The 57,671-nt window shown below is 47.3% G+C and carries 45 protein-coding genes and 3 pseudogenes (1 of these 48 running past the window's edge); 24 read left to right on the plus strand and 24 right to left on the minus strand.

The genetic code is table 11. From position 1 onward, the window contains the following. From C233_RS22755 to C233_RS0114725, 9 genes are all read right to left on the minus strand, one after another. Positions 1-1,076, minus strand: a 1,076-nt coding sequence (locus C233_RS22755; protein ID WP_241217653.1) for a DNA primase family protein, incomplete at its 3' end; no start/stop codon positions are given. A gap of 4 nt (positions 1,077-1,080) precedes the next feature. Beyond that, positions 1,081-2,028: a BT4734/BF3469 family protein gene (locus tag C233_RS0114695; protein WP_018665969.1), complete on the minus strand. Its 948-nt coding sequence runs from the start codon at positions 2,026-2,028 to the stop codon at positions 1,081-1,083. 224 nt (positions 2,029-2,252) lie between these two features. Further along, positions 2,253-3,725 carry a DNA primase family protein gene (locus C233_RS0114700; RefSeq protein WP_018665968.1) on the minus strand — a complete coding sequence of 491 codons (1,473 nt, stop codon included), beginning with the start codon at positions 3,723-3,725 and terminating at the stop codon, positions 2,253-2,255. A 65-nt stretch (positions 3,726-3,790) separates the two neighbouring features. Then, complete coding sequence (locus C233_RS0114705) at positions 3,791-4,540, minus strand: phage Gp37/Gp68 family protein (RefSeq protein ID WP_026314705.1); 750 nt, start codon at positions 4,538-4,540, stop codon at positions 3,791-3,793. Beyond that, the gene (locus tag C233_RS24175; protein ID WP_154656048.1) at positions 4,533-4,679 is read right to left on the minus strand and encodes a hypothetical protein; all 147 of its coding nucleotides are present in this window, start codon (positions 4,677-4,679) and stop codon (positions 4,533-4,535) included. Before C233_RS24175 ends, C233_RS0114705 begins: the two co-directional genes overlap by 8 nt. A gap of 59 nt (positions 4,680-4,738) precedes the next feature. Beyond that, on the minus strand, positions 4,739-5,449 hold the full coding sequence (locus C233_RS0114710) for a hypothetical protein (RefSeq protein WP_018665966.1): 711 nt from the start codon (positions 5,447-5,449) through the stop codon (positions 4,739-4,741). A gap of 111 nt (positions 5,450-5,560) precedes the next feature. Continuing rightward, positions 5,561-6,649: a ParB N-terminal domain-containing protein gene (locus C233_RS0114715; protein ID WP_018668335.1), complete on the minus strand. Its 1,089-nt coding sequence runs from the start codon at positions 6,647-6,649 to the stop codon at positions 5,561-5,563. Between the two features lie 309 nt (positions 6,650-6,958). Further along, positions 6,959-7,519 (minus strand): hypothetical protein, encoded by a 561-nt coding sequence (locus C233_RS0114720; protein WP_018668336.1) that lies wholly within the window; start codon positions 7,517-7,519, stop codon positions 6,959-6,961. A gap of 317 nt (positions 7,520-7,836) precedes the next feature. Then, positions 7,837-8,601: a hypothetical protein gene (locus C233_RS0114725; RefSeq protein ID WP_018668337.1), complete on the minus strand. Its 765-nt coding sequence runs from the start codon at positions 8,599-8,601 to the stop codon at positions 7,837-7,839. Positions 8,602-8,718: 117 nt separating this feature from the next. Here C233_RS0114725 and C233_RS25170 point away from each other — a divergent pair. After that, positions 8,719-8,870, plus strand: a pseudogene (locus tag C233_RS25170) (IS982 family transposase); the annotation flags it as partial. 30 nt (positions 8,871-8,900) lie between these two features. On the opposite strand, the pseudogene C233_RS23710 reads toward C233_RS25170, so the two are convergent. From C233_RS23710 to C233_RS0114750, 7 genes and pseudogenes are all read right to left on the minus strand, one after another. Further along, positions 8,901-8,969, minus strand: a pseudogene (locus C233_RS23710) (transcriptional regulator); the annotation flags it as partial. Positions 8,970-9,208: 239 nt separating this feature from the next. After that, entirely contained in the window at positions 9,209-10,459 is a 1,251-nt protein-coding gene (locus C233_RS0114730; protein ID WP_018668338.1) for an ATP-binding protein, read from the minus strand. 722 nt (positions 10,460-11,181) lie between these two features. Further along, positions 11,182-11,820 (minus strand): outer membrane beta-barrel protein, encoded by a 639-nt coding sequence (locus tag C233_RS0114735; protein WP_051089651.1) that lies wholly within the window; start codon positions 11,818-11,820, stop codon positions 11,182-11,184. Positions 11,821-11,831: 11 nt separating this feature from the next. Next, positions 11,832-12,002 carry a hypothetical protein gene (locus C233_RS24880; protein ID WP_241217562.1) on the minus strand — a complete coding sequence of 57 codons (171 nt, stop codon included), beginning with the start codon at positions 12,000-12,002 and terminating at the stop codon, positions 11,832-11,834. A 72-nt stretch (positions 12,003-12,074) separates the two neighbouring features. Further along, positions 12,075-12,482, minus strand: coding sequence for a DUF4136 domain-containing protein (locus C233_RS24885; RefSeq protein WP_025068931.1), 408 nt, complete (start codon positions 12,480-12,482; stop codon positions 12,075-12,077). Between the two features lie 26 nt (positions 12,483-12,508). Then, complete coding sequence (locus C233_RS0114745; protein WP_018668341.1) at positions 12,509-13,102, minus strand: DUF4251 domain-containing protein; 594 nt, start codon at positions 13,100-13,102, stop codon at positions 12,509-12,511. Positions 13,103-13,223: 121 nt separating this feature from the next. Next, the gene (locus tag C233_RS0114750) at positions 13,224-14,075 is read right to left on the minus strand and encodes a helix-turn-helix transcriptional regulator (protein WP_018668342.1); all 852 of its coding nucleotides are present in this window, start codon (positions 14,073-14,075) and stop codon (positions 13,224-13,226) included. Between the two features lie 315 nt (positions 14,076-14,390). Here C233_RS0114750 and C233_RS0114755 point away from each other — a divergent pair, with 315 nt between their 5' ends. The 7 genes from C233_RS0114755 (at position 14,391) to C233_RS0114790 (ending at position 27,448) form a co-directional block, all read left to right on the plus strand. Beyond that, positions 14,391-15,218, plus strand: a complete 828-nt coding sequence (locus C233_RS0114755; RefSeq protein ID WP_018668343.1) for a helix-turn-helix domain-containing protein — start codon at positions 14,391-14,393, stop codon at positions 15,216-15,218. A 626-nt stretch (positions 15,219-15,844) separates the two neighbouring features. Then, complete coding sequence (locus C233_RS0114765) at positions 15,845-18,628, plus strand: AraC family transcriptional regulator (RefSeq protein WP_018668344.1); 2,784 nt, start codon at positions 15,845-15,847, stop codon at positions 18,626-18,628. A 139-nt stretch (positions 18,629-18,767) separates the two neighbouring features. Next, a complete protein-coding gene (locus tag C233_RS0114770; RefSeq protein ID WP_018668345.1) occupies positions 18,768-20,771 on the plus strand; it encodes a 3-keto-alpha-glucoside-1,2-lyase-like domain-containing protein in 2,004 nt (667 codons plus the stop codon). A 3-nt stretch (positions 20,772-20,774) separates the two neighbouring features. Next, positions 20,775-22,499 carry a family 43 glycosylhydrolase gene (locus tag C233_RS0114775; RefSeq protein WP_018668346.1) on the plus strand — a complete coding sequence of 575 codons (1,725 nt, stop codon included), beginning with the start codon at positions 20,775-20,777 and terminating at the stop codon, positions 22,497-22,499. Positions 22,500-22,511: 12 nt separating this feature from the next. Next, positions 22,512-23,924 carry a glycoside hydrolase family 43 protein gene (locus tag C233_RS0114780; protein ID WP_018668347.1) on the plus strand — a complete coding sequence of 471 codons (1,413 nt, stop codon included), beginning with the start codon at positions 22,512-22,514 and terminating at the stop codon, positions 23,922-23,924. Between the two features lie 55 nt (positions 23,925-23,979). After that, entirely contained in the window at positions 23,980-25,350 is a 1,371-nt protein-coding gene (locus C233_RS0114785; protein WP_025068930.1) for a glycoside hydrolase family 43 protein, read from the plus strand. Positions 25,351-25,366: 16 nt separating this feature from the next. After that, positions 25,367-27,448, plus strand: coding sequence for a glycoside hydrolase family 43 protein (locus C233_RS0114790; protein ID WP_018668349.1), 2,082 nt, complete (start codon positions 25,367-25,369; stop codon positions 27,446-27,448). 184 nt (positions 27,449-27,632) lie between these two features. Here the strand turns inward: C233_RS0114790 and C233_RS0114795 are convergent, their stop codons facing one another. Beyond that, positions 27,633-28,835 (minus strand): MFS transporter, encoded by a 1,203-nt coding sequence (locus tag C233_RS0114795; protein WP_025068929.1) that lies wholly within the window; start codon positions 28,833-28,835, stop codon positions 27,633-27,635. A 159-nt stretch (positions 28,836-28,994) separates the two neighbouring features. On the opposite strand from C233_RS0114795, the gene pheS reads away from it, so the two are divergent. From pheS to C233_RS0114825, 6 genes and pseudogenes are all read left to right on the plus strand, one after another. Beyond that, complete coding sequence (pheS, locus tag C233_RS0114800) at positions 28,995-30,029, plus strand: phenylalanine--tRNA ligase subunit alpha (protein ID WP_018668351.1); 1,035 nt, start codon at positions 28,995-28,997, stop codon at positions 30,027-30,029. A gap of 222 nt (positions 30,030-30,251) precedes the next feature. Continuing rightward, complete coding sequence (locus C233_RS0114805; RefSeq protein ID WP_018668352.1) at positions 30,252-31,448, plus strand: MFS transporter; 1,197 nt, start codon at positions 30,252-30,254, stop codon at positions 31,446-31,448. Further along, positions 31,445-32,120 (plus strand): annotated as a pseudogene (nth, locus tag C233_RS22765) (endonuclease III). The gene C233_RS0114805 and the pseudogene nth overlap by 4 nt, the downstream one beginning before the upstream one ends. A gap of 88 nt (positions 32,121-32,208) precedes the next feature. Next, positions 32,209-33,468, plus strand: a complete 1,260-nt coding sequence (locus tag C233_RS0114815) for a phosphoglycerate kinase (RefSeq protein ID WP_026314876.1) — start codon at positions 32,209-32,211, stop codon at positions 33,466-33,468. Positions 33,469-33,541: 73 nt separating this feature from the next. Beyond that, positions 33,542-34,567, plus strand: a complete 1,026-nt coding sequence (locus C233_RS0114820) for a porin (protein WP_025068928.1) — start codon at positions 33,542-33,544, stop codon at positions 34,565-34,567. Between the two features lie 139 nt (positions 34,568-34,706). Next, a complete protein-coding gene (locus tag C233_RS0114825) occupies positions 34,707-36,902 on the plus strand; it encodes a tetratricopeptide repeat protein (protein ID WP_018668356.1) in 2,196 nt (731 codons plus the stop codon). Between the two features lie 90 nt (positions 36,903-36,992). On the opposite strand, the gene C233_RS0114830 is transcribed toward C233_RS0114825, so the two are convergent. From C233_RS0114830 to C233_RS0114850, 5 genes are all read right to left on the minus strand, one after another. Next, the gene (locus tag C233_RS0114830) at positions 36,993-37,577 is read right to left on the minus strand and encodes a Maf-like protein (protein ID WP_025068927.1); all 585 of its coding nucleotides are present in this window, start codon (positions 37,575-37,577) and stop codon (positions 36,993-36,995) included. 99 nt (positions 37,578-37,676) lie between these two features. Then, a complete protein-coding gene (locus C233_RS0114835) occupies positions 37,677-38,207 on the minus strand; it encodes a KdsC family phosphatase (RefSeq protein WP_018668358.1) in 531 nt (176 codons plus the stop codon). A gap of 21 nt (positions 38,208-38,228) precedes the next feature. After that, positions 38,229-39,017, minus strand: coding sequence for a Rossmann-like and DUF2520 domain-containing protein (locus C233_RS0114840; protein ID WP_018668359.1), 789 nt, complete (start codon positions 39,015-39,017; stop codon positions 38,229-38,231). Position 39,018: 1 nt separating this feature from the next. Next, entirely contained in the window at positions 39,019-39,354 is a 336-nt protein-coding gene (locus tag C233_RS0114845) for a hypothetical protein (RefSeq protein WP_018668360.1), read from the minus strand. Between the two features lie 2 nt (positions 39,355-39,356). Then, positions 39,357-39,893 carry a nitroreductase family protein gene (locus C233_RS0114850; protein WP_018668361.1) on the minus strand — a complete coding sequence of 179 codons (537 nt, stop codon included), beginning with the start codon at positions 39,891-39,893 and terminating at the stop codon, positions 39,357-39,359. Between the two features lie 372 nt (positions 39,894-40,265). Here C233_RS0114850 and C233_RS0114855 point away from each other — a divergent pair, with 372 nt between their 5' ends. Then, positions 40,266-41,501 (plus strand): site-specific integrase, encoded by a 1,236-nt coding sequence (locus tag C233_RS0114855; RefSeq protein ID WP_004291422.1) that lies wholly within the window; start codon positions 40,266-40,268, stop codon positions 41,499-41,501. A gap of 11 nt (positions 41,502-41,512) precedes the next feature. Further along, positions 41,513-41,875, plus strand: coding sequence for a hypothetical protein (locus C233_RS0114860; RefSeq protein WP_004291423.1), 363 nt, complete (start codon positions 41,513-41,515; stop codon positions 41,873-41,875). Between the two features lie 77 nt (positions 41,876-41,952). On the opposite strand, the gene C233_RS0114865 is transcribed toward C233_RS0114860, so the two are convergent. After that, entirely contained in the window at positions 41,953-42,258 is a 306-nt protein-coding gene (locus tag C233_RS0114865; RefSeq protein WP_004291424.1) for a helix-turn-helix domain-containing protein, read from the minus strand. A 31-nt stretch (positions 42,259-42,289) separates the two neighbouring features. Continuing rightward, a complete protein-coding gene (locus tag C233_RS0114870; protein WP_004291426.1) occupies positions 42,290-42,589 on the minus strand; it encodes a helix-turn-helix domain-containing protein in 300 nt (99 codons plus the stop codon). Between the two features lie 138 nt (positions 42,590-42,727). On the opposite strand from C233_RS0114870, the gene C233_RS0114875 reads away from it, so the two are divergent. The 8 genes from C233_RS0114875 to C233_RS0114910 all read left to right on the plus strand — a co-directional run. Further along, positions 42,728-43,153, plus strand: a complete 426-nt coding sequence (locus tag C233_RS0114875) for a helix-turn-helix domain-containing protein (protein ID WP_004291432.1) — start codon at positions 42,728-42,730, stop codon at positions 43,151-43,153. Positions 43,154-43,156: 3 nt separating this feature from the next. After that, a complete protein-coding gene (locus tag C233_RS0114880; protein WP_004291454.1) occupies positions 43,157-43,507 on the plus strand; it encodes a helix-turn-helix domain-containing protein in 351 nt (116 codons plus the stop codon). Between the two features lie 20 nt (positions 43,508-43,527). After that, positions 43,528-45,099, plus strand: coding sequence for a DUF3945 domain-containing protein (locus C233_RS0114885; RefSeq protein WP_004291455.1), 1,572 nt, complete (start codon positions 43,528-43,530; stop codon positions 45,097-45,099). A 60-nt stretch (positions 45,100-45,159) separates the two neighbouring features. Continuing rightward, positions 45,160-47,247, plus strand: a complete 2,088-nt coding sequence (locus C233_RS0114890; RefSeq protein ID WP_004291456.1) for a type IA DNA topoisomerase — start codon at positions 45,160-45,162, stop codon at positions 47,245-47,247. 162 nt (positions 47,248-47,409) lie between these two features. Then, entirely contained in the window at positions 47,410-47,862 is a 453-nt protein-coding gene (locus C233_RS0114895; RefSeq protein ID WP_004304266.1) for a DUF1896 domain-containing protein, read from the plus strand. Next, on the plus strand, positions 47,852-53,668 hold the full coding sequence (locus C233_RS0114900; RefSeq protein WP_004291462.1) for an N-6 DNA methylase: 5,817 nt from the start codon (positions 47,852-47,854) through the stop codon (positions 53,666-53,668). Before C233_RS0114895 ends, C233_RS0114900 begins: the two co-directional genes overlap by 11 nt. Before the next feature lie 657 nt (positions 53,669-54,325). After that, complete coding sequence (gene tet(Q), locus C233_RS0114905) at positions 54,326-56,251, plus strand: tetracycline resistance ribosomal protection protein Tet(Q) (protein WP_004291466.1); 1,926 nt, start codon at positions 54,326-54,328, stop codon at positions 56,249-56,251. Beyond that, positions 56,251-57,671, plus strand: partial view of a hybrid sensor histidine kinase/response regulator gene (locus C233_RS0114910; protein ID WP_004291467.1) — the 5' portion only. Its footprint extends 898 nt past the window's final position; the window shows 1,421 of its 2,319 coding nt (coding positions 1-1,421); its start codon is at positions 56,251-56,253; its stop codon lies beyond the right edge, outside the window. The genes tet(Q) and C233_RS0114910 overlap by 1 nt, the downstream gene beginning before the upstream one ends.

Raw genomic sequence — 57,671 nt, forward strand, 5'->3', positions numbered from 1 at the left:
TTCTGACATAAGGAAGATTCTGTAAAACCGGATTGAGCTATTAACCGTCTCCTTCCTTCAAGTACCCAGTTCATGATGCCGGGCAGTTCAGTGGAGGCTATTTTTTCTGCCAGTTTCGGGTCGACTTCCGACTTGGGAATCTGGATATTGAAAGGTATAATAAGAAACCTCCTGAAATATCCGTTCGATTTGTCATTGGTCTTTGGAAGCTCATTCAGGCAGAAAATCATCTTGGCATAGTCTGTCAGTGTCGCCACATCCTTATATAACAACCTGGTACTGATCGGTTCTCCACTTGCGATACGTTTGAATATATCTCCTGAAAAAGCGTTGGGGGCAACATCAGAACAGGTATTCAACAGTTTCCCTGACAGGTTAGCCCTGCTTCTGTCTCCATTCCCGCCACACATATCCGATAAGGATTCATGGGAAATATTCTCTTTACCCAGGAGAGACTCGACAATATCAACGAACACGGACTTGCCATTCCGTCCTGAACCATAGAGAAAAAGACACTTCTCCAGTTTCAGGGAGGTAAAAATCCAACCTGTATATTCAGCCAGCACCTTCTGAGTATCCTTGTCCGGCAACACTCTGTCCAGGTACTTCATAAACAGCTGACACGTGGCGTCAGGATCATAATTATAAGGAAGAACATACCTGAAATAGTCCTGATATGAATGCCGCATCAGATTCCCGGTTTTAAGCTCAAGCGTACCGTTGAGGAAATTTATCTTCTCCTTGTCCTGTCCCGTTGTCAGGCCCATGACCGTATATGGAAACTGCTTGAACAATCCTTCTACGGTTTCCCTTTGCGAAGCTTTGATTTTATTTCCGGACATCTTTTCATAGGCATATTTAAGAAAGACTTTCAGGTCAAAATCCTCAATCCTTACCCAATATGTTCCGGTGTAACAATAGACACACTGGTCCTCAAAAGTCTGGAACGGATGATTGATACCTATTGCTGTCTGTTGTATATCGTTACAAACCTTAACAATACCGTCCTTTGTATCCGGAATACTTTCTAGGGAAATAGAATTAATTACATTCCGTAATAAACGTCTGTAGTTCATGATTTTAAAGTTTTCTATATTTACTGCCGATTTTACCTTTCCCGTCCACCCACTCATAAGCCTTCCTGACTTCACGTCCCAGTTCTGCTTCAGGAAAATCAGGAGCTATATATTCTTTCAAATTCGCATAAGCAATGCTCTCTGATAATCCCCACTCAGCAAGTTCCCTGGCTCTTTTGAAGGTCGAGTCATGTCTTCTTCCAGGAGTCATTGGGTATCTATAGAATCCACCTTCCAGAAAATTTATGATCCTATCAATCTCACCGGGGGAACCGCTTTTGAATTCCAACGGTTCTATTGGGTTAGCCGAAGAAGGAGGAGGAAGAGACAGGGAACCGGGGTTTCTGACCGTCCATACTTTGCTGTTCCGATTCAGATAAAGGTCGGGATCACTGCTGAGAAAACACGCCCTTGATATCCCTTTGCAATTCTCATCCCAGAACGGAGAGTTATAATAATCCCTCAAAGCATCAAGATATTCATTATGACTTGTATTATCAATATTATCGGCAACACGGACAAGAACCTTATATCCCCTGCCGGAAGGAGAAAGGAATGCGGCATAGGTATATGGATCTTTTATCAGCATATTCCGGACATCAGACAGCTCTTGAACCGGTATCCTGTCGAAATCAATGACGACAAGACCGGAAGGAGTGATAAGGGCATCATTACAGAATCTTCCGAATGTTCCGGCAAAAAGACAGATTGGCAGTTTCTCTTTAAGTTCAGAATACTTTGGATGATCACTGGCATGGAAAGCTCTCATCGTATCAATCCCGGCTTTCAACTTTTCCTGCCTGATAATATCCAATACCAGATCAATATCAACATGGTTCGGAGGATATTCCATGACTCTAAATCTTTTCATACCGGTCAGAGGGGTAATATATTCCTCACTGTAAGGCTTTTGTTTAAATACTGTTACTTCAGTTTTTTTATCTGCTTCCATACTTTAAATATTAATTGGTAAGTATTTTATCTTTCCTCTTCCCTCCCTCAAGAGCGGAAAAGGAGCGGAAGCGGGGCGGGGAAACTATAAAACCTGTTTTTTGATTAATTTTTGAACAGATAAAATTGAAAAAGTTATAAAAAAACATCATTTCCGACCTGTTTCCCCGCTTTTCCCCGACATTACCGCTCTCTCCTTCTTGAGGTGGGAAAGAAAAGAAGGTTTTAAGAATCAAAAGGAGTGGATGGAGGGACAACAGAAGGAACGGACTTCGTTATACCGACCTTTGCAGCCTTTTTATCCTTCTCCTCGATTGTATATCCTTCATCTTTCAGCTTACTCTTCATATTTACCTTTGACTCGGAACGAAGACTGTTAGCCTTGCAGTAATCCTTGTATTCATTATAGAGGTCTCCCAGTTTCACGAATTTATCAGTGCAAGGGATATAATTCTTGTTAGTCAGGAACATGGCAACGCTGTCTGTATCTTCCTTATATTCCTGATCCATAGCTTCGATAGTGGGAGAATGACTGAGTTTCTTTCCATTTCTGATAAACTGTTGCAGACCTTCAATAGCCCATAACAGGATACCGGGGAGTTCAGACCGAAGTTTCTTGGCAAGCTCCGGGTCAGCCTTGTCCCTGCTTATCTTTACATTAAAAGGAATCATCAGCAGTCTCCTTCGGAAACCATAGGAGCTGTCTGAGCTTGTCGGAATGGAGTTGCAGTTGAAGGCCAGCCTTGCATATCCTTTCACCATTTCCGGTTCCTGATACAGTCTTCTGGCTTCAACAGGTTCCCCGCTGGCCAGTTGTTTGAAGATACCGTTACCCCATATCTTACCGTTGAAATCACTGCTGTAGTTCAGAAGCTTGTTCTTAATCATGATCCGGGAGTAACCTTTATCGTCACATAGGGAATTAATGTTATACGAACTGACATTCTCTTCTCCCAATACAGCCATTATCGTTTCGAAGAATACACTTTTTCCGTTTGCTCCGGTTCCGATACAGCATAAGACCTTTTCCAGTTTTATATCAGAATTAAGACAACAGCCGACAAACTCCTTCAATACTTGTCTGACATCCGGTTGGGGCAATACTTCCTCCAGGAACTTATGGAACATGGGACAAGTTGCTTTGGGATCATACTCATAAGGAAGGACATAGAAGAAATAATCATCAGCCGAATGCTCCTGCTCCTTCACACTTCCATCATCACTGAGAATAAGGCTCTTGTTGCCCAGATTGATCTTTATCACACCCTGTTCCCGTTCGACCGGGTTATAGAGAGAGTAGCAGGCCTGTTCATAGAGCTTATTCGCTATCCTGACATTCATGGCGGTGTATTTGTCCACTCCCATTTTCTTCAGGGCCTCACCAAAGAAGTGTTTCAATTCAAGTTCGGGTATAACCTCCCAATACACCTTATTATATATGTATGCGGTTCTGTCCTGATTGATCGCCAGACCATAACCTGTCTTTTTAGCAGTCTCCTTCACCTTTTCGGAAATAAGGACAGACCTGATCTCATCGGTAATCTGAATGGAATAAATCTTATCCTGCAACAGCTTTTTCACATCCGGATCGCTCTCTTTCTCACATCTGTCATACAAGTCCGAGGCATAAGCTTTCTTGAAGTCCGTTTTGTACAGTACGGAAAGGATCTCTTCCAGTATTTCTTTCTGTCTCTTCATTATATTTTTTTATAAATGAAGCTGAACCCATGAAAAGGCCCCAGCTTCATTGGTTAATTACTCACTTATGGATTTATCTTTCTTGGGATAGGATAAGCATGATATTCTTTGCCGTCCAGCAGGCATCCGTTCTCTTTGGCACTGCGTTTTACACCATCAGCCCCCCAAGTACCCCATTGCTTGAAAAAGAAGGCTACACCCGGAGTTGCATCACATTGGGATTTGATGTTCAGAATCCAGTCCTTTTCCACTTTTCTTGCCCTGTTTCCCGATTCACCACCAACGATAACCCAGTCTATTCCTGAGAAATCCAGTGTACCCAAATCTTCCAGCAGAGGTTCACAGCTTAGGAACCGTACCGGAGCATCCAGTTTTTTCAGGTAATCAATACGGCTTTTCACCGTCCTGTTCTCCACTGTCACACCGAGCCAGACATTTTCAGGAATGGTGCGGATTGAAAAATACCCGTACATCCTGTCAGCCCGTTTAGTCAGGATTTGGAATGTATGCCGGGGACACTGACCGACGACTTCCATAACTTTGTCTATAAAGTCAAAAGGGATGTCTTTATGGAAGAGGTCGCCCATGCTTGCCACGAACACAAGTTTTTTACCTTTCCATCCGAATGGCTCGTTCAAGCATTCAGGATGTATGGCCGGAGTAAAGCCGTTCTGATATTTGGTCTGCCCCATCGCTTTCAGACGTCCGGCCATTACTCTTGCATAGCAATTCCTGCATCCTTCACTGATTGGGCTACAACCACTTACAGGATTCCAGGTGGTTTCAGTCCAGGAGATTTTACTGTTACTACTCATTATTTCTTGTCTTTTTTAAATTTATTATTGATATCCTCCTGTTTTTAAGTCCCTTACATCTTATGCCCGGGATATTTTCAGGCATAAGAAGGACTATGGCAGAAAACACTGAGTTTCCTGTCAGGACAAGTCTTTCCATAAATCATTGATTATTTTAAAAGTAAGCAGGCGCCTATACTTACTTTATTCAAGGTCTGGCTAAAATCCACAGCGTTGATATATTCCCTCTTCCGTGATAGGCTCGTGAAGATAAGGATGGGATTCTAAATATTCTGTTGGATAGTATGTTTCTATTCCATACTCATCTCTCTCCTTACAATTTCCCTCTGCAATCAGCTCATAAGTGGCATCAACCCCGTGAAACAATGCCCGTATTTCTGATTTCTTCACTTTCGTTGATATGACGATATAATCATCTTTCAGGGAATGGGCAATAAACGCTGCTTTCCTCAAATCCAAAGACCACTTCCAATCAAAGCCGGGATCCCATTCTTCATTGTCAGACACTTCCATGTCTCTAAGGGGAACTGCTTTGTAAATAGTGACTTCTGATGGCAGATTACCCAGTTCCTTCTGCTCCAGTTCAGTCATCAGCAATCTGTTGTCTATATAGCAATTCAACAACTCTGTAGCTCTCACATCAGGAGCACTGAACAACCATGAGAACTTGAACAGGGAACGTACCTCCTCATCATGGAAAGGATAGTTCTGGATAAGCCAACAGAAAACATCCCAGCGGTAATAGTTGTACATTCCTTTTAGCTGTTCAATCACAAAAGAACAGGTCAGGTTCTTTGGATCTTTCAGTTTTTCTTCCATTTCCGAACGATATTCCAAGTAAACACTATTGTCTGTCGGTTCAAATGGATCAGTAGTCAAGAATCTGGTTACTTTTTTCTTTGATTTCATTGTTTTACTGTTTTAAATTTTATTTTTTTCTCACCGGATCAATAATATAGTCTGTCTCACCACAGGTTATCTTTTACTTCCCACCACCTCTCACATGATGAGCAGCTTTCTTTACATTTGAGATTGAAAGTCAGCAAAGAGTTCGTTCAACTTGGCAATGATCATATTGTCTTTACTCTGATTTGAACTCTTCTTCATCTGGCTTATTTCCTGTGCATTACTAGTGCCTAAGCCTTCCAGAAATGTAATCAGTAAACTCATAGCCTCACTTCGTTTCATATCCTTTTTTATCAGGGAGTCCAATTGCCTATAGACCCATTCAGGTAGCACTTTCCAACCGAGTACTTTGGCTGAATTCCCTTCAAAAGACTTGGCTGCGGCTTCATAGAGTCTCTTGTCCTCCTCGAAAGAAGTAACGTCTGCCAGTTCTTCCAGCTTTTGAGTATTGGTTGAAGCTTTGATACAGGTCGTTTTTGAATTGGTTTTTCCTCCATTCACCCAAGACCATGCAGCGGAATCGGACCCACTTTTGGCTTTCTCCTTGACCCACTCCAATTTTTTAGTGGATATTCCTTTTTCTTGAGCTGTAGCAAGAAGCTGTGTCAACCAATCCATTCCATCCCAGGGAGTTGTTGCAGAATTGGCTTCTCTCAACAGCGTAGGAACATCATAATCGTTTATAAGAGGGAGATAAACATAACCCTCATATTCTGCTTTACCTTCTTTTCTTAATTTCTTATTCAACTGTCTGAGAGCCTCCATGCGGTGTTGGCCGTCAATCACAATAAGAATAAGATCAAGGTCTGGAGTCTCTTCTGTGATCGAATTTCCGTCAGAATCCTCCAGTTCCAGTCCTGCTTTTAGACAAACGATGGCAGGGACTACGAGGAATGGAGAAATGGTACCGTTACAAGCCAAAATAGAGGTTATCTTTTTCTTGACCTGCTTCTGATCTATATCACGGTTAATCCTGATGCGCCCGAAAGAATACCCCATCCCAAGTAATACGGATAAGGCATAGTTCATCCCTCTCGTCAGTTTCCGGGAGACTGTTTTTTTAGTATCTTCCTTGTCTGCTTCTGAATTAGATTGTTGTGTATCACCGGCAGATACACTTGCCTGTAGACATTCATCCTCTACAGCGTTTTTTTTCACACTTGCTTCCTGCAAATCGTGTGTAGAAACTGCTTCATCAATCATTTTTTTTCCATAATTATTATTGTTTCTAGAACAAAAATTATTATACTTAAAATTAGTTACCTAAGATTTCCTTATTTTCTTGCTTCACTTGTTTCATCTGTTTTTATTAGTTATGCCATTCTTCTTGTTTAATATGCTACAAATATCATTATTGTTTTTCATAACACATCTGATTATCAATAGAATTTGCAATCTATATGCAAAAACTCGTTTCCAGTTCGGTTAGAAGTAGTGTTTTGTTCGGTCGAAATTCGGTTATAAAAAAAAGCAACCTCCGTAATGAGGTCGCTCTTATATAAAACTTACAATTCATTGTTCACCTTTTTCACGTGTTCCTTTTAGTATAGGTTTCATTATTTCGTTTATTCTTTCTGCATATCTTCTTTTTAAATGCTCTTTAACAGTCATTTTTTTTAATGTGTCTTCACTAGGGCTTTTACCATTTTTGTCTTTAAAAATCTTGGTAGCGTTTTTCCAAATACCTTTGGGCATTTGACTGGAGACATCAATTGTCCCGTTCTTTGTTAAATAACCTTTATATAATACTCTCAGGAAATAGCTGAGTACATTCCAATCGGTTGACCATTCCAAATACGAACCTTTGTCTTTATCCCATTCCCCATTACCGAAAAAATATTCAAAGTTTTGTCCTAATTTACAATATCGCTTTATCGCAAAGTTTATTTCTTCTAACTTATCACATAAAGATTCTGGGCAATCCATTTGAATAGGAGTGAGACCTGGTAAATCTAAGTTAATTAACATTGTCTTGATATCACGAGGAGGATCAGCATCATAAAACGTTCTTTTCTCATCTTCAAAAAATTCCGCATGTTCTCCACGGCCTCTAGTTTCTAAGTATATTTTCATATCTTTTTGAGGGCATCTTGAACTTAATTCCTTTAATAGACATAGGTCATTAAGGAATTTCAGACACTCTTCATCTTTATATAATTGATTATAGCAATAGGTATAGTATTCTTCATTATTTTTCAACTTAAATATAGTAGCATAGATCAAATACTGAAACTCTTCTTGCTTAGGATTTTGTAAGTTTTTCCATTCTTCCCACTGTTTTGCGAACTCAATAAGGGTTTTACATTCTACAAAGAGAGAAGGATGGGGAGATTCAATGTCACTTATAAAAAGTGCTATGGTCTCCTCCTCTTTGACATGGGTATATAATTCTATAGCATTTTTTTTCCGTTTTTTATACGATTTATTATGAAAATTAATGGATCAGCTATTGATTCTATTCTGTAATTGAATTTAAATGGAATAAAATGTTCTAGAGACTCAAAAATGAGATCCGCTAATATATTTTCTTGTACAAGAAACCGAAAACAAAACAATTTAACAAAATTTCGGAGTAAACTGTTCCTTAATTGTTCTCCTTTATCTAATTGCAATTTTTCACTTACAATGGCATCTAGTAAAGTTTTATTAAGAATTGGAGAATTGGATTCTATTTTTCCCGCCATATATTTACGGATATTATAGAACTCCCAACGGCTTGGGCAAATGAGATTCCAAAGATTGAAAATTTCATTTTCAATCTTTGCGATGAATCCAGGATTTCTTTCTGCTAACGTCAACATCCTTTTCCAATGCAAAATACTTGCAAGTTCTTTTATGACATGAATATCACAATCAACGCCCATACTAGTACATTCACTTTTAATAATGTCTAAAACACGTAGGTAATATTCATTTCCTATTCCAGCATTTGCGTATAGATCATAATTCACCAATGTGGCGTAGTACCACATAGAAAAGGCTATATGGGCACGGGCAAATTCTATTGAGTATCCTAAAGCTTCTAAGTGAAGTGCTATCCGTTCATATATTAATGCTTCTCCTCGAAACAAGGAATCTTTATAATATGAAACAATATGTAAATCAGAATCTAATAAGCATTCTAACTGTTCAATCTGTATTGCTATTTCTTTCATATATATACAATTAACGTAAATTCGATATAAGAAGATAAATATATCGTTAAAAAATAGAGCATAGCAATAAAAGTATTAAATACAATACTAAAATACAACATTTAAACAATTACCACTATGTTTTCAGAGGTTAAAGTTACAGAGATTTATTGTATGACAAATGATTTTTACAAGGAATTTGTGTTGTAACAAAAAAATACATAATTGAAGACAAGAAACATAAGTATTACAACAAGCCCTATTGCATGAGTAATGCTGAAATTATGATGCCTCCTACGCAGTCGGGCCAACTTGATCTATTCACCTACAATCTGCATCTTCTGTTCCAGCTTCCTTGGCAACTTGGTTCCCATTGTTGTCTTTGTCATACCTCAATATATCATATAAATATAGCAACCTTTACTCTATAATGTATTGATGAAAAAATATGAATTCAATAGTAGTTTTTAAATAAAACAGGTATATAATCCATATTTGGTAATGATTGCATAAAACGCAAGTCTCAACTATATATTTTTTGTGTTTTTATAGATTGTAAAATTTATATTAGTAACCGTTCAATGTCTGCCTCAAGTATCTCTTTTACTACATATAAAAAATTTGCAATTTACAACAATTCATCATTAAGCAAAAAATCATATATGCTTAAAGTACGGATTCCATCCTCATCCGTCCATGGTTTCGTATGTTCACCAACGATAACTATCTTTCTGAACGAGTCTGGTACTTGCTTCAGTGAACGTTTCTCTTGCTCCTGCTTGCCAGCATCAGACAAACGCCATGCAGATTGAATATAAACACGCTCACTCCCTTTGTTGCAAACGAAATCAACCTCCAATACTACCCTTTGCTGCTTTCCATCCTCGTTCCTTTCACGATGCTGTATATTGCCCACATCAACCAGCCAACCGCGCATTCGCATTTCATTGTAGATGATATTCTCCATCAAGTGAGTAGGCTCATTCTGACGAAAAGAAAGAATGGCGTTGCGCAAACCGACATCCTGGTAATAATACTTATAGAGACTTCCAATATATTTCCTACCCTTTATATCATAGCGTTCAGCTTTTTCTATCAGAAAAGCATCCTGCATATAGCCCATATACGTATTGACCGTCTTATCGGAAACGCCTTGGACTTTTGCAACAGATTTAAATGTATTGGAGATTTTCTGAGCATTTACAGGAGCACCGATACTTGACGCTAAGGTTTTAGAAATTTCCTCAAATTCAGTCTTCAATTCAATATTATTCCTTTCATATATATCTCTCAAGTACACTGTCTTATACAGCCTACAGAGAAAATCGGTCTTTTTGTCATCTCCATCTTGATTCAGCAGCTGTGGTAGCCCCCCATACATTATGTATTCAGCCCAAGCATCTTCTTTCGTTCCTTGATAGACAGACATGAATTCCCGGAACGACAAAGGCCATACATGAATTTCATCACCCCTACCTCGAAACTCAGTAACTACATCAGACGAAAGAAAATGAGAATTGGAACCTGTCACATAAACATCCAATCCATCCGTCACAGAAAGCGTAGAAAGCACTTCCACAAAATCATTTATATTTTGGACCTCATCTATGATTAGATAATATATTTTATCGTCCTTTTTCTGGGCATCTACCCAATCCAACAAATAATCCGGATCCTTGAAAGCCTTGAATTTTCGACTTTCTAAATCAATGATAAGAATATGATCTTCTGCCACGCCATCTTCAAAGAGCCTTTGTCGGAAAAGTGTTTTCAACAAGAATGATTTTCCCGCACGCCTTAACCCGGTAACTATTTTTATTAGACCATTTTCTTTGGAACGTAACAGTTTATCTATATAAATGCTTCTATTCACTATCATATTTTTCCACTTTTTGTCACATGTGACATAATTTCGAAAACAAAATTACAAATTACATTTAATATACAAGCATTTAAATCAAATAAATTAGTTGAAATCGCTATTACAATATTCCGCACTCGTTAAGAATAGACTTGTCAGGCACTATCATATATATATTAGAGAGACGATTCTGCTTGAAAGAATTATCCGCCAAAAGACAAAGCTATTCCTTTTTTGTCTATAAAATATATTGAAAGATATTTTCATTTGCAAATAAAAAACCATATCTTTGCAAAAAGGGCTGTTACCTAAAATTGTTACTTATTTAGATATAACTAATTGATAATCAATACAACTTTCGACACTGGCAGTGTCGAGGTGACCGGTTCGAGTCCGGTACGCTCCACATAAGCCGTTAACTATTAATCAGTTAATGGCTTTCTTTTTGAAGAAATATTAGCAGAACACCTCTTTAAGCACTCCATTTTTGAGAGATAATTCCCCTATTTTATGTACCTTACCGATATAATTGTACCTTCGCAGCGGTATAAAACGGCATAGCTTCAATATTAGCAATAGAAAGTCAAAAAGAGCTTACTGCCAATCTTACTGTAAAGCAAAAGACATCTTCCGCCCGATAGGATTCGAAAGATGCCATCCGAACTAAAAAAGAGTGGAAATTCTATCCCTCCGAATTAATAAAGGAAATCGGTTCATCCATAAGTGAACTACCTATATATTCAGAATGTAAGTCCTACACGAATACCCCAGTTATTCATTCCGTCCATACTATGATAGAATACCTTGCCTCGGTTACCGGCATAGCTGTAATAAGCTGCCAGATTGAAACCTATATGTTTATGCCTGAATGGAAACAGATTGATGCCTACTTCCGGCGAAGCATAGATGCCCCACGACTTGTCACTATAAGAATATATTTGTTGAATGGACTCGGCCTCCATATAGTTTATACCTAATTTGGCGCCGACATATGGCTGCCAGCATGATTTCCACATAAAACGATAACGTAATGATGCCCCGAACGGAATCTGAATGGAAGAACGTACCTGGTCTGTATTCACAGAAACAGTGCCCTCGGTAAATGTCTGTCGGGGAATGTACCCGCTTCGTGTATTCAAATTGATGAAACCTCCCAACGAAATATTGGGTGTCAGATAATAACCGGCATCCAGGTAAAGCCCCAGGTCGTTCATTTTATCGGTAAATCCGGAACTTATCGGAAAGTTGAACTGCCAACCGACCTGATAATAAGCTCGCGGATTTATTTGGGCTTTAGCGGTATACGGTACGAGACAAAGGGCAAGCACTAATAACGCCGCTCCCTTGATTATATTTTTTCTTATTCTTTCTGTATCCATAATTTATCTCTTTAATTTGAGTGGTTGGTAATATATTCCGATTGCTTGAAAGACTGTTCTATTCCACGTGCCGCCAATATGATATTGAAAACATCGGAACCATGCAACAGCCCAGTCTGATAACTTTGCCATACGACAGGCAGTCGCTTGCCAACACCTTGCTCGGCTTTCAAATTCAACATATCCGTCAGCAATGCTCCCGTACTGACGCTGAAACTGATTGGATGCGGATAATACCAAGCTCCCCAGTTACCTCAATAAAAAGGACTCCAGTAACCGGAAAATCCCCACCACCAATAAGGGGAAGCTGTATATCCCGTAAAATGGTAGGTACTGGCAATATATGTCATCTGCAACCCTAAGTCGGCTCTCTCTTTACTTGCCGCACGGCTGTACCCCCGCTCCTGCATATTACGGTGGCAAGCATCCAAAATAGGTTTGACTTGCAGGCTGTCGAGATATTGAGGCTTCTCATCTTGTCCGATGAACAGAATACTGTCTGCCAGATAGTAGGACTGGAATGAACTGAAATCCGTTTCCGAATCATAATCGGTCATTACACGGTAATCGGCATCCAATTTATCCACTTCTTCATCTTTCTGGCAGGAATATAGGGTTCCTGTTAGGAGTATGAATACCCCTATGTACAATTTAGTTGTCATATGTTCTCGATTGATTTGTTTAATGATTAAAAGGCTGTTCCTTTAAAGACAGAGCTTTCCTCGAACGGAACCAGTTGGCCGTCCAATGTGGCATTGAGAGAGTTGAAATTAGGGATAATCGTCGCTGTGGCACGGCTATCCGAAGGACTGAGCGCTACTATCACTTGCGCCGATATGCCATTCCCGGTGACATTCATTGAAAAGCGGACGACACCTTTCCTGTCTGTTTCCATTTTCAACCCGGTGGGCATCCCTTCCACCGTAATACCGCCCACACCGTTAGGACCTCCTCCCGATTGGAACGGAGAAATCTGTACGGTCGCTTTTCCGTCATGCAGGGCAACGAAGTTCGTGGTAGAATTTACATAGCCACGCTCACCGTGCTTTAGCGTCAGTTCGTCACTTTCCAGAACAAATTCTCTCCGTTGCAAAGCATTTACAGCCTTTGCATGGGCAACCGAATCAATCAGATGTCGTTCCTGCCTGGCTCTTAAACGTGCAGCCTCAATGGAATCTTTCCATTGCCATAATTCGCTTTTCTTCCCTTCTTGGGCATTGCCCCGCACCGCTCCTATCATAAAAAGGAGGAGCAGGATTCTTTTAAAACATTTTGCTACCATATATCATCAAATGTTTAATTGTTTACGGTGGCAAAAGTCGTCATCCCGGACAACAAAATCTTATCTGAAAGTGTCAAAGCTATTTGACTGTAAAAGCCTGTGATTACAGAATCCTCCTATATTACTGATATCTGTACTCTTTCGGAGTCATTCCCACATATTGGTGGAAAACCCGGGAGAAGAACGAGGGGTTGGGATAGTTCAGTTTCTCCGATATCTCGGTAATGCTGATAGTCGTCGAACGCAATAACAGCTTGGCTTCGCGCATAACGAATTCAGTCACCCAGAAATGGAACGTCTGGCCGGTGGCTTTCTTCAACACACGCATCAGGTACTTGTCCGATATATATAACTTATCGGCGTAAAACTGTACCGAACGTTCCTCCCTATAATGCCGATGAAGCAGAAAAAAGAAACGGTCGGTCAATTCATCCTGCCGTGTATTCGAAACCGACACGTTTCTACCGGAGTACAGCCTGCTGATTTCAAGAATAAAGGAGAATAACAATCCTTTGGTAATGGCAATATGCTCATCACTTTCCTGATAGCGTTCTGCAATCAAATCATAATAGTTCTTCACTAACCGGCAGTCTTTCTCTTTTAGCTGTAGGCAAGGATTTTTTCCTACATATTCCGAAATATCGGCCTTTAACAGTAAAGGGAAATCCGAAAGGAAGTCGAACTCGAACCAAAGATATTCAAACAAGAAATCCTCTGTACGGGATATTTGCCTGACCAAATGGTTGGGATGCAGATATATCAATGTTCCGGCATGTATCAATTGGCTCTTTCCGTCAATTTCAACCATAGCCCCACCCTGCAAGACCACAGCAAGGAAAATCTTGTCCGGAGGAGTCCGTGCCACTTCCTTTTCCGGAAATAATACGGATAAATGCCTTGTGGAAGGACATATTCCAAACTTGTTAACCATATCTTTATCGGTCGGCATCGAGTATAATACAAGTAAGTTCATACAAATATAAAGGTATTTTGCAAATTATTGTTTATCGGACTGCAAATATCACGAAATGAACAGTAATGGATTTGCCTGTCGAATTCAAAACCATTTGCAGAAAAGAGCCTTACCGTTATCCGAAAGAACAGAATTCTCCCAATCGATATTTAGTCACTATCCGGACAATCCAGACATGGAAACGGACAAAAAGATATGGTAGAATGTTATGAACTTTGCCGCAGAAAACGTACCGCACCGGTACATGGCTCTACAATCATATCGCAGCCTCATATATTACTCCGAAAACGACTGAATAATAAAGAATACTTATAGATGAAAAATATAATACTTCCCAACTACCCTATCATGTATAAGGTGAACCTCGCTAAAGGACGTCCCATGAAATTCCGATTTGATGATTTTCTGTTCTCGTATGTTTATTCGGGAGAGGGAACGATGTGCGCCTCAGAAACCGATTATCCGCTGGGCAAAGGATGCGGTTGGATATCGGCACGTAATGAGCCTATTTTATTCCGCACGGAAAGTTCCATGCAAACAATACATATCCGCATATCGGAAGATGCCGTAACGGAATATCTGTTACGTACTACGCCTCCCACCGCCACAAACACAACAAAAGAAATGGCAAACGAATCCGTAAATGTGGTAACAGTACCCAATCATATACTTCTTCAAAGCCTGATATCAGGCATCGAGGCTGGTATCGACAACAACTTCCGGGCTAACCAATCACTTACCTACCTTAAAATACAAGAGTGTATAAATGTCCTGACCTACCTCCGTCCGGAATTACATAACTGGTTTTCCCGAATGAACTGTTTACAGAAAATTAATCTGAAAGATTTCATGGAATGCCATTATCAGGATAATCTGCCATTAGAACAACTGGCACAGGCTTCCGGACGCAGCTTATCTACATTCCGCAGAGATTTTCAGAAAGCTTTCGGTACGACTCCCGGAAAATGGTTATTGGCTAAACGGCTGGAAAAAGCTTACATACTTATAAAAGAAAAGAAAATCAGACCATCGGAATGCTTGGTAGATTTGGGATTTGAAAGTTTCTCGCATTTCTCCCGCAGCTTCAAGGCGTATTTCGGTATACAACCTTCAATCCTATTAAAAGAAAGCACTGCAAAATAGGAAATGAAATTTATATAATATGAACAATTCCCAAGTAAAGAGGACTTCGTATCTGCATGTATAAAGTATGAGAGAAAAAAGAAGCTGGAAACGATAGACAGGCTGAATGATATAAAAACAGGGTTATTTGTTCTCAAAAAGAAAAGACTCCGGCATCTCTAATTTCGTCATTAAATCCATACTTATGGAAGATATGACGGAAAAAAAGGAAACGACTACGGAAAAGATTAAACCTATCGGCTTTCCGTTCCGAGTAATATAAAGAATGACGCAACCAATCTTCATGCCCGCTATTACAGAATGCCCCACCGGACTATTCCCAATATACCGAATTTATTCTTTGAGCCATTAAAAGCAGTAGCGACACGCGTATATCCGTTTTCTGCCGGGTCATGATTTGCTTTCATATTAGTATCTTTGAACTATTAGAAACAGTGTATTTTCAACCAACACAGTTAATTTTTGGTTGTGATTTGCTTTCATTTTTATATCTTTGTAGCAAGAATATTACCCCAATTTGTTACTTCTTCAAAGATAGCTAATTGATAACCAATACAAAACCGACATTAACAGTATCGAAGTGACCGGTTCGATTCCGGTACGCTCCGCAAAAGGAATACTTCCTCATGGAAAAGAATCCAGTCATATTAAAAGAAAGAGCCAGGCTGTTGCTGCTTGCCCTGCTTTTCATAAGCCTGAATTCTTTTTCAACCAATACCAAATTCTATAACATCAGCGATATATACGGAATAACCTCGGGAGAAGCATTCTCTATCTGTAAAGACCAGTACGGTTTTATCTGGACTTCCACCAAAACCGGTGTTCTAAGAGTGACAGAAGGAGACTGCCGCAATTATGAACTCCCCTGTAAAACCACCGACTTCGTATTCGTTAAGCTGGCTTACAGCAATCCACAACTGTTCTCTTATACCAATAACGGCCAGATATTCCACTACAACGAACTTACCGACCAGTTTTGTTTTCTGATTGACTTACGGGAGAAAACCGGAAATAACCATATTACGATAGGAACTATCGTTGCCGATACGGACAGTACCCTTTGGATTGCTTCTTCAACCGGACTATTCAAATACGGAGGCGGCATCCTTACTAAAATCACACAACCGGAAGAAGATACAAAATACCTCACCTTTTATGACAGCAACCGGCTGTTCTATGCCACACCGGCAGGCATTTCATTATTGAATACTTCAACATTAGAAAGCAAACCCCTTTTCTCCAACGACCGGAAAGAGCCCTTCCAGGTATCCAGCCTATACTACGACGACCGGCTAAAACGCTTATGGATTGGAACCGAATCCGCCGGCCTTTTCTATTACGATATAATCCGTAACTCCTTATCGGACATTCCTATCAAGGGATTTCCGAAACAGCCCGTTCTTGCCATAAGAAAAGACACCAATAATAGTCTACTGGTGGGTATCGACGGGCAAGGCATCTGGAATATCAGTGAAAAAGGAGATACGATACTCCATATATATAAGGAAGACCTGAATAATCCCCACTCTCTCCGGGGCGACGGAGTTTACGATATTTTTTGCGATGCATCGAGAAACTGGGTAGCTACCTACACCGGAAAGTTGTCTTTCTTCGAAAACAACTATTCTCCGGTTATTCCGATTACCTACCAGATAAACAACCCGAATTCCTTGGGAAACAACCATGTAAACAAGATTGTCGAAGACCGGGAAGGGCATATATGGTTCGCAACGAACAATGGACTAAGCCGTTGGGATGCAACATCCGGCAGGTGGACGCATTATTACCAGGACAAATCGGAACAGGCAAAGGTATTCCTGGCTTTATGCGAAGATAACCAGGGACATATCTGGGCAGGGAGTTATTCTTCCGGAATCTATCTGCTGGACAGGAAAACCGGGAAAACGCTTAAACACTACTCCTCCAAGACCGGTACTCCCGGATTTGCCGGCGATTTCATTTTCGACTTTTTCGTAGATAAAGAAGGCGACGTATGGATAAGCGGCAACCAAAAGCTATCCTGCTATCTGGCAAAAGAAGACCGTTTCCGCGAATACCCGGTCCAACCCGTCAGTAGCGCATTTGCCGAGCTTGCCCCGGGAAAACTATTGCTCACGACCTCTTATGGTTTACTGCTATTGGATAAAAAACAAGGAACAGTAGAAACCTTAGTCGAAGGCAGCCTGACCCAGGATGTAGTAGTAACCGGCAATACGGTATGGGTTGCCACTTGCAGGGACGGACTGATAAAATACGATTATGACAAACGGCAAGCCGAGAAATTTACAACGGAATCCGGGCTGACATCCAACTATGTGAATAGCATTTTATTCGATAACGGTTTCTTATGGATTGGTACGGAACAAGGCATGTGCCGGCTCAACATCTTAAACAATGCAATCCAATCCTATACATCCGTCTATTCCCTTTCGAACACCACTTTCCGCGTCAACTCCTGTACACGGTTGAAGAACGGCAAGCTGATATGGGGAACCAACAACGGCGCAATCATGTTTACCCCGGAACATATTCAGCCCGCCCGCCCACAAGGCCATATTTTTTTCCAGGATATCACCGTGGCAGGCCGTTCCATACGTACCATTCCCGGCTTATTAAACAACACACCCGTCAATCAGCAGAAGAACCTGGTCTTTAACTACACCCAGAACAATTTCATATTAGAATTGCTTCCCATAGGAAGCTCCTCGGGAAACATGAAATTCTCATGGTTATTAGAAGGCTTGGACACCAGTTGGAGCACTCCCTCGGAACTTCACTTCATCAATTACACCAACCTTCCCGGAGGAAACTTCAAGCTGCACATCAGGATGTACGACAGTTCGCTATCGCAAATTGTAGATGAACGGAGCCTAAGCATACGTGTCACGCCTCCTTTCTGGAAAACCTGGTGGTTTGCAACTATCATCGGCCTGTTCATTACCGGTTATATCATTTATGCTTTCAGAAGCTATTCGAACCGCCTGAAACGAAAGAGCACCAATGACAGGCTTATAGCCGATGCTGCCCAGGCACTTATGCAAGAAAAAACGGCGCAAGCAGAACCGGATAGGGAAAAAAAACCTGTACTCCCGAGCAAACCGGGCGACCCGTTCGTAAGCCGGGCGATTACCGTTATCAACGAAAACATTTCCAACAGCGAATTCGGAAAGGAAGAATTTGCCGCAGCCATGAATGTGAGTTCCTCACTTCTATATAAGAAAATTAAAACATTGACAGCTCAATCGCCGTCCGACTTCATCAAGACCGTGCGGATGAACCATGCCCTCAAACTCCTGCAATCCGGCCAATATACCGTAACCGAAGTCAGTGAACTTTCCGGTTTTTCAAGCCTCAGCATTTTCAGCCGCGCTTTCAAGAGCTATTTCGGGAAAACACCTACCGAAATCTAAAAAGACGCTCACAAACAAGCCCGGAGGCCATTATACAAGTCTTTTTATCTGAAATGCAAAATGAAATATCTAAAATGAAAAGCCTCTCCACCGCCTCCTTCCCTAACTTTGCAAGCAGAACTTTCAGATTATCCATAGTATGAAAAACATGTCACATTATCTACAGCTTATATTAATAATGCTGTTCAGTTTCGGGGCAACCGCCAACGGATATGCCCAGAATAAAAAAACAAACATTGCATCTGACTTTGACAAAGTGGGTTGGAAAGTAGGTATTCAGTCCTACACTTTTACCCGGTATTCCCTTTTTGACGCTATTGATGCAGCGGCGGATTTAGGTCTGAAATATGTAGAGGCTACAATTTGGCAGACCATAGAGAGGGGAAAAAAAGAGCGATTCAATCCATGGCAAATGTCAGAAGAGACTAAACAAAAAATCAAGAACAAATGTCTGGAGAAGGATATAACACTTACTTCATTCTACTGTCGTCCAAGCAAAGAAGATGCAGAAAACGGACAAACAGAGAAATTGTTCCAATTCTGCAAAGAATGGAATGTATCTTTGACTACCGATCCTGTCCGTATTGCAGAAGGTCCGGGAAGTATGGACTTCTATGACGAATTATGCCAAAAGTATGGCGTTTATATGTTTCTGACCAATCATCCCAAAGCACATGGTTCACCCTATTGGAACCCAGTGGATGTATTGGCCGATTGCAAAAACAGGAGTAAATACATCGGCGCCTCTGTCGATATAGGACATTTTATGCGTGATGGTACCAATGTATATGAGGCTGTTAAAAACTACACCGATGCAGGCCGTATGTATCATTTTCACTTTCGTGATGTAGACCGTTGCGACAAAGAAGGAAAAGATGTAGCCTTAGGTGAGGGAACAGCCCAAATTAAAGAACTGCTAACCTATCTTTATAAAAAAGGCGCTACTCCTATTATTGTATTCGAATATGAAAGAGAGCAGGATAAACCGTTGAAATACGTGACTCCCAGTGTGGGTTATCTTCATCAACTTAGCAAAGAATTGTTTGAAAACAGGAGAGCGAAAAACTCCAATAAAAATGAAACTGTAAAATTGTGGGCACAGAACGCCCGGACAGAAGGTGGATTAAAGATACATGATAAAGATACATTAGCAACAATACATGGCTGGAATAATACTGAGCAACTTATTTCATGGAACACCTTCTCTAAGAAAGGAAACTACATCGTACGCATGAAGTATGCTGAACCCTACCAGGGCAGTGCCCTAACTATTACGGCAGGACAACAGCAGCTTGCCACACTGATTCAGCCGACCAACAATTGGAATGAATACCGGGAAACGGATTTAGGCGTCATAAATATTCCTGTTACAGGAGAAATAGATATTAAACTCCAAGGTATCCAACTCTCTTTAGCAAAAGACGAGAAAGGCAGACTGGTACACAAAGAAGCACTACCCGATATACAATGGCTTTCACTGATACCAACAAAGAAAAAAGCGACTTCCACTCCAATAGCCATATTGAAAGAATTCAAGGGGAAACCTCTTTTTAATGGAAAAACATTCAAAGGCTGGACTGGCAATAATGGCGACAGTAGCATGAAGTGGTTCCGCATAGAAGAAGGAGCCATTATCGGCGGAAATATAGAAAAGGATATTCCTAAAAATGAATTCCTACGTTCCGACCGCGAATACAGTAACTTTGAACTCCGCTTGAAATTCAAAATTAACTGTACAGATGACACATATAACGCTGGTATCCAATTCCGTAGCCAACCCCAAACTGAAAAGAATAAAGAACATGAAATGATAGGTTATCAGGCAGACATTATCTCATGGAAAAAAGGAGCGCTTTACGATGAACAGCGCCGGTGGGATTTCTTAGGTACGCCTCTTTGTAAAAACCCAGACTATAATCCCAAAGAATGGAACTCATATATTATCCGTTGTGAAGGTCCGCGTATCCGCATCTGGCTGAATGGCACACAAACATTGGACTATATCGAGCCCTTCTCTGACTATCCTCACCCGGATACACAAATAGGTAAAATTCCACAAACAGGGTACATCGCTTTACAAATTCACGAAGGCAAGGCTTGTGAAGTAATTTATAAGGATATTGAAATAGAAAAAATCAAATAGAAAATGAAAACAACGACCAAGTACTTACTGCTGCTTTCCCTATTATCCGTTCTCCTGGCGGCATGCAGGGAAAAAGAAAACAGTTTTAAAACAATCTGCAATCCGATGAACCTGAGTTACCGTTTTTCTCTCGACTCCCCGTCCTGGCGTGAGGCAGCCGACCCCAGTATGATAAAATACAAAGGAGAATACTACCTTTTCCTGTCTAAATCCGGCGGCTATTTCCACTCCACAGACCTCATTCATTGGGATTTAATAACCGCCGACAGCCTTCCGGTAGAGAAATACGCTCCTACCGTTATGGAAATGGACGGAGAGATTTACTTCACGGCTTCCGTCGCCACCAACAAGATTTATAAAAGCGCCGACCCTAAATCCGGCAAATGGGAACTGGTGACAGATCGGTTCCCATACATCCTGGCAGACCCGATGCTGTTCTACGATTCGGACAACGACAAAGTATATCTATATTACGGCTCCGGTGCAGCCACTCCCATAATGGGAATGGAACTGGATAAAAAGACCTTCATGCCCAAAGGAGAAGCCGTTCCCCTATTCTACAGCAATGCCGAGAAATACGGTTGGGAAGTATCCGGAGACTACAATACCAACTACAAACATACCTGCTGGCTCGAAGGCGCATGGATGAACCGGTACAAAGGAAAATACTACCTGCAATACGCAGTACCCGGTACAGAGTTCAAAAGCTACAGCAACGGAGTTTATGTATCGGAACATCCACTGGGACCGTTCACCTTATCCGAGCATAACCCCTTCTCCTACAAACCCGAAGGTTTCGTCAACGGAACCGGACACGGCAGCACATTCCAGGATATATATGGAAACTATTGGAATATAGGAACCTCCACAATCTCGCAAAGACATATGTTCGAAAGAAGGATTTCCCTATACCCCGCCTTTTTCGACAAAGACGGCGAGCTCTATACATACACGGCATGGGGAGACTACCCGATGATTATTCCCGATAAAAAGATATCTTCCCCGCAAGAATTGTTCCCGGAGTGGATGCTCTTATCCTATAAAAAGAAAGTGGAAGTATCTTCTACACTGGAAGGCTATCCCAAAGAGAATGCAGTAAACGAAGACATCAGGAGCTGGTGGAGTGCAAAGACCGCCGACCGGGGAGAATTCATGACAGTCGATTTAGACCGGAACTCCGAAGTCCATGCCATTCAGGTTAACTTTGCCGACCAGGACGCTACCGCATCGGGAAAATCGGATTCCATATACTACCGATACCGGATAGAAGGTTCCCAGGACGGGACTACATGGAACCTGTTAGTAGACAAAGCGAACAACGAAACAGACGCCTCCAATGACTATATCCAATTGGACACACCCGCAGATGCCAGATACATCCGCATAACCAATATCTATTTCCCCTCCGGAAAGTTCTCAATCTCCGGTTTAAGAGTGTTCGGAAAAGCGGATAAGCCGCTTCCGGCCACCGCCCGGTTCACAGAGCTGACCAGGAACGACAGCAACCGCAGAACCGTAAACCTGAGCTGGGACAAAGTCGACGGCGCTACCGGATACAACATCCGGTTCGGTACACAGAAAGACAAATTATACCATAACTACCTGGTGTACGAAGCCAACAACGTCTCCATTAACGTACTGAACGCCGACCAAGCCTACTATTTCACTATCGACAGCTTCAACGAAGCAGGTATCACTACCGGAAAAGAAATCAAAACCATTCAATAAATATACAACACCATGAAGTACACTTTTTACAGGAAGAAAACGCTTTTCTTTTTATTGCTGTTCCTATTCTCCATGCCGGTTATGAAGGCGGATTACCCATTGTTCTGGCAACGGTACACAGCCGACCCGTGGGGAATAGAATACAACGGGCGCCTGTACCTGTTCTGCTCGCACGATACCTACACTCCCCAAAGAGGATACGGATATTTTATGAACGACATCACATGTATCTCGACCGACGATTTGAAAAACTGGACAGACCACGGCGAAGTGTTCCACGCCAAAGACTCCAAATGGGGAGCCCAATTGACCTGGGCGCCATGCGTAATCCACCACAACGGCCAATTCTATCTCTATTACGGCAACGGAAACTGCGGAGGTATCGGTGTGGCAACCAGTAAAAGCCCGACCGGCCCTTATACAGACAATCAGGACAAACCCGTAGTAAGCATGGATACCCCTGGAGTACAGCCCGGCAGCGGGCAATGGGGCATGTGGTGTTTCGACCCCAGCGTATGGATAGACGACGACGGCCAGGCATACCTTTATTTCGGAGGAGGCGACCCCGGCAACTCACGGATTATCAGGCTGAAAGACAACCTTACGGAAACTGAAGGCAAGGCCATACATCCCGACACTCCGGGATTCTTCGAGGCCTCATTCGTGCACAAATACAAAGGCAAATACTATTACTCGTATGCCGGGCATCATTTCAGCTATCCAGCCAACATAGAGTACGTAATGAGCGACCACCCCATGGGACCTTTTTCCCAACCGGGACTGATACTGCCCAACCCGCCCGTCAATGACGACTTCAACAATCATCATTCTATCTTCCAATACAAAGGCGAATACTACATTGCATACCACAACCGGGAAGTAGCCTATATAAAAGGAGAGACGGACAAACGCGCACGCGAATACATGCGCAGTGTCTGCTTAGACCGCTTAGTGCATAACGAGGACGGCACTATCCGGACAGTTTCGATTACCCGTAACGGCCTACCCCAACTAAAATACATCAATCCGTACCAACGAAACGAAGCGGAAACCATGGCAAAAGGTTGGGGCATCGATACCGAAGCCCGGAAAGACGAACCGGGCAACCGTGTCGTAAGTTCCGCCAACGACGGAGACTACATAAAAGTAGAAGGAGTAAGCTTCACCCAAGCGGGCATCTCCAGGCTGGAAGCTCTCATCTCCTGCGGCGCTCCCCAAGGCGGAAGCATCGAGATACGCCTGGAAAGCGAAGACGGATTGCTGGCAGGTACGCTGAACGTGACTCCTACGGGCGGTTGGAACTCCTGGAAAACGATTGCCGCAGACATATCTATCCCCAACGCCGGCGTATTCGACTTGTATTTCGTATTCAAAGGCAATAAAGCAGACTTCGCCCATATGGATTACTGGAAGTTCGTACGATGATACCCTCATACCCCATAAACACTCCTATTCAAAACAACTTTAAACTGTAACAACCATGACAAAAAACTGTATCTTAACCCTATTAGGAGGGCTTTGCTCACTCTGGACAACAGCCCAAAACCCGATTATCCAAACCAAATACACAGCCGACCCGGCGCCTATGGTGCACAACGACACCCTATTCCTTTATGTGGGATGCGATGAAAAAGACGCCCCCTCCAACGCATACCTGATGAGAGAATACCGGCTGTACACCACTACCGACATGGTAAACTGGACCGACTGCGGCGCACCGCTGAAAACGAGCTATTTCAAATGGTCGGCCGGTGACGCCAGTGCCGCACAATGCATAGAACGTAACGGCAAGTTCTACTGGTATATATCCTCGCAAAACAAATTCAACCCGGGGTCATCTATCGGTGTAGCCGTTGCAGACACTCCTTACGGTCCTTTCAAGGATGCGCTGGGACAAGCATTGGTAACCAATGACATGACTACGGCCGCCAAACACTCGTGGGACGACCTCGACCCTACCGTCTTTATCGACAGTAACAAGCAAGCATACCTTTATTGGGGAAACGGAGCTTGCTATCAGGCCAGGCTGAATGAGGACATGGTATCCCTGGGCAGTCCGATAACAGCGTTCGACATCGACGACCGGACTGCCTTCGTAGGAAAGTTCACAGAGGCTCCCTGGGTATATAAACGCAACGACCTGTACTATATGATTTACGCAGCCGAATTTCCGGAATCCATACACTACTCGACCGCCCGGACAGCAAAAGGTCCCTGGAAAGCCCAGGGAGTAGTAATGCCGTTGGAGAAAGGCAGCAACACCAATCATCCCGGAATAATAGACTATAAAGGCAACTCCTATTTCTTTTACCACAACGACGCACTGCCCGGCGGACATAGTTATTGCAGGTCGGTATGCGTAGAACAATTTACATACAACCCCGACGGAACCATACCGCAAATGCACATGACCGATGAAGGAATCAAGAAAGGAGTAGGTACACTCAATCCGTACAAACGCACCGAAGCCGAGACTATCGCATGGGCACAAGGCGTGACCTCTGCCACAGACAAGGAAAAAGGAGTATATATAACCTCTATCCATAATACCGATTATATCAAGGTACGCGATGTGGACTTCGGGCAAAAAGGCGCTTCACGATTTACCGCTTCCGCATCCAGCAGATATCATGGAGGAGAGATAGAGCTAAGAATCGATTCGCCCGAAGGCGAAGTAATCGGTATCCTGAACATTCCCTATACCGGAGAATGGGACTGCTGGGAGCAACACTCCACCAAAGTAAAGACAACCAAAGGAGTTCACGACTTATACCTTATATTCAAAGGTAAAACTCCCCATGAACTGTTCAACCTCGACTATTGGATGTTCACAGAAAAGAGTTCAAACTGATTAATTTACCACAACCATGAAACATATATTCGCTATCATCCTCGGCCTGGCAGCCCTCTGTCAGCTACAAGCCCAGTCGTGGACAGCCGACAACGGCAACGGGACTTTCACCAACCCTCTGTTCTACGACGAATTCACCGACCCCGACCTGATACGCGTGGGAACGGATTACTATATGGTAGCCAGCTCCATGCACGCCATGCCCGGCCTGCCGTTGCTGCACTCCAAAGACCTGGTAAACTGGGAATTCGTAACATACATATTCGACAGACTCGATTTAGGCCCCGACTTCCACCTGGAAGGCGATAAAGGCATATACGGAAACGGGATATGGGCGCCTGCTATCCGCTACCACAAAGGCACGTTCTATGTATTCGTCAACGTAAACGACCACGGCCTGCAAGTATTTTCCGCCCAAGACCCCGCCGGTCCCTGGACACACAAGAACATGGGCGGCAGGATTTACGACCTGGGAATACTATTCGACGACGACGGCAAGATATATGCCGTGCACGGTTACGACGAAGTACGCCTGATTCAGCTCAAACCCGACTTCAGCGGTTATGTAGAAGGCAGCGAGAAAGTAATCATCCCCAAAGGCAGCGCCATGGGAGAAGGGCATCATTTCTACAAGATAGACGGGAAATACTACATCATCAGTGCAGACTACGCACCCGTAGGCCGTATGCAATGCGCCCGCGCCGATAAAGTGGAAGGCCCGTACGAAACGGCAGTCATCAGCCACCGCGAAACCATGGGCACGCAACGCGGCTGGTGGTCGAACGAGTTCGGATTCTGGTCGGACATCCCCGATGAAGGAGACAAAATAACATTCACCGCCCCGAACCCGGATGCCTACTACGCCGTACCGCTTCATCAAGGCGGCATCGTAGACCTGCCCAACGGTGAATGGTGGGGCGTCTCGATGATGGATGTAAAGTCCGTAGGCCGCCTGACCTTCCTCTCTCCGGTTACATGGAAAGACGGCTGGCCGTTCTTCGGAATAGAGAACAACTTAGGACGCTCGCCCCGCACCTGGTTCAAGCCGGATACAGGCATCGAAACAACTCCCCATACCACCTACGAACGCAATGACGACTTCTCCGGGAAAAAGCTGAAACCTATCTGGCAATGGAACCACCACCCTGTGGAGAAAAAATGGTCGCTGAAAAACGGAGCGCTGCGCTTGCATACGATGCCCGCCAAGAGCTTTATGCACGCCAAAAACTCGCTGACACAACGTACGGTCGGTCCCGAATCGAGTGCCACCGTAGAATTGAACACCCGCTCACTGAAGAAAGGCGACATAGCAGGACTGGGGCTGCTGAATGTCCCCTACTACTGGATAGGTGTATTGCGAACCGGTAAAGGAGACGTAATCCGCTTCTACGACCTGGTGGAGAACAAAGCAACCGACGAACCCGTTTCAGCGGAAAAAGTCTATTTCCGCGCCCACGGAGATTTCGACAGCGACCTTGCCGAACTGAGCTACAGCACCGACGGCAAAAACTTCAGGAAAATGGGGAGCAACCTGCGCCTGGCCTACCAGATGAAAACCTTTCAAGGGGTGAGATTCGCCCCATTTGCCTACAACACGGAAGGGAAAGAAGGAGGATATGCAGAGTTCGACAATTTCGAACTCGAAGAACCGTTTGCCGACCGTTCCGCCAATCTGCCCGCCGGCAAAACGATTACCCTCAAAAACCTGGCGAACGGCACTCCCGTATGGACAAGCCCGCGCCGCATATTGCGCAATGCGGATACGGGAAGCAAAGAATACAACCCCGACGGCAGCCGGTTCAGGGTACACGACCGCGGAAAAGGCCGTGTAGCTTTAGAAGCAATGGACGGAAGCGGGTTCCTTACCGTTACGGGCGAAGGGCTTTCGGGAGACGTGCGCTTGGTAGACAAGGAAAGCGATGCCAGCCTGTTTATGTGGCAGGACATGCTCCGCAACCAGTGTATGCTGCTGTCGCTCAAGACCAACCGCTACGTAGGAACAGACGCACTTACCGGAGAACCGTACTCGGCCGACTGGCCTGGTTCGAACCCTACGCGGACGAACGGAGCGGTATTCGAATGGGAAGTAGTACAATGACGTAAACCGGTAAAATCCGTCCCACGGAACAAAAAGATTTATCTTACGGGACGAAAAAAATCATCCCACGGGACAAATTTATCCGTCCCGCGGGATGATTTTCGTTATCTCATGAGACGGATTTATCGCGGTCGGAGAAGAACGCGATGCACTCCGAAAGCCGTTACCGGCGGCATACGTCCACTTATACCTGCCGCTTCTTCAAATCCGGCAGGAAGCACGCCACCAACCCCAGCAAAGGCATGAACCCACATACATTATAGACCGCCTCGATGCCGAACCTATCCGCCATGCCGCCCAGCACCGCCGAAGCAATACCCGCAATGCCGAAGGCAAAACCGAAGAACAGCCCGGAAATCAGCCCTAACTTATTGGGCAGCAATTCCTGCGCATACAGCAATATGGCAGGGAAAGCGGAAGACAGCATGAAACCTACGCAGAAACTAAGCACCACCGTACCCGCAAGTCCCGCATGGGGCATCAGCAAGCTAAACGGCGCCGTACCGAGAATGGAAGCCCAGATAACGTACTTGCGCCCTATCCTGTCGCCCACCGGACCGCCTACCAAAGTACCTATGGCAGTGGCTACCAGGAACACAAACAGAAATAACTGCGAGTCCTGAATACTGACGCCGAACTTATGAATGAGGTAGAATGTATAGTAACTCGTAAGGCTTGCCATATAGATGTATTTGGAGAAGATAAGCACCAGCAAGACGGTAATGGCGAAAACCGTCATCCGGGCAGGTAGCGGACGTTCCGCCTCCTTCCGCACCAGCAACGGACGCCGCTTGATATGATTGAGATAAGAGCGATACCAACGGGAAACGGGCAACATCACCAGGATAGCCGCCACCGCGAAGATTGCGAACAGTACGATATGATGCCTGCCGTACGGAGCCACCAACAGCGCTACCAGCAACGGTCCCAACGCACCGCCCAGGTTGCCGCCCACCTGAAAGAGCGACTGCGCCAGTCCGCGCTTGCCCCCGGAAGCCAGGAAGGTAATGCGCGATGCTTCGGGATGCAACACGGAGGAACCAATGCCCACCACAAAAACAGAAGCCAGCAGCCAATACAGATTGGTGGCGAACGACAAATTCAGAATGCCCGCCAGCGTAAAGCACATCCCCAACGGCAACGACCAGGCAATGGGGCGTTTATCGAAAACCAGCCCCATTAACGGCTGGAACACGGAAGCCGACATCTGGTAAACCAGCGTAATCAAGCCTACCTGTGCAAAGCTCAACGACAAATCCTGCTTGAACAAGGGATACACAGCCGCAATAACGGACTGGAGCAAATCGTTCAGGCAATGCGAAGCGCTCAACGCAATCAATATGGGGAAAGCAATTCTGCCGACCGGAGGTCTTGGGGTTGATGTCATTCTAATTATCATTTATTGAAACCGGGTGCAAAGGTACGCAAAGTATTCCGAGATAGTCCGGGTTAATAAAAAATAATATGCAGCGATTGAAGGCAAAACAATGATAAAATTGTATCTTTGCACCGTTTTATGCATTAAGGAATAAATAACGACAACGATATGATAGCTAAAATCAACGAGCTTCTGCAAGAAGTGGAAGCACTGAAAGCCGCTAACGCCGAGGAACTGGAAGCACTGCGCATCAAGTATCTCAGCAAGAAAGGAGCCATTAACGAACTAATGGCGGACTTCCGTAACGTACCTGCCGAGCTCAAGAAGGAAGTGGGTATGCGCCTGAACGAACTCAAGAACAAAGCGCAGGAAAAAATCAGTACCCTGAAAGAGCAATTCGAGAGCCAGGATAACGGTTGCGACGACCTCGACCTCACCCGTTCGGCTTATCCCGTGAAACTCGGTACACGCCACCCGCTCAGTATCGTAAAGAACGAAATCATCGATATATTCGCCCGTATGGGCTTCAACATCGCCGACGGCCCGGAGGTGGAGGACGACTGGCACGTATTCTCAGCCATGAACTTCGCCGAAGACCACCCGGCACGCGACATGCAGGATACCTTCTTCATCGAAAGCAATGCCGAGAACGTATCGCACAACATCATCCTGCGCACGCATACATCCAGCGTACAAAGCCGTGTCATGGAGACTACGGAACCGCCTATTCGCGTACTCTGCCCGGGACGTGTGTACCGCAACGAAGCTATCAGCTATCGTGCGCACGCATTCTTCCACCAGGTAGAGGCACTGGTTATAGACCGCAACGTATCATTCACCGACTTGAAGCAGGCTTTGCTGCTCTTTGCCCGGGAAATGTTCGGCAAGGATACCCAAATCCGTCTCCGCCCTTCGTACTTCCCGTTTACGGAACCGAGTGCCGAAATGGACATCAGTTGCAATATCTGCGGCGGTAAGGGATGTCCCTTCTGCAAAGGAACGGGCTGGGTGGAAATCTTAGGCTGCGGCATGGTAGACCCCAACGTATTGGAGTTGAACGGAATAGACAGCAAGGTGTACAGCGGCTACGCTTTAGGCATGGGCATAGAGCGCATCGCCAACCTGAAATACCGTGTAAACGACCTGCGCCTATTCTCTGAAAACGATACACGCTTCCTGAAAGAATTCGAAGCGGCTTATTAATAGGCGGAACCGCGTTCCAACGCCCGGCAAAGGCGTATCGAAGAAAGGCGGTTTACTGTTACATATATATAAGGTAGGGATTATACGGATTTCCATAAGCTCCCCAAAAGCGTATCCGCAGTATTCCGTATAGTTCGTACCTGAAAGAAAAACAGAAGGCGCATCCTGGCACGCCCTTTGCGGCGGCAAAAGATGCAGCCTTCTCTTATAACTCTTTGTATTATGAAAGATAGGCTCGTAACTCCCAGCTATTGCTTTATTCTCGCAGCCAACTTTCTGCTGTACTTCGGCTTTTGGCTATTGATACCCGTATTGCCTTTCTATCTGTCCGAGGTGTTCAGTGCCGGAAACTCCACTATCGGTATCATCCTGTCCTGTTATACGGTGGCTGCCTTGTGCATCCGCCCGTTCTCCGGTTATTTACTGGACAGTTTCGCCCGTAAACCTCTGTACCTGCTGGCTTACTTTATCTTCATGACGATGTTTGCCGGGTACATCATTGCCGGGTCGCTGGTACTGTTCATCCTGTTCCGCATCATACACGGCGTATCGTTCGGTATGGTAACGGTAGGCGGAAATACGGTAGTCATCGACATCATGCCTTCATCGCGGCGCGGAGAAGGACTGGGCTATTACGGGCTCTCCAATAACATAGCAATGGCTGTGGGGCCGATGTCCGGCTTGTTCCTGCACGACGCGGGCATGAGCTACACCACCATTTTCTGCTGTTCGCTGGGTTCCTGCATCGCCGGCTTTATCTGCGCCTCGCTGGTAAAGACCCCGTACAAGCCGCCGGTGAAACGCGAACCGATTTCGCTCGACCGTTTTATCCTGCTCAAAGGCATCCCTGCGGGTATCAGCCTGCTATTATTATCCATTCCTTATGGAATGACCACCAATTACGTTGCCATGTACGCCAGGGAAATCGGTATCAATGCGACTACCGGCTTTTTCTTTACTTTCATGGCGGTGGGCATGGCTATCTCCCGCATCTTCTCCGGTAAGATTGTAGACAGGGGAAAAATAACGCAGGTCATTTCGGCAGGGTTATACATCGTGGTATTCAGTTTTTTCCTGCTCTCGGCATGTGTCTATATCATCGAGTGGAACAGTATGGCATGCAATATCATCTTCTTTACCGTGGCGCTGCTGCTCGGCATAGGTTTCGGCATCATGTTCCCGGCTTACAATACGCTGTTCGTAAACCTCGCACCCAACAACCAGCGGGGTACGGCAACCTCTACCTATCTTACCTCATGGGATGTGGGGATAGGTATCGGCATGCTGGCAGGCGGATACATTGCGGAAGTCAGCACCTTCGACAAGGCTTACCTTTTCGGAGCCTGCCTTACAATCGTTTCCATGCTTTACTTCAACGGCAAAGTCACTCCCCATTACCATAAAAACAAACTACGATGAGAAAGAAAGAACGTTACGAAAAGATACTCGCCTGGTTCAGGGAAAACCGCCCTGTGGCAGAAACCGAGTTGCATTACGACAATCCGTACGAACTGCTCATTGCGGTAATTCTTTCCGCACAATGCACGGACAAGCGGGTCAATATGATAACCCCCGCCCTTTACCGGGACTTCCCCACTCCCGAAGTGCTTGCCGCTGCCACGCCGGAAGTGGTGTACGAATACATACGCAGCGTGTCCTACCCCAACAACAAGGCAAAGCATCTTGTGGGCATGGCGAGAATGCTGGTGAAAGACTTTAACAGCCAAGTGCCCGACACGCTGGAGGAACTCGTAAAACTTCCCGGCGTAGGACGCAAAACGGCCAACGTAATCCAGTCGGTCGCCTACAACAAGGCTGCCATGGCGGTGGATACCCATGTGTTCCGTGTGAGCCACCGTTTGGGGCTGGTGTCCGATAAATGCACCACCCCGTTCAGCGTGGAGAAAGAGCTGGTACAGTACATTCCGGAAGCGGAGCTTGCCATTGCACACCACTGGCTTATCCTGCACGGACGGTATGTATGCCAGGCACGTACCCCCCAATGTGACAACTGCGGTTTGCAATTGATGTGCAAATATTACTGCCGGAAGTATAAAGTTAAGCAAAGAGAGCGGTGAAGGGGAAGAATAAATAATGATTTCATAGCGAAAAAAAGAAATAAATACTAACTTTGCCGTCACGAAACGAAAACGGTAACACTTTTAAATAAAAATAGAGTATTATGACAATTGACCAATTTAACTTTGCCGGAAAAAAGGCATTCGTCCGTGTGGACTTCAATGTGCCCCTGGATGAAAACTTCAACATTACAGACGATACCCGTATGCGTGCCGCTCTTCCTACACTGAAGAAGATTTTGGCCGACGGTGGCAGTATTATCATCGGTTCTCACCTCGGCCGTCCGAAAGGTGCAACCGACAAGTTCTCTTTGAAGCACATCCTGAAACATTTGTCGGAGCTGCTGGGTGTTGAGGTACAGTTTGCTAACGACTGTATGGGCGAGGAAGCTGCTGTAAAGGCTGCCGCCCTGCAACCGGGTGAAGTGCTGTTGCTCGAAAACCTCCGTTTCTATGCCGAAGAAGAAGGCAAGCCGCGCGGCCTGGCCGAAGACGCAACCGACGAAGAAAAGAAGGCTGCCAAAGCTGCCGTTAAGGAAAGCCAGAAAGAATTCACCAAGAAACTGGCTTCTTATGCCGACTGCTATGTAAACGACGCATTCGGTACTGCCCACCGTGCACACGCTTCTACGGCATTGATTGCTAAACACTTCGATAAAGACCACAAGATGTTCGGTTACCTTATGGAGAAAGAAGTGAAAGCCGTAGACAAGGTGCTGAACGACATCAAACGTCCGTTCACCGCTATCATGGGCGGCTCCAAGGTTTCTTCCAAAATCGAAATCATCGAAAACCTGCTGAACAAGGTGGATAACCTGATTATCACCGGCGGTATGACTTATACCTTCACCAAAGCCCAGGGCGGTAAAATCGGTCTTTCTATCTGCGAAGACGATAAATTGGATTTGGCTCTCGACCTGCTGAAGAAAGCAAAGGAAAAAGGCGTGAACCTCGTATTGGCCGTAGACGCCAAGATTGCCGACTCCTTCTCCAATGACGCCAACACCAAGTTCTGCAAGGTAAACGAAATACCCGACGGCTGGGAAGGCCTGGATATAGGTCCCGAAACGGAAAAGATTTTCGCCGAGGTTATCAAGAACTCCAAGACTATCCTTTGGAACGGTCCTACGGGCGTATTCGAGTTCGAAAACTTCACTCACGGCTCACGCTCGGTAGGTGAAGCTATCGTAGAGGCAACCAAGAACGGTGCATTCTCACTCGTAGGCGGCGGCGACTCCGTAGCTTGCGTCAACAAGTTCGGTCTGGCAAACGGCGTTTCTTATGTTTCTACCGGTGGCGGTGCATTGCTCGAGGCAATCGAAGGAAAAGTTCTTCCGGGTATCGCTGCTATCAACGAATAAAAAGAATCCAATTCATACAAAAGGCAGCTCTTTGAAAAAAGGGTTGCTTTTTTTTTAATCATACACTCAACACATGAAACGAATTCTACTATCCTGCTTTCTTCTTCTCTCCGCATATGCGCTAAAAGCCCAGGATGCCTGCCTGAACGATGTAGTGAATACACTGAAAGAGCGAATCAGCCTGTCCGGTTACGCCCAGGTGGGATACACCTACGACGATGCCGGCGAAAAAGCCAGCAATACCTTCGACATCAAGCGGGTGATATTCATGGCACGCGGCAAGATTACCGATAAATGGTCGTGTTACTTCATGTACAGCTTCGCCAATACCGGGAAGATACTGGAAGCCTATACGGAATACCAGTTCCTTCCCCAGCTCACCGCCCGCATCGGGCAATTCAAAACGATGTACACTATCGAAAATCCCATGTCTCCCTGCTTCGTGGAACTGATTAACTGTTATTCGCAAGCCGTCAATTACCTGGCAGGTATCAACGGAAGCGACCCCCTGTACGGTTCGAACAGCGGCCGCGACATGGGAATCCTTATCTACGGCGACCTTTTCAGGAAAAAGCTGAGCTACAACCTTGCCGTTATGAACGGGCAAGGTATCAACCTGAAAGACAAAAACAACCAAAAAGACATAGTAGGCAGCCTAATGCTTCACCCGCTGGAATGGCTGTCGGTGGGCGGCTCGTTCGTCAAAGGCAAGGGATGCGCCGTAGCTGCATCATCCGTCAATCCGAATATAGCCGTAGGCGACAGTTACACGCGCAACCGTTGGTCGGCAGGCGCCACTATCCAGACAAAACCTGTAAGCGTGCGCACCGAATACCTCGCCGGCAAGGACGGGCATGTAAAGAGCGACGGATATTACGCAACCGCATCCGTGCACGTACTTCCCAAATTCGATGTCATAGCCTCCTACGATTACTTCAATCAGGATAAAGCGCAGGATTACAAACAGACCAATTACGTGGCGGGAGTACAGTGGTGGTTCTATCCCAAATGCCGCCTCCAAGCGCAGTACACCTACTGCAATCCCCACAAGGGAGAAGGCTCCAACCTGTTGCAGGCGCAGTTGCAGGTTCGCTTCTGAGTACCGGCTTCCGGTTACTTACTACCTGCAAGCCAAGCGATAACTTCTCCCACTCTTACAAACGGTTAGAAATACATCGAACATTTTGGCATTCTTTTTGTACATTTGTTGAGTATAACCACTTAAAGAATACAATTTCATGAACGAGCAAGCCATACAAGAGCAATATCAGCATATAGCCGGCCTACTGGAACAGAAACGCCTGAAAGAAGCCCAAACCCAATTGGAAGCCTTCCTATGGAACTGTAACGACTGGACTCTCCGCAACCGCCTGGAACAGGCCGAAGTATCCTATCGGTACATGTTACAATACATGCAACAGGGAATAAATGACCCGGAACGGCAGAAACTGTACCGGCAACTCCTGGCGGAAACCTGGGAGCTTGCCGAACAGGCACGTATCGGCCTGCTCGATGAAGTATCCACCCGTTACTACCATGCCCTGCACAAGAACAAAAAGAACATGGCAGCCGGTTACGGCATGTCCTCCTGGCTGAAAGTATTAGAGTCTTTCCCTGACGATATGGCGGTTTGCCAGCTCATGCCCGACAACCGGCAAAGCCTGGACGGTGCATTGCAGCGGCACGAAGAAACCGCCCAATACCTGTTCCTCACCACATGGGGCAACAGCGGCTGGACGGCAGACGAGCAGCAGCAGGCGGGAATGTACCTGGACTCCGAGCTGTTACCGGCCAATGACCTGTGCCTGTTCATCGGAGCCGTTCTGCTCAGCCTAATGGAATGTTTCGACCCGCGTAAATTCTCGTGGCTGCTGGATGCCGCGACGCATGCCGATACGCAAGTCAGCCAACGCGCACTGGTAGTTATCACCATTGTACTGCACATACACCCCGACCGCTTGCAGCTCTATCCCGAACTGGAAGCAAAGCTGTCGCTACTCAACGAGGACGGCAGTTTCGGCAAGCAACTGAACCGGGTGTATATCCAACTGCTCCGTAGCCAGGAAACGGAGAAGATAGACAAGAAGATGCGCGAGGAAATCATTCCCGAGATGATGAAAAACGTAACTATCATGCGCAACATGAAGTACGGCTTCGAGGAGAATGCCGATGAAGACGACCGGAACCCGGACTGGGAGAAAGCTTTCGAAGAATCCGGATTGGGCGACAAGATACGCGAAATGAACGAATTGCAGTTGGAAGGAGCCGATGTGTATATGAGCACATTCGCCCAGCTCAAAAGCTACCCGTTCTTCCAGAACCCGCACAACTGGTTCTATCCGTTCGATATGCAGCATTCCAGCATCATACGGGAATTCGGGCTGAAACCGACAGGAGAAAACGCGGTGCTGTCGCTGATACTGCAATCGGGCTTTTTCTGCAACAGCGACAAGTATTCGCTCTGCTTCACCATGGCACATATCCCGCAGGCACAACGCAACATGATGCTGAGCCAAATGACATCGCAAGACCTGAACGAACTGCTGGACGAAAGCAAATCGTCCGGTCTGAAACAGTATGCACAGCGCCCGGATGTCATCAGCAACCAATATATCCACGACCTGTACCGTTTCTTCAAGCTCAGCCAACGCCGCCGCGAGTTCCGCGATATATTCAAGGAAGAAATAGCCCTGCACCGCATCCCGGCACTGAAAGACATCCTGTACAAGCCCGAACTGCTGATTGCCGCAGGCGATTTCCATTTCCGCAAAGAGCATCCGGCAGAAGCATTAGGCATCTACAAGGAAGTGGCGGATATGAATTATGCCGATGCGGACATCTTCCAGAAAACCGGTTACTGCCTGCAAAAGGAGAAACGCTACAAAGAAGCGGTCGATGCCTACCGGAAAGCGGACATACTGAAACCAGACCACGTATGGACTATCCGCCACCTTGCCACCTGCTACCGCCAAATGCACGACTTCGCAACGGCATTGGAGTATTACAGGAAAGCGGAAGCCATACAGCCGGAAAACCGCAACGTCATATTCTTCATCGGCAGTTGCCTGGCCGAACAAGAGCGCTATGAAGAGGCCCTGCAATACTTCTTCAAATTAGACCTCATGGAGAACGACTGCATCAAGGCATGGCGTGCCATAGGCTGGTGCTCGTTCGTCAGCGGGAAGTCCGAACAGGCCATGAGGTATTATGAAAAAGTGCTTGCCCGACAACCGATTGCCACGGACTACCTCAACGCAGGCCACGTGGCGCTGAAACTGGGCAATATGGAAAAGGCAGCCGGATTATACGGAAAAGCCACCGCAGAAAGCGGCAGCCGCGAAACGTTCCTCGAAATGTTCGATAAAGACCGAGACACCCTTATCAGGCTGGGAATAGATGAAAAAGACCTGCCGCTGATAAGAGACTTGGCCTAATCTAACAATCATACTTGTTTCCATAAGGAGAAACGAGCGTTTTTCCTTATGGAAAACAAAAATTCCTCTTGGAGAAAACGGGGAAGAACACTATTTTATCTTGATAAGCTCCCTATAAAGCCGTTGTACCGGCAATCCCATGATATTGTAGTAACTTCCCGAAATATTCTCCACTCCGATAAAGCCAATCCACTCTTGTACGCCGTAAGCGCCGGCTTTATCCATAGGACGGAACTTATCCACATAATAAGCAATCTCCTCCTCGCCCAGTACGGAGAAGCTTACTTCCGTACGAGCGGCAAAGCTCCGCTGCCATTCCGTGGTAGTAAGGCAGACACCGGTAAATACCTCGTGGGTACGGCCGGACATGTCACGCAACATACGTAGGGCGTCTTCCCGGTCCTTCGGCTTTCCGAGCACCTTTCCGTCCAGCCACACAATGGTATCGGCAGTTATCATCAGTTCGCCCGGCTGCAACATGTCACGGTAGGCGTCCGCTTTCTCCTTCGCTATATAAAGAGGTATGTCCGCTCCCTGCAAAGTTTCGGGATACGACTCGTCTACATCGGGCAGCGTACGCACTTCGTAGCTTACGCCCAGTCCTGCCAGCAGCTCCTTACGCCGGGGAGAATTGGAGACAAGAATCACTTTATATTTCTTCAGGTTATCCAACATAATGTTATAAAAATAATAAGTTAACAAGAATGCGGCAAGGAAGTTAACAAAGCCCGCCACGACAAACCAACGGGCTGCCGGAGAACGAGCCGACGGGAATTACCAGCCGAATGCTCTCTCGTCCGCCATCCAAAGGCCTTTTACTTTGAGGAACTGCTCTACGATGTCGCGTCCGCAGCCGTATCCTCCGTCTTTGTGGGAAATATAGCGCGCCACGGCTTTCACTTCCGGAGCGGCATCCTTCGGACAACACGGCAGACCGCAGGTATTCATCACCTCGATATCGGGAATATCGTCGCCTACGTATAATATCTCCTCGTCCAGCAAGCCGTACCGGTCGCGGAAGTCGCGGTAATCGTGTATCTTGACGGACGACCCCATATAGATATTCCCGGCCGGCACTCCCAAGGCGAGGAAGCGCTTGCGTACCGCTTCCGTACGCCCGCCGGTAATAATAGCCAGCGGAATTTCATGCTTGGCAGCCAGGTGCAATGCGTAGCCGTCTTTTATATTTACCGTACGCATCGGCTCGCCGTCCGTGCTCATAGGAATGACATTGGCGCTCAACACCCCGTCCACATCGAACGCGAGGGCTTTTATCTTGCTCAAATCGTAATTAATCGTACTCATACCGTTATTCTTTCCAAAGGGTTAACTATGCCGGTGTATGCTCTCACTAATCAGCTTGTACAGCTCCTGCATCTGCGGCTCACCGGCAAGCATCTGCAAATGCTCGCCGATAACGTTCTCATCGTACCGCACGGCAGGTCCCGTCTGGGCAAGTCGCGGTTCGAGTTCATGCACCTTACGCGCCGTCTCGTCTATCAGCGGCAACATTACTTCAAAGGGAAGCCCGTACTTTTCCAGCAGTCCGGCGGCAAGGGTGTACATATGGTTTGTAAAATTGCAGGCAAAAACAGCCGCCAGATGCAGGCTCTTACGCTGTTCGGAGGTTGCCTCGTACACTTTACCGGAAAGTGCGGAAGCGATATCTTTCAGGAACCGGGCGTCTTCCGCGGAATTGCTTTCCACAAAAACCGGAATCTGCCGGAAGTCGGCCATGCGCTGCCTGCTGAATGTCTGCATCGGATAGAACACACCGTAGCGCTCTACCCTGCCCGCCCATACATTCATCGGGATGCTGCCGGCCGTATGTACCCACAGGGCGTTCTCCCTGCCGGCAACGATTTCGGGCAACATCCGTACAAACGCCGCATCTTTCAAGGCAACGATGTAGAGCTGCGCATCGGCGGCAACGGACGCCAAGTCGGTAGTATAGGCAGCCTCCACTGCCTGCGCCAAGGTCCGTGCCGACTCTTCCGTACGGCTGTAAACCTGTACGATGCGAAATCCTTTATAATAAAGCGCCTTTGCCAGGTTCGTCGCCAGGTTGCCGGCTCCGATAAATACAACGGATGTATCTTCTATGCTTCTTTTCATTTTATCTCGTAGATACCAAATATAAAATACCGCCGATTACTAATAATGCAACCGGCAACAGATAAGCCGACATCGTGCCGAGCAGAGCTGTTATCAGCCCGAAGTTCAGTATCAGCCACAAGCCAGCCAATACCAGCCCCACCGATTTATCGTGCTTGAACAACAGAAAGATAACCGCCGTATAAAGCAGGAAGTTATCCCTGTTCATCACCCACGACAAGCCCGATGCGGAGAGATGCAGCAGTTTATCCGCCAGGTAAAGCACGCCGAAAACAATCAGCGTGATAGCCGTAGCCTTGTATGTATCTTTATTATTGTTTGCCTTTGCCGCGCTCACCGCTATTTTCCTCCATATTTATTAAGGTGAATCTTTTCCCATTGCAGGTGGTCTTCATTGAAAGGCTTGCGCTCCATGCCTTTATGTCCTATGGCTATGATGCTGAGGGCTTGCAGTTGCAAAGGAATATTGAGCACGTCGTGTACGTATTCGTTGGAAGAAATACCGGATGCGGCAAAACGCTCGCGGAGCTGTACCCAGCAGCTTCCCAGCCCCATATCCTCTGCCTGAAGTTGCAGGTAAATGGAAGCAATGGCGGCATCTTCTATCCAGACATCGCTTGCCAGCGGGTCGGCGGTTACAACCACCGCCAATGCAGCATCCGCAATGAACTGCGAAGCCTGCTCCTTGCAGAAGGACAGTTTTTTCAAAGTTTCCTTGTCGTCCACCACGATAAACTGCCAGGCATTGCTGCGTTTGGAAGTAGGCGCCATAAGCGCGGCCTTCATTAATGTAACGACCTGTTCCTGAGTCAACTCTTCTTCCGTGAACTTCCGCATGCTGCGGCGGGCTTTTATCAATTCGCTAAAACTTTCCATATATGCGCATCGTTTAGAAATGAATACTTTGTCGTTAAGCTATGCAAAGTTACTACAAAAAAGTGAAATGCGGAAAGATATAGTGATAGAATTGAGTTACAAGGGTTTTGGTTGAAGTGGCGATAATCCGTGAAGCCATTACAATCCCTGCCGAAGCCAAATCCTGACGCCGCTACGTTACTTGTTCGTAACCATGCCCGAAAATGCGACAAACGGGTACGAATAGCGAAACAAGGCTCTAAGGAATAGTGAGTTATCCATAACTCATGCGAAAAATCAGGTTACGGAAAAAGATTGCGCCGTTCCTCCCCGTTTTGCGTACCAACACCGGACTCTTCACCAACTAATTTTGAAACCCAAAAATTAAGGACAATGAAGAGTACATTTTCAGTAATCTACTACCTCAAGCGTCAGGTAGTGAAAAAGGACGGGACAGTTCCCGTCATGGGACGCATCACGGTGGACGGCAGCCAGACACAGTTCAGCTGCAAACTGACTGTCGATCCGAAACTGTGGGACACCAAAGGTGGACGTGTCACGGGCAGAAGCACGGCGGCACTCGAAACGAACCGTATGCTTGACAAGATGCGGGTACGCATCAACAGGCATTATCAGGAAATCATGGAGCGTGACAACTTCGTCACGGCGGAGAAGGTGAAGAACGCCTTTCTCGGACTGGAACACCGCTACCACACGCTGATGCAGGTGTTCCGCCAGCACAACGAGGACTACGAGAAGCAGGTGGAGGCAGGCATGAAAGCCAAAGGCACGCTGCTGAAGTACCGCACCGTTTACAAGCACATGCAAGAGTTCCTCGACATCCGCTACCATGTGAAGGACATCGCCCTAAAAGAGCTTACCCCGGCTTTCATCTCCGACTTCGAGATGTTCCTGCGCACGGACAAGCACTGCTGCACCAATACCGTGTGGCTGTACGTCTGCCCGTTACGGACGATGGTATTCATCGCCATCAACAACGAGTGGCTGACGCGCGACCCGTTCCGCGAGTATGAAATCAAGAAGGAGGAAACAACACGCAGTTTCCTGACCAAAGATGAGATCCGCCTGCTGATGGAGGGGAAACTGAAAAACGCCAAACAGGAATTGTACCGCGACCTCTACCTGTTCTGCGCCTTCACGGGGCTGTCGTTCGCGGATATGCGCAACCTTACGGAAGAGAATATCCGCACCTACTTCGACGAACACGAGTGGATAAACATCAACCGCCAGAAAACGGGCGTGGTGTCCAACATCCGCCTGCTCGACATCGCCAACCGCATAATCGGCAAATACCGGGGACTGTGCGGGGACGGCAGGATATTTCCCGTTCCGCATTATAACACGTGCCTTGCCGGTATCCGTGCCGTCGCCAAGCGTTGCGGCATCACCAAGCATATCACGTGGCATCAGAGCCGCCACACGGCAGCCACGACGATATTCCTCTCCAACGGTGTTCCCATCGAAACGGTCAGCTCCATGCTCGGACACAAGAGCATAAAGACGACGCAGATTTACGCAAAGATAACCAAAGAGAAGCTCAATCAGGACATGGAGAACCTTGCCGCAAGATTGAACGGCGTCGAGGAATTTGCAGGTTGCACCATCTAAAAAGAAAAGCCATGAAACGTGACACAATCATCATCGAGGACAAGGCAGTCAGCGTAACCGGTAACGACGTGTGGATGACCGCCACCGAAATAGCCGGATTGTTCCATACGACCGTCCCGGCAGTGAACGCCGCCATCAGAGCCGTCCGCAAGTCGGACGTGCTGAACGACTACGAGGTGTGCCGCTACATGCAGCTTGAAAACGGGCTGCACGCGGACGTGTACGCCCTTGAAATCATCATCCCGGTCGCTTTCAGGGTGAATACCTACAACACCCACCTGTTCCGCACATGGCTGGTGGGAAAGGCACTCTCACAAGAGAAACGGCAGACATACGTGATGTTCATACAGAACGGAAAAGCCGGGTATTGCTGATTGCACATACCCCATAAGACAAGTAAACGGGTAGCACCACAAAAGGTGTCACCCGTTTACTTTTTCATGAAACCGCCTCACTCCAGCGGCTTGCGGTAGTTCGCTTCCAGTACCCCGCGCAGCCCCGTTTCCGGGTAAAGCACCTTCCCTCCCAAAAGTATGAAGGGCAACACGCGGTTGTTGCGGTATTCCTGCAAGGTGCGCCGGCTCACACGGAGCAGTTCCGACACCTCGCCGTCCGTCAGGTAACGTTCCCCGTCCAGCGGAGGACGGTAGCTTTCCAGAAATGCGGACAGCCATTTCGAGCCTTTGCGCATATCCTGCACCACAGAGGCTATCGGCTCGTCTTCCATCGTAAAAACATCGTTGTTCTCGTTCATCATAACTTCGGATTCAGTGGGTGAATAAATCAAATCATCTGCCGTGCGGATAGAGCGTGCCGACAAGCGGTATCAGCCGCTTCACCTCCTCTGGCTTGTAATAGAACCTGCGGTTTATCTGCGAGTAGCCGATAAGCCGCCTGTCACGCAGCGTCTGCAACGTGCGCGGGCTTATTCTCAACTGCCCGCAGACCTCCTCGCCCGTGAGCCATCTTTCCATGCGCCCCGTGTCGCTTTTGCGCCTCAGGGCGGCGACCTTCTCCGAGAGTGCGCCGAATGCCGCCACCATCATCTCGAAAGTCTTTTTCTCGATAGATACTATTTCCATATTCATGTCATTTAGAGTTTGCCGCAAAGGTAACGAAACGGCATACAAGACGTATCGTTTTCCGCTGAAAGGCTGCCTGTTGCGCCGTTTGACCGGGTTACGGAGCCATCTTCCGCAAAAATCTTACGTGAGTCACGTAGTGAGTTGTTAAAGCCCCTTTTGTTTATTGCCGAATTTTGTCGCAGAAACAAAAAGAAAGGACTGAACATGAAAGTGATAACAATGGAAAGTTCCGCCTACAAGGAGATGATGGCGCAGATTGCGAACATCGCAGGGTACATCCGCGAGGCAAGGGACGAGAAGAAACGGAAGCGGGAAACCGAAGACAAGCTGCTTGACACGGCACAGGCGGCGAAGATGCTCAACGTGAGCAAGCGCACCATGCAGCGTATGCGCACCGACCACCGTATCGAGTATGTGGTGGTACGCGGAAGCTGCCGCTACCGCCTTTCCGAGATACTGCGGCTATTGGAGGACAACACAGTAAGGAACGAGGAAGGGACAATAGACACCCTGTTCCACAACCACACGCTGCGCACGGGCGGCAAACCAAAAGGAAGGAGGACATAGGTCATGGAACTGCTCACACGAAACAACTTCGAGGGCTGGATGCAGAAGCTGATGGAACGGCTCGACCGTCAGGACGAACTGCTGCTGGCGATGAAGGCTGAGGGGAAACAGCCCACTATCACGGAAAGCATCCGCCTTTTCGACAATCAGGATTTGTGCATGTTGCTCCAGATAAGCAAACGCACCCTCCAACGCTACCGCAGCGTAGGCGCATTGCCCTACAAGACGCTGGGCAAGAAGACCTATTACAGCGAGGAGGACGTGCTGACATTCCTTTCCAACCATATCAAGGACTTCAAAAAGGAAGATATAGCCTTCTACAAGGCTCGTATCCATAATTTCTTTCATAAATAACCCATTAAAACATTTTTCAGATGGCAAAGAAAAAAGACGAAAAGGACGTGCTGGTAGTCCGTGACGAGAAGACAGGCGAGATCAGCGTGGTAGCCGGGCTGAACGCGGACGGCACACCCAAGCGCACCCCCGCAAAAGCGGAGAACGCGCAGAGTTTCCTGCAATTCGACCGACATGGCGACGTGCTGGACAACTTCTTCAAGAACTTCTTCCGGCAGTGCAAGGAACCCAGCCGCTTCGGTTTCTACCGCATTGCGGCAGACCAAGCTGAAAATCTCTTAGAGGTGATGAAGCAACTGCTGAAAGACCCCGAAGCGAACAAGGAGCTGCTCGCCCCTCACAAGGTGGACACCTCCGACTATGAGAAGAAGGTGCAGGAAGAGATGGCAGCACAACAGACAGAGAAACAAGAACCTCAAAAACAGGAGAACATGGAACAACGGAAAGAACAGCAACAGGACAAATCCGAACAGATGCAGGGCAAACGTGGCTACCAGCCCATCGACGAGAGTAAAATCAACTGGCAGGAGCTGGAGGACAGATGGGGCGTAAAGCGGGACAACCTTGAAAAGTCCGGCGACCTTACGAAGATGCTCAACTATGGCAAGTCCGACTTGGTAAAGGTCAAACCGACCTTCGGCGGCGAATCATTCGAGCTGGACGCCCGCCTCTCCTTCAAGAAGGACGGTGAGGGAAACATCAGCCTCGTGCCGCACTTCATCCGCAAGGAGCAGAAGCTGGATGAGTACAAGGAACACAAATTCTCCGACAATGACCGGAAGAACCTCCGCGAAACGGGCAATCTCGGTAGGGTCGTGGACATTGTGGACAGGGAAACGGGCGAGATCATCCCCTCCTACATCAGCATCGACCGCAAGACGAATGAAATCACGGACATTCCGGCAAGCAGGGTGCGCATCCCGGAGCGCATCGGCAAGACGGAAATCACCACGCAGGAGCGGGACATGCTCCGCGCCGGACTGCCCGTACGCGACAAGCTCATCGAGCGCAACGACGGCAGAAAGTTCGTCACCACCCTGCAAGTGAACGTGGAGCAGCGCGGCGTGGAGTTCGTGCCGGGAACCGGCAAGTCGCCCCGTACCGCACAGACACAGGAAACCAAAGGCGACACATCGAAAAGTCAGGCGCAGGGCGGGGAAAATGCCGCACAGACCAAGAAGGAGCAACGCCGCAACACGTGGACGAACGAGGACGGCAGCATCCGCCCCATCAGCAAATGGAGCGGCGTGAGCTTCACCGACCAGCAGAAAGCCGACTATGTGGCGGGTAAAGCCGTGAAGCTGGAGAACGTGACCGACAAGCAGGGCTTCCATGCCACGATGTATATCAAGTTCAACCCGGAGAAGGGACGCCCGTACCGCTACGACACGAACCCTGACAATGCACAGCAGGTTGCTCCGTCCAACGAGAGCCGCACGCAGGTGGCGGTGAACAACGATGGCAAGACCAACGAGGCTACAAAGAATCTGAGAGAGCCGTTGCAGAAAGGTCAGACCAACCCGAAGGACGCCCGCCAGCAACAGCAGCAGGAGAAGCCGCAGAAGAAAACGGGCAAGGGCATGAAAATGTAATCCCGTGTCCGCCACTGAATCCAAAATAAAATCCAAAGTATCAACAAAAAAGAAGAAGACATGAAGACAATCATTGCAGAAAAGCCCTCCGTGGCACGTGAAATCGCCCGCATCGTGGGCGCGACAAAGAGAGAGGAAGGATATTTCGAGGGAGGCGGTTATGCCGTGACATGGGCATTCGGACACCTCGTTCAGCTTGCCATGCCCGACGGCTACGGCGTGCGCGGATTTGTCCGTGACAACCTCCCGATTATTCCCGACACATTCACGCTCGTCCCCCGTCAGGTCAGGACGGAGAAAGGTTACAAGCCCGACAGCGGCGTGGTGTCGCAGATAAAAGTCATCAAAAGACTGTTCGACACAAGCGAACATATCATCGTGGCGACCGATGCCGGACGCGAGGGAGAGCTTATCTTCCGCTACCTCTACCACTATACGGGTTGCACCACTCCTTTCGTGCGCCTGTGGATCAGCTCTCTCACCGACAAAGCTATCCGCGAGGGACTGCGGAAACTCGAAGACGGCAGCAAATACGACAACCTCTACCTCGCCGCCAAAGCGCGGAGCGAATCCGACTGGCTCGTGGGCATCAACGGCACACAGGCGTTATCCATCGCCGCCGGACACGGCACGTATTCCGTGGGGCGGGTGCAGACACCAACGTTGGCTATGGTATGTGAACGCTACTGGGAGAACCGCCGCTTTACGTCCGAAGCATTCTGGCAGCTCCATATCGCAACGGACGGTTGCGACGGCGAAGTCGTGAAATTCTCATCCTCCGAGAAATGGAAAGAGAAAGAACCGGCGATGGAACTATATAATAAGGTAAAGGCGGCAGGTTGCGCCACTGTCACGAAAGCCGAGCGCAAGGAGAAGACGGAGGAAACTCCCTTGCTCTACGACCTGACCACGCTCCAGAAAGAAGCCAACGCCAAGCACGGCTTCACGGCGGAACAGACGCTTGAAATCGCGCAGAAACTCTACGAAAAGAAGTTGATAACCTATCCGAGAACGGGAAGCCGCTACATCCCCGAAGACGTGTTTGCCGAAATTCCCAAACTGCTCGCTTTCATCGGCACACAGCCCGAATGGAAAGACAAGGTGCGGGCAAAAGCCGCCCCGACACGCCGCAGCGTGGACGACGGCAAGGTGACAGACCACCATGCCCTGCTCGTCACGGGTGAGAAACCGCTCTTCCTCTCCAAAGAGGACAATACCATCTATCAGATGATTGCCGGGCGCATGGTCGAGGCATTCTCTGAGAAATGCGTCAAGGATGTGACCACTGTCACGGCGGAATGTGCCGGAGTGGAGTTTACCGTAAAAGGCAGCGTCGTGAAGCAAACCGGATGGCGTGCCGTCTATGGCGAGGAAAAAGAGGAAATTACCATCCCCGGCTGGCAGGAAGGCGACACGCTGACACCGAAAGGCTCGTCCATTACCGAAGGAAAGACCAAACCCAAGCCGCTGCATACCGAAGCCACCCTGCTCTCGGCAATGGAAACGGCGGGCAAGGAAATTGAGGACGACGCACTGCGGCAGGCGATGAAGGACTGTGGCATCGGTACTCCCGCCACACGCGCCTCCATCATCGAAACGCTTTTCAAGCGCGGTTACATGGAACGCTGCAAGAAGTCGCTTGTTCCCACCGAAAAAGGACTTGCCCTCAATTCCGTCGTCAAGACGATGCGCATCGCCGATGTTGCCATGACGGGCGAATGGGAAAAGGAGCTGGCGCGTATCGAGCGCGGGGAACTGTCCGACGACACCTTCCGCAAGGAGATAGAGGCGTACACACGTGAGATAACCTCCGAACTGATCTCGTGCGACAAGCTCTTCGGCAGCCGTGACTCCGGCTGCGCGTGTCCCAAGTGTGGCACGGGCAGGATGCGGTTCTACGGCAAGGTGGTACGCTGCGACAACACGGAGTGCGGACTGCCCGTGTTCCGGCTGAAAGCGGGACGCACCCTGTCCGACGATGAAATCAAAGACCTGCTCACCGAAGGGCATACCAAGCTGCTCAAAGGGTTCAAGAGCAAACAGGGCAAGAGTTTCGATGCTGTTGTCGCCTTTGACGGGGAATATAACACGACTTTTGTGTTCCCGGAGGCTAAAAAGGACAAGAAATTTTCAGGACGGAAGAAATAGTATTAACTTTGCCACTTGTTCAGAGTAATGAATTGTTCTTCGATACCGGATTACACTCATACTTTGGATTTAGTGGTGGCACTCGGAGGGATACCGAGTGCCTTTTTCTTCCTTTTTCCAACCGATTATCCCGTTAATTATCAATCCGCTAAATCCAAAGTAATGAACAACAAGAAGAAAAACGAGGGTCAGACCGACTTTTCCTATTACGGTCTGTACCTGCTGGACTATCTCCGCACGAACAAGTTTGAACAGGCTGACGACACCGCTTTCATACGGGAACGGGCCGACCGTGCCGCCGAAACGTATGAGAGGGCACGGCTTGAAGGCTATCCCGCCGATGGTGCGCAGGAACTGGCGATGGACACGCTGCTGCGCGGGCTGCATTATTCCCGTTACGCCATCCTCCGCGAAGTCGTGGAAAACGAGTTTGCCGATGAAGTGCCGGAAGAGAAGCGTGAAGCCTTTGTCCTGAAACTGCTGCCGCTTGTCGGCAACGTGTTCTCCGTCTATGACCTCTCGGATGACAATTTCGCCCTGTCTTCCGATTACGACCTGCTCTACACGGAGCTGACGGGAGCAACCGTCCTTTACTTAGACGAATATGGCGTTTAACCGCAAACAGAAACTGCGGGACAACATCGAGGCGATACGGACGGCATTCATCCTTGACAGGGAAAATAGGACAGCGACAACCGAAGAGCGTGCCATACTTCAAAGGTACTGCGGTTTCGGCGGTCTGAAATGTATCCTCAACCCTGCAAAGGAACTGACGGATGCCGTCCGGTGGGCGAAATCCGACCTCGAACTGTTCGCCCCGACGGTGGAGCTGCACAGGCTTATCCGTGAGAACAGCAAGGACGAAACAGAGTACAAGCGGTTTGTGGATTCGCTGAAAGCGTCCGTGCTGACCGCTTTCTACACCCCCAAAGAGATAACCGACACCATCGCGGACGTGCTGGCAGATTACAGCGTCCGCCCCGCCCGTATGCTCGAACCGTCGGCAGGTGTCGGCGTGTTCGTGGATTCCATGCTGCGGCACAGCCCCAATGCGGATGTGATGGCTTTCGAGAAGGATCTGCTCACGGGTACAATCTTGAGGCATCTCTATCCCGACCAGAAAATGCGCACCTGCGGTTTTGAGAAAATCGAAAGACCGTTCAACAATTATTTCGACTTGGCGGTGTCCAACATTCCGTTCGGTGACATTGCCGTGTTCGACGCGGAGTTTCAGCGGAGCGACTCTTTCGGCAGACGCTCCGCCCAGAAAACCATCCACAACTATTTCTTTCTCAAAGGACTGGATGCCGTGCGTGACGGCGGTATCGTGGCGTTCATCACCTCGCAAGGGGTATTGAATAGCACCAAGACCTCCGTGCGTAACGAGCTGTTCAGTCAGGCCAATCTGGTATCCGCGATACGCCTGCCCAACAACCTGTTCACGGACAACGCGGGCACGGAGGTGGGCAGTGACCTGATTGTCCTGCAAAAGAACCTCAGCAAGAAGGAAATGTCGCAGGACGAGCGGCTGATGACCGTGATACAGACGGACACGAAAACCGCCCTGACCGACAACGCCTATTTCATCCACCACCCGGAACGCATCGTGCATACGATGGCGAAACTTGACACAGACCCCTACGGGAAGCCCGCTATGGTTTATCTGCACGAGGGCAAGGCAGCAGGCATCGCCGGGGATTTGCGCCGTATGCTCGACGAGGATTTCCATTACAGGCTTGCCATGCGCTTGTATTCGGGTTCAATCCGGCAGGCAGGAACGGAAGAAAAAGTTGCCGTTCAAAATAAAGTAGAGCGTCCTGCCATAAAATTGGAAACAGTATCCTCGGCGCAGACGGTGGAAACTCCGACAGAAAAGCCGCAACCCGCAGATGAAAAGCCGGAGATAGAACCGCGCCCGCAATATTCCGCAGGCGTGCAGCTCACCCTGCTTGACCTCTGGGGGATGACGGAAGAGGTCAGCCAACCGAAAACCTCCAAAAAGAAAAAGACGGTGAAAAAGGCAGTTACGGCAAAGTCCACTCCGCCCAAACCGAAAGTCACGGTTACACCGACAGCTCCAACTGCAAAACCCGCAATGGAGAATAAGGAGGTGAAAGCGGAGAACACCGCCAAGCCTGCCGACCCGGACGACATCTATGCCACACTGGACTGGGATACCAATCCTCCCATCAACGGTTTCTATGAAATGATGATGGGTTTGACGCCGGAGCGTAGGAAAGAACTTCGGGAACTGGCAAGGCAGCATAACGAGAAACAAGTGGCGGAAAAGACGGAAGTGAAAGCCGTGCCGGAAACTTCCCGTGAGCAGCCACGACAGGAGGAAACACAGCCGGAGGCAGTCGCCGCACCTGCCGTTACAGATACCCCATCGGAAGCGGTGGGGACTTTCCTTTTCCCCGACATCGAAGCGGAAAAGCCGAAGGAGGAAGTCGTGGACCTTTCTCCGCGTGCCTACCACCGCACGCCGGAGATGCACCTGCGCGAAGGGTCGCTGGTGGCTGACCGGGGGCGTCATAACATCGGCTACCTGAAAGACATCACGCCATACGGGGCGACATTCCAGCCGCTCGACCTGAAAGGATACCAGAAGGAAAAGGCGTTGTTGTATGTGTCGCTGCGTGACGCCTACGAGCGTCTGTACCGTTATGAATCGCTCCGGCGCGAGGCAAATGTTCCGTGGCGAGAGCATCTGAATACCTGTTACGATGAGTTTGTCATGCGCTACGGCAACCTCAACGCCAAGCAGAACGTGAAGTTAGTGATGATGGATGCGGGCGGGCGCGACATCCTTTCGCTGGAACGGATGGAAAACGGAAAGTTCGTCAAGGCGGACATCTTCGAGCATCCTGTTTCCTTCGCGGTGGAGAGCCATGCCAACGTAGGCTCTCCCGAAGAAGCCCTGTCTGCGTCGCTCAACAAATATGGTACGGTCAATCTCGACTATATGCGGGAGATAACCGACAGCACGGCGGAGGATTTGCTCACTGCCCTGCAAGGGCGCATCTACTACAATCCGCTCGTGACCGGTTACGAAATCAAAGACCGTTTCATCGCCGGAAATGTCATAGAGAAAGCGGAACGCATAGAGGCATGGATGGGTGACAATCCCGAAAATGAGCGTATGCCGGAGGTGAAGCAGGCGTTGGAGGCTCTGAAAGATGCCGAGCCGCAGCGCATCGCCTTCGAGGATCTGGACTTCAATTTCGGGGAACGCTGGATTCCGACGGGTGTCTATGCCGCCTACATGAGCCGGCTGTTCGACACGGAGGTGAAAATCGCCTATTCCGCAAGCATGGACGAGTTTTCGGTGGTGTGCGGCTACCGCACCATGAAAATCACGGACGAGTTTCTGGTGAAGGGGTATTACCGGAACTATGACGGTATGCACCTCCTAAAACACGCCCTGCACAACACCTGCCCTGACATGATGAAGTCCATCGGCAAGGACGAGCATGGCAACGACATCAAGATGCGCGACAGCGAGGGAATACAACTCGCCAACGCCAAGATTGACGAGATACGAAACGGCTTCTCCGAATGGCTCGAAGAGCAGTCGCCGCAGTTCAAGGAGCGGCTTGTGACGATGTATAACCGCAAGTTCAACTGTTTCGTGCGCCCGCGCTACGACGGCTCCCATCAGACCTTTCCCGACCTCAACCTGAAAGGGCTGGCAAGCCGGGGTATCAAGAGCGTCTATCCCTCACAGATGGATTGCGTCTGGATGTTGAAACAGAACGGCGGCGGAATTTGCGACCACGAGGTGGGAACCGGTAAGACGCTGATAATGTGCATCGCCGCGCATGAGATGAAGCGTCTGAATTTGGCACACAAGCCGATGATTATCGGGCTGAAAGCCAACGTTGCGGAGATTGCAGCCACCTATCAGGCGGCATATCCCAACGCACGTATTCTGTACGCTTCGGAGAAGGACTTTTCGACCGCCAACCGTGTGCGCTTCTTCAATAATATAAAGAACAACGACTACGATTGCGTCATCATGTCGCACGACCAGTTCGGCAAGATACCGCAGTCGCCGGAATTGCAGCAGCGCATCCTGCAAGCAGAGCTTGACACGGTGGAGGAAAACCTCGAAGTGCTACGGCAGCAGGGAAAGAACGTGTCGCGGGCGATGCTGAAAGGATTGGAGAAGCGCAAGCACAACCTTGAAGCGAAGCTGGAGAAGGTGGAACACGCCATAAAGTCACGCACGGACGACGTGGTGGATTTCAAGCAGATGGGCATCGACCACATCTTCATAGATGAGAGCCACCAGTTCAAGAATCTGACTTTCAACACGCGCCACGACCGTGTGGCGGGATTGGGAAACAGCGAGGGAAGCCAGAAGGCACTTAACATGCTCTTTGCCATACGCACCATACAGGAGCGCACAGGAAAAGACTTGGGTGCGACCTTCCTCTCCGGCACGACTATCAGCAACTCACTGACTGAATTGTACCTGCTGTTCAAGTACCTGCGCCCGAAGGAGCTGGAACGGCAGGACATAAGGTGTTTCGACGCTTGGGCGGCGATATTTGCCAAGAAGACGACGGATTTTGAATTTAACGTGACGAACAATGTGGTCCAGAAGGAGCGTTTCCGCTACTTCATCAAAGTGCCGGAGCTTGCCGCCTTCTATAATGAAATCACGGACTACCGCACGGCGGAGGATGTGGGCGTTGACCGTCCTGCCAAGAACGAGATACTGCACCATATACCGCCCACGCCGGAACAGGAGGACTTCATACAGAAACTGATGCAGTTCGCCAAGACGGGCGATGCCACCTTGTTGGGCAGGCTGCCGCTTTCGGAAACGGAAGAAAAGGCGAAGATGCTCATCGCCACGGACTATGCCCGGAAAATGGCACTCGACATGCGCATGATAGACCCGAATTACGAAGATCATCCCGACAACAAAGCGAGTCACTGTGCCAAGATGATCGCGGAGTATTATCAAAAATACGACGCCCAGAAAGGCACGCAGTTCGTTTTCTCTGATTTGGGGACATACCAGCCGGGCGACGGGTGGAACGTCTATTCGGAAATCAAGCGCAAACTGACGGAGGACTACGGTATACCGCCAAGCGAGGTGCGCTTCATTCAGGAGTGCAAGACCGACAAGGCGCGGAAGGCGGTGATAGACGCCATGAACGCCGGGACGGTGCGTGTGCTGTTCGGCTCTACCTCTATGCTCGGAACGGGTGTGAACGCCCAGAAACGGTGTGTGGCTATCCATCATCTCGATACGCCGTGGCGACCGTCCGACTTGCAACAGCGTGACGGACGCGGAGTTAGGGCAGGTAATGAGATTGCCAAACATTTCGCCGGGAACAACGTGGATGTAATCATCTACGCGGTGGAGAAGTCACTGGACAGCTACAAGTTCAACCTCCTGCACTGCAAGCAGACTTTCATAAGCCAGCTCAAAAGCGGTGCGATGGGTGCGCGTACCATCGACGAGGGGGCAATGGACGAAAAATCGGGCATGAATTTCTCGGAATACATGGCGTTGCTCTCCGGCAATACCGACCTGTTGGACAAGGCGAAACTGGAAAAGCGGATCGCATCGCTCGAAGGGGAACGCAAGTCGTTCAACAAGGGCAAGCGTGATTCGGAGTTCAAGCTGGAGTCAAAGACCGGCGAGTTGCGCAACAACACGGCTTTCATAGATGCCATGACGGAGGACTGGAACCGCTTCCTGTCGGTGGTGCAGACCGACAAGGAGGGCAACCGCCTTAATATAATAAAGGTGGACGGAGTGGATTCCGCCGATGAGAAGGTCATCGGAAAGCGTTTGCAGGAGATAGCCAAGAATGCCACGACCGGAGGGTTGTACACGCAGGTCGGTGAACTTTACGGTTTTCCGATAAAGGTGGTGAGCGAAAGGATACTCAAAGAGGGATTGGAGTTCACCGACAACCGCTTCGTGGTCGAGGGGAACTACAAGTACACCTACAACAACGGGCATCTGGCGATGGCTGACCCGTTGGCCGCCGCCCGCAACTTCCTCAACGCGATGGAGAGGATACCCTCCATCATCGACCAGTACAAGGCGAAGAACGAGGTGCTGGAGATGGAGATACCGCAGTTACAGGAGATAGCGGGTAAGGTGTGGAAGAAGGAGGACGAGCTGAAGCAGTTGAAGTCCGAACTTGCCGCCCTTGACCGAAAAATTCAGCTGGAGCTTGCGCCACCCACGCCCGAAGTCGCAGAAAAGGAGAATGAAGGGCAACAGCTCAAGCCGGAAGCGGAAGATGTGAGGAACAGGCAGGCGCAATATCCCGAAAATGCACCGCCGCAGATACGCAGTCCGGCGGATAGTATCGTTGCCAACCATGTCATAATCGGGCGTCCGGGACTGTATGCCAAGGAGGAAACCCGGTCCAAAGGATTGAAAATATAACCTAAGGAATTTTATCTGAAGTATTAATAAGGGCTATCCCAAAAGGTCTAAAAGTAAATTTTATCCTTTCTGCAAGTATCTATAGGATGGCAACTGCATTTTTTTCTTTTTGGGCAGCCCTTATTAAAATTTATTCTTATTTTAGGTTATATACATTCATGTCCATTTATGTAAAAAATTCCTGCTGACCTTGTTTATGTCTTGTCAGTCACCATTTGCAAAACCATATTTGACCCTCAAAGAGGCTGAATTTGATAAGTAACTTGCTACATACTCATAATAAGGAGCTAAATAGAACACGAATGGGAAATACACAAATGCTAAACTAAAGAAGATATTGGCCAAAATAAACGCTATACCGAGAGAGAAACTTGATTTTTCAACTTCCTAAAACGGTGTTGTTCAAACATTTCTACTTATTTGTACTTGCCAGTTGAACCTACGCTTCCCTAATAAAATGTCTATGGTAAAAAGTTAAAAAATCCTCCCACTTTTGTTAGATATATTTTTTTGTGTAATTTTGTAATCGTTATGCGGCAGTAATAATATACATATTAATACGAGTTAGTAATCCTGTAGTTCTCATATGCTACGAGGAGGTATTAAAAGGTGCGTTTCGACAATGCATCTACTGTAGTATATTATTGCTTAATCCAAATGAATATTATAAATTTAGGAATTCTTGCTCACATTGATGCAGGAAAAACTTCCGTAACCGAGAATCTGCTGTTTGCCAGTGGAGCAACGGAAAAGTGCGGCCGTGTGGATAATGGTGACACCATAACGGACTCTATGGATATAGAGAAACGTAGAGGAATTACTGTCCGGGCTTCTACGACATCTATTATCTGGAATGGAGTGAAATGCAATATCATTGACACTCCGGGACACATGGATTTTATTGCGGAAGTGGAGCGGACATTCAAAATGCTTGATGGAGCAGTCCTCATCTTATCCGCAAAGGAAGGCATACAAGCGCAGACAAAGTTGCTGTTCAGTACTTTACAAAAGCTGCAAATCCCGACAATTATATTTATCAATAAGATTGACCGTGCCGGTGTGAATTTGGAGCGTTTGTATATGGATATAAAAACAAATCTGTCGCAAGATGTCCTGTTTATGCAAACTGTTGTCGATGGATCGGTTTATCCGGTTTGCTCCCAAACATATATAAAGGAAGAATACAAAGAATTTGTATGCAACCATGACGACGATATATTAGAACGATATTTGGCGGATAGCGAAATTTCACCGGCTGATTATTGGAATACGATAATCGCTCTTGTGGCAAAAGCCAAAGTCTATCCGGTGCTACATGGATCAGCAATGTTCAATATCGGTATCAATGAGTTGTTGGACGCCATTTCTTCTTTTATACTTCCTCCGGCATCAGTCTCAAACAGACTTTCAGCTTATCTCTATAAGATAGAGCATGACCCCAAAGGGCATAAAAGAAGTTTTCTTAAAATAATTGACGGAAGTCTGAGACTTCGAGACGTTGTAAGAATCAACGATTCGGAAAAATTCATCAAGATTAAAAATCTAAAGACTATTTATCAGGGCAGAGAGATAAATGTTGATGAAGTGGGTGCCAATGATATCGCGATTGTAGAAGATATAGAAGATTTTCGAATCGGAGATTATTTAGGTGCTAAACCTTGTTTGATTCAAGGATTATCTCATCAGCATCCCGCTCTCAAATCCTCCGTCCGGCCAAATAAGCCCGAAGAGAGAAGCAAGGTGATATCCGCTCTGAATACATTGTGGATTGAAGACCCGTCTTTGTCCTTTTCCATAAACTCATATAGTGATGAATTGGAAATCTCGTTATATGGTTTGACCCAAAAGGAAATCATACAGACATTGCTGGAAGAACGATTTTCCGTAAAGGTCCATTTTGATGAGATCAAGACTATCTACAAAGAACGACCTATAAAAAAGGTCAATAAGATTATTCAGATCGAAGTACCACCCAACCCTTACTGGGCCACAATAGGGCTGACTCTTGAACCCTTACCGTTAGGGGCAGGGTTGCAAATCGAAAGTGACATCTCCTATGGTTATCTGAACCATTCTTTTCAAAATGCCGTTTTTGAAGGGATTCGTATGTCTTGCCAATCTGGTTTACATGGATGGGAAGTGACAGATCTGAAAGTAACTTTTACTCAAGCCGAGTATTATAGCCCGGTAAGTACACCTGCTGATTTCAGACAGCTGACCCCTTATGTCTTCAGGCTGGCTTTGCAACAGTCAGGTGTGGACATTCTCGAACCGATGCTCTGTTTTGAGTTGCAGATACCCCAAGTAGCGAGTTCCAAAGCTATTACAGATTTGCAAAAACTGATGTCTGAGATTGAAGACATCAGTTGTAATAATGAGTGGTGTCATATTAAAGGGAAAGTTCCATTAAATACAAGTAAAGACTATGCCTCAGAAGTAAGTTCGTACACTAAGGGCTTAGGCATTTTTATGGTTAAGCCATGTGGGTATCAAATAACAAAAGACGGTTATTCTGATAATATCCGCATGAACGAAAAAGATAAACTTTTATTCATGTTCCAAAAATCAATGTCATTAAAATAATGGAGCGGTCAGGAAATTTCTATAAGGCAATACGGTTGGGATATATACTTATCTCCATTCTTATCGGATGTATGGCATATAATAGCCTCTATGAATGGCAGGAGATAGAAGCATTAGAACTTGGCAATAAAAAAATAGACGAGCTCCGAAAAGAAATAAACAATATCAATATTCAAATGATAAAATTTTCTCTATTGGGTGAAACAATACTGGAATGGAACGATAAAGATATCGAGCATTACCATGCACGGCGTATGGCAATGGACAGTATGCTCTGCCGTTTCAAGGCCACCTATCCAGCAGAGCGCATCGATAGTGTGCGCAGTCTTTTAGAGGATAAGGAACGACAGATGTTCCAGATAGTCCGGTTAATGGATGAACAACAATCTATTAACAAGAAGATAGCCAATCAAATTCCGGTTATTGTACAGAAAAGTGTGCAGGAACAGTCCAAAAAGCCAAAACGAAAAGGTTTCTTAGGCATATTCGGCAAAAAAAAGGAAGTAACTCCAGCAGTATCAACCACTATCCTTCATTCGGTCAATAGAAACGTAATCAGCGAACAGAAAGTGCAGGATCGCCAATTGTCGGAACAAGCCGACAGCCTTGCAGCTCGTAATGCAGAACTTAACAGACAACTGCAAGAATTGATTTGCCAAATAGAAGAAAAGGTACAAACCGAACTGCAAAGCCGGGAAAACGAAATAGTTGCCATGCGTGAAAAGTCATTTATGCAAGTAGGCGGTTTAATGGGATTCGTTCTTCTATTGTTGTTAATTTCCTACATCATCATACATCGTGATGCAAAAAGCATTAAACAATACAAGCACAAGACAACTGATTTGATAAGGCAACTGGAACAATCCGTACAACGGAACGAGGCACTGATAACGTCAAGGAAGAAGGCGGTACATACTATCACCCATGAACTGCGCACACCGCTGACAGCAATAACAGGCTATGCCGGACTGATACGGAAAGAACAGTGTGAGGATAAGTCCGGGCAGTATATCCAAAACATACTGCAATCCTCCGACCGTATGCGGGATATGCTTAACACTTTGCTTGACTTCTTCCGCCTGGACAACGGCAAGGAACAGCCCCGTCTGTCACCCTGCCGGATTTCAGCAATCACGCACACACTTGAAACGGAGTTCATGCCTGTTGCCGTGAACAAAGGGCTGTCCTTGTCCGTGAAGACTGGACACGATGCCATTGTATTGACCGACAAAGAGCGAATAATACAAATCGGGAATAACCTGCTGTCAAACGCTGTCAAGTTCACAGAAGAAGGCGGTGTTTCTTTGATTACTGAATATGATAATGGAGTTCTGACACTGGTCGTTGAAGATACAGGTACAGGCATGACAGAAGAGGAACAGAAACAAGCGTTCGGTGCGTTTGAACGTCTATCAAATGC

This window comes from Bacteroides gallinarum DSM 18171 = JCM 13658, assembly GCF_000374365.1.
Taxonomy (GTDB): domain Bacteria; phylum Bacteroidota; class Bacteroidia; order Bacteroidales; family Bacteroidaceae; genus Bacteroides; species Bacteroides gallinarum.

Coding starts and splice junctions, on each gene's coding strand:
- C233_RS0114895 (WP_004304266.1), top strand. CDS start 47,410: ATGAACAACAAGAAGAAAAACGAGGGTCAGACCGACTTTTCCTATTAC.
- C233_RS0114820 (WP_025068928.1), top strand. CDS start 33,542: ATGAAACGAATTCTACTATCCTGCTTTCTTCTTCTCTCCGCATATGCG.
- C233_RS0114745 (WP_018668341.1), bottom strand. CDS start 13,102: ATGGTAGCAAAATGTTTTAAAAGAATCCTGCTCCTCCTTTTTATGATA.
- C233_RS0114805 (WP_018668352.1), top strand. CDS start 30,252: ATGAAAGATAGGCTCGTAACTCCCAGCTATTGCTTTATTCTCGCAGCC.
- pheS (WP_018668351.1), top strand. CDS start 28,995: ATGATAGCTAAAATCAACGAGCTTCTGCAAGAAGTGGAAGCACTGAAA.
- C233_RS0114850 (WP_018668361.1), bottom strand. CDS start 39,893: ATGGAAAGTTTTAGCGAATTGATAAAAGCCCGCCGCAGCATGCGGAAG.
- C233_RS0114700 (WP_018665968.1), bottom strand. CDS start 3,725: ATGAAGAGACAGAAAGAAATACTGGAAGAGATCCTTTCCGTACTGTAC.
- C233_RS0114775 (WP_018668346.1), top strand. CDS start 20,775: ATGAAAACAACGACCAAGTACTTACTGCTGCTTTCCCTATTATCCGTT.
- C233_RS0114860 (WP_004291423.1), top strand. CDS start 41,513: ATGAAACGTGACACAATCATCATCGAGGACAAGGCAGTCAGCGTAACC.
- C233_RS0114785 (WP_025068930.1), top strand. CDS start 23,980: ATGACAAAAAACTGTATCTTAACCCTATTAGGAGGGCTTTGCTCACTC.
- C233_RS0114730 (WP_018668338.1), bottom strand. CDS start 10,459: ATGATAGTGAATAGAAGCATTTATATAGATAAACTGTTACGTTCCAAA.
- C233_RS0114770 (WP_018668345.1), top strand. CDS start 18,768: ATGAAAAACATGTCACATTATCTACAGCTTATATTAATAATGCTGTTC.
- C233_RS0114720 (WP_018668336.1), bottom strand. CDS start 7,519: ATGAAAATATACTTAGAAACTAGAGGCCGTGGAGAACATGCGGAATTT.
- C233_RS0114735 (WP_051089651.1), bottom strand. CDS start 11,820: ATGGATACAGAAAGAATAAGAAAAAATATAATCAAGGGAGCGGCGTTA.
- C233_RS0114865 (WP_004291424.1), bottom strand. CDS start 42,258: ATGATGAACGAGAACAACGATGTTTTTACGATGGAAGACGAGCCGATA.
- C233_RS0114790 (WP_018668349.1), top strand. CDS start 25,367: ATGAAACATATATTCGCTATCATCCTCGGCCTGGCAGCCCTCTGTCAG.
- C233_RS0114715 (WP_018668335.1), bottom strand. CDS start 6,649: ATGATTGATGAAGCAGTTTCTACACACGATTTGCAGGAAGCAAGTGTG.
- C233_RS0114830 (WP_025068927.1), bottom strand. CDS start 37,577: ATGTTGGATAACCTGAAGAAATATAAAGTGATTCTTGTCTCCAATTCT.
- C233_RS0114880 (WP_004291454.1), top strand. CDS start 43,157: ATGGAACTGCTCACACGAAACAACTTCGAGGGCTGGATGCAGAAGCTG.
- C233_RS0114870 (WP_004291426.1), bottom strand. CDS start 42,589: ATGAATATGGAAATAGTATCTATCGAGAAAAAGACTTTCGAGATGATG.
- C233_RS0114695 (WP_018665969.1), bottom strand. CDS start 2,028: ATGGAAGCAGATAAAAAAACTGAAGTAACAGTATTTAAACAAAAGCCT.
- C233_RS0114755 (WP_018668343.1), top strand. CDS start 14,391: ATGAAAAATATAATACTTCCCAACTACCCTATCATGTATAAGGTGAAC.
- C233_RS0114900 (WP_004291462.1), top strand. CDS start 47,852: ATGGCGTTTAACCGCAAACAGAAACTGCGGGACAACATCGAGGCGATA.
- C233_RS24885 (WP_025068931.1), bottom strand. CDS start 12,482: ATGACAACTAAATTGTACATAGGGGTATTCATACTCCTAACAGGAACC.
- C233_RS0114890 (WP_004291456.1), top strand. CDS start 45,160: ATGAAGACAATCATTGCAGAAAAGCCCTCCGTGGCACGTGAAATCGCC.
- C233_RS0114825 (WP_018668356.1), top strand. CDS start 34,707: ATGAACGAGCAAGCCATACAAGAGCAATATCAGCATATAGCCGGCCTA.
- C233_RS0114835 (WP_018668358.1), bottom strand. CDS start 38,207: ATGAGTACGATTAATTACGATTTGAGCAAGATAAAAGCCCTCGCGTTC.
- C233_RS0114750 (WP_018668342.1), bottom strand. CDS start 14,075: ATGAACTTACTTGTATTATACTCGATGCCGACCGATAAAGATATGGTT.
- C233_RS0114710 (WP_018665966.1), bottom strand. CDS start 5,449: ATGAAATCAAAGAAAAAAGTAACCAGATTCTTGACTACTGATCCATTT.
- C233_RS0114840 (WP_018668359.1), bottom strand. CDS start 39,017: ATGAAAAGAAGCATAGAAGATACATCCGTTGTATTTATCGGAGCCGGC.
- C233_RS0114885 (WP_004291455.1), top strand. CDS start 43,528: ATGGCAAAGAAAAAAGACGAAAAGGACGTGCTGGTAGTCCGTGACGAG.
- C233_RS0114725 (WP_018668337.1), bottom strand. CDS start 8,601: ATGAAAGAAATAGCAATACAGATTGAACAGTTAGAATGCTTATTAGAT.
- C233_RS24880 (WP_241217562.1), bottom strand. CDS start 12,002: ATGTTGAATTTGAAAGCCGAGCAAGGTGTTGGCAAGCGACTGCCTGTC.
- C233_RS0114705 (WP_026314705.1), bottom strand. CDS start 4,540: ATGAGTAGTAACAGTAAAATCTCCTGGACTGAAACCACCTGGAATCCT.
- C233_RS0114855 (WP_004291422.1), top strand. CDS start 40,266: ATGAAGAGTACATTTTCAGTAATCTACTACCTCAAGCGTCAGGTAGTG.
- C233_RS24175 (WP_154656048.1), bottom strand. CDS start 4,679: ATGGAAAGACTTGTCCTGACAGGAAACTCAGTGTTTTCTGCCATAGTC.
- C233_RS0114765 (WP_018668344.1), top strand. CDS start 15,845: ATGGAAAAGAATCCAGTCATATTAAAAGAAAGAGCCAGGCTGTTGCTG.
- C233_RS0114780 (WP_018668347.1), top strand. CDS start 22,512: ATGAAGTACACTTTTTACAGGAAGAAAACGCTTTTCTTTTTATTGCTG.
- C233_RS0114795 (WP_025068929.1), bottom strand. CDS start 28,835: ATGACATCAACCCCAAGACCTCCGGTCGGCAGAATTGCTTTCCCCATA.